General features: G+C 69.6%; 62 protein-coding genes (2 of these 62 running past the window's edge). 57 read left to right on the top strand and 5 right to left on the bottom strand.

Features of this window, described 5'->3' with window-relative positions; translation table 11 throughout:
- The 10 genes from ACIA8O_RS28365 to ACIA8O_RS28320 all read left to right on the top strand — a co-directional run.
- Window positions 1-135, top strand: the final stretch of a protein-coding gene (locus tag ACIA8O_RS28365) for a hypothetical protein (protein WP_396296804.1). The gene continues 843 nt to the left of window position 1, outside the view; 135 of the gene's 978 nt are visible here — the last part of the coding sequence; its start codon lies beyond the left edge, outside the window; its stop codon occupies window positions 133-135.
- Between the two features lie 54 nt (window positions 136-189).
- Window positions 190-1,008: a hypothetical protein gene (locus ACIA8O_RS28360; RefSeq protein WP_396296803.1), complete on the top strand. Its 819-nt coding sequence runs from the start codon at window positions 190-192 to the stop codon at window positions 1,006-1,008.
- A gap of 288 nt (window positions 1,009-1,296) precedes the next feature.
- On the top strand, window positions 1,297-1,860 hold the full coding sequence (gene rplJ / locus ACIA8O_RS28355; RefSeq protein ID WP_396296802.1) for a 50S ribosomal protein L10: 564 nt from the start codon (window positions 1,297-1,299) through the stop codon (window positions 1,858-1,860).
- Window positions 1,861-1,950: 90 nt separating this feature from the next.
- Window positions 1,951-2,334 carry a 50S ribosomal protein L7/L12 gene (gene rplL, locus ACIA8O_RS28350; RefSeq protein WP_396296801.1) on the top strand — a complete coding sequence of 128 codons (384 nt, stop codon included), beginning with the start codon at window positions 1,951-1,953 and terminating at the stop codon, window positions 2,332-2,334.
- A 603-nt stretch (window positions 2,335-2,937) separates the two neighbouring features.
- Window positions 2,938-6,414 carry a DNA-directed RNA polymerase subunit beta gene (gene rpoB / locus ACIA8O_RS28345; RefSeq protein WP_396296800.1) on the top strand — a complete coding sequence of 1,159 codons (3,477 nt, stop codon included), beginning with the start codon at window positions 2,938-2,940 and terminating at the stop codon, window positions 6,412-6,414.
- 101 nt (window positions 6,415-6,515) lie between these two features.
- On the top strand, window positions 6,516-10,409 hold the full coding sequence (locus tag ACIA8O_RS28340; protein WP_396296799.1) for a DNA-directed RNA polymerase subunit beta': 3,894 nt from the start codon (window positions 6,516-6,518) through the stop codon (window positions 10,407-10,409).
- 166 nt (window positions 10,410-10,575) lie between these two features.
- Window positions 10,576-11,247 (top strand): DUF4097 family beta strand repeat-containing protein, encoded by a 672-nt coding sequence (locus tag ACIA8O_RS28335; protein WP_396296798.1) that lies wholly within the window; start codon window positions 10,576-10,578, stop codon window positions 11,245-11,247.
- Between the two features lie 46 nt (window positions 11,248-11,293).
- The gene (locus ACIA8O_RS28330; protein WP_396296797.1) at window positions 11,294-12,475 is read left to right on the top strand and encodes a sensor histidine kinase; all 1,182 of its coding nucleotides are present in this window, start codon (window positions 11,294-11,296) and stop codon (window positions 12,473-12,475) included.
- Window positions 12,472-13,146 carry a response regulator gene (locus ACIA8O_RS28325; RefSeq protein WP_396296796.1) on the top strand — a complete coding sequence of 225 codons (675 nt, stop codon included), beginning with the start codon at window positions 12,472-12,474 and terminating at the stop codon, window positions 13,144-13,146. The genes ACIA8O_RS28330 and ACIA8O_RS28325 overlap by 4 nt, the downstream gene beginning before the upstream one ends.
- Window positions 13,147-13,266: 120 nt before the next feature.
- The gene (locus ACIA8O_RS28320; RefSeq protein WP_396296795.1) at window positions 13,267-13,845 is read left to right on the top strand and encodes a hypothetical protein; all 579 of its coding nucleotides are present in this window, start codon (window positions 13,267-13,269) and stop codon (window positions 13,843-13,845) included.
- Window positions 13,846-13,857: 12 nt separating this feature from the next.
- Here ACIA8O_RS28320 and ACIA8O_RS28315 read toward each other — a convergent pair whose 3' ends face one another.
- Window positions 13,858-16,332: a helicase-associated domain-containing protein gene (locus ACIA8O_RS28315; protein WP_396296794.1), complete on the bottom strand. Its 2,475-nt coding sequence runs from the start codon at window positions 16,330-16,332 to the stop codon at window positions 13,858-13,860.
- 65 nt (window positions 16,333-16,397) lie between these two features.
- Here ACIA8O_RS28315 and ACIA8O_RS28310 point away from each other — a divergent pair, with 65 nt between their 5' ends.
- The 4 genes from ACIA8O_RS28310 (at window position 16,398) to ACIA8O_RS28295 (ending at window position 20,430) form a co-directional block, all read left to right on the top strand.
- Complete coding sequence (locus ACIA8O_RS28310) at window positions 16,398-17,132, top strand: SIR2 family NAD-dependent protein deacylase (RefSeq protein ID WP_396296793.1); 735 nt, start codon at window positions 16,398-16,400, stop codon at window positions 17,130-17,132.
- Window positions 17,133-17,193: 61 nt separating this feature from the next.
- A complete protein-coding gene (locus ACIA8O_RS28305) occupies window positions 17,194-18,429 on the top strand; it encodes a cytochrome P450 (protein ID WP_396296792.1) in 1,236 nt (411 codons plus the stop codon).
- 13 nt (window positions 18,430-18,442) lie between these two features.
- Window positions 18,443-19,441 (top strand): ADP-ribosylglycohydrolase family protein, encoded by a 999-nt coding sequence (locus ACIA8O_RS28300; RefSeq protein WP_396296791.1) that lies wholly within the window; start codon window positions 18,443-18,445, stop codon window positions 19,439-19,441.
- Between the two features lie 104 nt (window positions 19,442-19,545).
- Window positions 19,546-20,430, top strand: a complete 885-nt coding sequence (locus ACIA8O_RS28295; protein WP_396296790.1) for a prohibitin family protein — start codon at window positions 19,546-19,548, stop codon at window positions 20,428-20,430.
- Window positions 20,431-20,578: 148 nt separating this feature from the next.
- Here the strand turns inward: ACIA8O_RS28295 and ACIA8O_RS28290 are convergent, their stop codons facing one another.
- The 3 genes from ACIA8O_RS28290 to ACIA8O_RS28280 all read right to left on the bottom strand — a co-directional run bounded on the left by ACIA8O_RS28290 (window position 20,579) and on the right by ACIA8O_RS28280 (window position 24,283).
- Window positions 20,579-21,841, bottom strand: a complete 1,263-nt coding sequence (locus ACIA8O_RS28290; RefSeq protein WP_396296789.1) for a DUF2786 domain-containing protein — start codon at window positions 21,839-21,841, stop codon at window positions 20,579-20,581.
- 94 nt (window positions 21,842-21,935) lie between these two features.
- The gene (locus ACIA8O_RS28285; RefSeq protein ID WP_396296788.1) at window positions 21,936-23,525 is read right to left on the bottom strand and encodes a transporter; all 1,590 of its coding nucleotides are present in this window, start codon (window positions 23,523-23,525) and stop codon (window positions 21,936-21,938) included.
- Window positions 23,522-24,283: an ABC transporter ATP-binding protein gene (locus ACIA8O_RS28280; RefSeq protein WP_396296787.1), complete on the bottom strand. Its 762-nt coding sequence runs from the start codon at window positions 24,281-24,283 to the stop codon at window positions 23,522-23,524. Before ACIA8O_RS28280 ends, ACIA8O_RS28285 begins: the two co-directional genes overlap by 4 nt.
- A 160-nt stretch (window positions 24,284-24,443) precedes the next feature.
- On the opposite strand from ACIA8O_RS28280, the gene ACIA8O_RS28275 reads away from it, so the two are divergent.
- From ACIA8O_RS28275 to glmM, 42 genes are all read left to right on the top strand, one after another.
- On the top strand, window positions 24,444-24,977 hold the full coding sequence (locus tag ACIA8O_RS28275; RefSeq protein ID WP_396296786.1) for a DUF1707 and DUF4190 domain-containing protein: 534 nt from the start codon (window positions 24,444-24,446) through the stop codon (window positions 24,975-24,977).
- A 311-nt stretch (window positions 24,978-25,288) separates the two neighbouring features.
- Window positions 25,289-25,660 carry a 30S ribosomal protein S12 gene (rpsL, locus tag ACIA8O_RS28270; protein WP_014144289.1) on the top strand — a complete coding sequence of 124 codons (372 nt, stop codon included), beginning with the start codon at window positions 25,289-25,291 and terminating at the stop codon, window positions 25,658-25,660.
- Between the two features lie 2 nt (window positions 25,661-25,662).
- Window positions 25,663-26,133 (top strand): 30S ribosomal protein S7, encoded by a 471-nt coding sequence (gene rpsG / locus ACIA8O_RS28265; protein WP_030457432.1) that lies wholly within the window; start codon window positions 25,663-25,665, stop codon window positions 26,131-26,133.
- A gap of 39 nt (window positions 26,134-26,172) precedes the next feature.
- Entirely contained in the window at window positions 26,173-28,278 is a 2,106-nt protein-coding gene (gene fusA, locus ACIA8O_RS28260) for an elongation factor G (RefSeq protein WP_396296785.1), read from the top strand.
- Window positions 28,279-28,467: 189 nt separating this feature from the next.
- Entirely contained in the window at window positions 28,468-29,661 is a 1,194-nt protein-coding gene (tuf, locus tag ACIA8O_RS28255; RefSeq protein ID WP_396296784.1) for an elongation factor Tu, read from the top strand.
- 93 nt (window positions 29,662-29,754) lie between these two features.
- Window positions 29,755-30,741: a dTDP-glucose 4,6-dehydratase gene (gene rfbB, locus ACIA8O_RS28250; RefSeq protein ID WP_396296783.1), complete on the top strand. Its 987-nt coding sequence runs from the start codon at window positions 29,755-29,757 to the stop codon at window positions 30,739-30,741.
- Between the two features lie 489 nt (window positions 30,742-31,230).
- Window positions 31,231-31,539 (top strand): 30S ribosomal protein S10, encoded by a 309-nt coding sequence (gene rpsJ, locus ACIA8O_RS28245; RefSeq protein ID WP_012785157.1) that lies wholly within the window; start codon window positions 31,231-31,233, stop codon window positions 31,537-31,539.
- Window positions 31,540-31,553: 14 nt separating this feature from the next.
- On the top strand, window positions 31,554-32,201 hold the full coding sequence (gene rplC, locus ACIA8O_RS28240) for a 50S ribosomal protein L3 (RefSeq protein WP_396296782.1): 648 nt from the start codon (window positions 31,554-31,556) through the stop codon (window positions 32,199-32,201).
- A gap of 1 nt (window position 32,202) precedes the next feature.
- Complete coding sequence (gene rplD / locus ACIA8O_RS28235; protein WP_345286240.1) at window positions 32,203-32,880, top strand: 50S ribosomal protein L4; 678 nt, start codon at window positions 32,203-32,205, stop codon at window positions 32,878-32,880.
- Window positions 32,880-33,200 (top strand): 50S ribosomal protein L23, encoded by a 321-nt coding sequence (gene rplW, locus ACIA8O_RS28230; protein ID WP_380149358.1) that lies wholly within the window; start codon window positions 32,880-32,882, stop codon window positions 33,198-33,200. The genes rplD and rplW overlap by 1 nt, the downstream gene beginning before the upstream one ends.
- Before the next feature lie 37 nt (window positions 33,201-33,237).
- A complete protein-coding gene (rplB, locus tag ACIA8O_RS28225; protein WP_345286238.1) occupies window positions 33,238-34,074 on the top strand; it encodes a 50S ribosomal protein L2 in 837 nt (278 codons plus the stop codon).
- An 11-nt stretch (window positions 34,075-34,085) separates the two neighbouring features.
- Complete coding sequence (rpsS, locus tag ACIA8O_RS28220; RefSeq protein ID WP_396296781.1) at window positions 34,086-34,367, top strand: 30S ribosomal protein S19; 282 nt, start codon at window positions 34,086-34,088, stop codon at window positions 34,365-34,367.
- Between the two features lie 61 nt (window positions 34,368-34,428).
- Window positions 34,429-34,776, top strand: a complete 348-nt coding sequence (gene rplV / locus ACIA8O_RS28215) for a 50S ribosomal protein L22 (protein WP_057231334.1) — start codon at window positions 34,429-34,431, stop codon at window positions 34,774-34,776.
- On the top strand, window positions 34,776-35,603 hold the full coding sequence (rpsC, locus tag ACIA8O_RS28210) for a 30S ribosomal protein S3 (protein ID WP_345286233.1): 828 nt from the start codon (window positions 34,776-34,778) through the stop codon (window positions 35,601-35,603). Before rplV ends, rpsC begins: the two co-directional genes overlap by 1 nt.
- A gap of 4 nt (window positions 35,604-35,607) precedes the next feature.
- A complete protein-coding gene (rplP, locus tag ACIA8O_RS28205; RefSeq protein WP_030300385.1) occupies window positions 35,608-36,027 on the top strand; it encodes a 50S ribosomal protein L16 in 420 nt (139 codons plus the stop codon).
- Entirely contained in the window at window positions 36,024-36,248 is a 225-nt protein-coding gene (gene rpmC, locus ACIA8O_RS28200) for a 50S ribosomal protein L29 (RefSeq protein ID WP_345286356.1), read from the top strand. Before rplP ends, rpmC begins: the two co-directional genes overlap by 4 nt.
- Window positions 36,248-36,520 carry a 30S ribosomal protein S17 gene (gene rpsQ, locus ACIA8O_RS28195; RefSeq protein ID WP_396296780.1) on the top strand — a complete coding sequence of 91 codons (273 nt, stop codon included), beginning with the start codon at window positions 36,248-36,250 and terminating at the stop codon, window positions 36,518-36,520. The genes rpmC and rpsQ overlap by 1 nt, the downstream gene beginning before the upstream one ends.
- Window positions 36,521-36,619: 99 nt before the next feature.
- Window positions 36,620-36,991, top strand: coding sequence for a 50S ribosomal protein L14 (rplN, locus tag ACIA8O_RS28190; protein WP_014136277.1), 372 nt, complete (start codon window positions 36,620-36,622; stop codon window positions 36,989-36,991).
- Window positions 36,992-37,006: 15 nt separating this feature from the next.
- Window positions 37,007-37,318, top strand: coding sequence for a 50S ribosomal protein L24 (rplX, locus tag ACIA8O_RS28185; protein WP_345286354.1), 312 nt, complete (start codon window positions 37,007-37,009; stop codon window positions 37,316-37,318).
- Window positions 37,318-37,887, top strand: a complete 570-nt coding sequence (gene rplE / locus ACIA8O_RS28180) for a 50S ribosomal protein L5 (protein WP_396296779.1) — start codon at window positions 37,318-37,320, stop codon at window positions 37,885-37,887. Before rplX ends, rplE begins: the two co-directional genes overlap by 1 nt.
- A gap of 4 nt (window positions 37,888-37,891) precedes the next feature.
- Window positions 37,892-38,077, top strand: a complete 186-nt coding sequence (locus tag ACIA8O_RS28175; protein ID WP_030055830.1) for a type Z 30S ribosomal protein S14 — start codon at window positions 37,892-37,894, stop codon at window positions 38,075-38,077.
- A gap of 270 nt (window positions 38,078-38,347) precedes the next feature.
- Window positions 38,348-38,755: a 30S ribosomal protein S8 gene (gene rpsH, locus ACIA8O_RS28170; RefSeq protein WP_396296778.1), complete on the top strand. Its 408-nt coding sequence runs from the start codon at window positions 38,348-38,350 to the stop codon at window positions 38,753-38,755.
- A 22-nt stretch (window positions 38,756-38,777) separates the two neighbouring features.
- On the top strand, window positions 38,778-39,317 hold the full coding sequence (gene rplF / locus ACIA8O_RS28165; RefSeq protein ID WP_396296777.1) for a 50S ribosomal protein L6: 540 nt from the start codon (window positions 38,778-38,780) through the stop codon (window positions 39,315-39,317).
- A gap of 3 nt (window positions 39,318-39,320) precedes the next feature.
- A complete protein-coding gene (gene rplR / locus ACIA8O_RS28160; protein WP_344442248.1) occupies window positions 39,321-39,704 on the top strand; it encodes a 50S ribosomal protein L18 in 384 nt (127 codons plus the stop codon).
- A 48-nt stretch (window positions 39,705-39,752) separates the two neighbouring features.
- On the top strand, window positions 39,753-40,388 hold the full coding sequence (gene rpsE / locus ACIA8O_RS28155; RefSeq protein WP_345286217.1) for a 30S ribosomal protein S5: 636 nt from the start codon (window positions 39,753-39,755) through the stop codon (window positions 40,386-40,388).
- A complete protein-coding gene (rpmD, locus tag ACIA8O_RS28150) occupies window positions 40,388-40,570 on the top strand; it encodes a 50S ribosomal protein L30 (protein ID WP_014136270.1) in 183 nt (60 codons plus the stop codon). Before rpsE ends, rpmD begins: the two co-directional genes overlap by 1 nt.
- Window position 40,571: 1 nt before the next feature.
- A complete protein-coding gene (gene rplO, locus ACIA8O_RS28145; RefSeq protein WP_345286214.1) occupies window positions 40,572-41,027 on the top strand; it encodes a 50S ribosomal protein L15 in 456 nt (151 codons plus the stop codon).
- 310 nt (window positions 41,028-41,337) lie between these two features.
- Window positions 41,338-42,648: a preprotein translocase subunit SecY gene (gene secY, locus ACIA8O_RS28140; protein ID WP_396296776.1), complete on the top strand. Its 1,311-nt coding sequence runs from the start codon at window positions 41,338-41,340 to the stop codon at window positions 42,646-42,648.
- Window positions 42,648-43,301, top strand: a complete 654-nt coding sequence (locus ACIA8O_RS28135; protein ID WP_396296775.1) for an adenylate kinase — start codon at window positions 42,648-42,650, stop codon at window positions 43,299-43,301. The genes secY and ACIA8O_RS28135 overlap by 1 nt, the downstream gene beginning before the upstream one ends.
- A 105-nt stretch (window positions 43,302-43,406) precedes the next feature.
- Window positions 43,407-44,243 carry a type I methionyl aminopeptidase gene (map, locus tag ACIA8O_RS28130; RefSeq protein WP_396296774.1) on the top strand — a complete coding sequence of 279 codons (837 nt, stop codon included), beginning with the start codon at window positions 43,407-43,409 and terminating at the stop codon, window positions 44,241-44,243.
- A 110-nt stretch (window positions 44,244-44,353) separates the two neighbouring features.
- Window positions 44,354-44,776 carry a large conductance mechanosensitive channel protein MscL gene (gene mscL, locus ACIA8O_RS28125; RefSeq protein WP_396296773.1) on the top strand — a complete coding sequence of 141 codons (423 nt, stop codon included), beginning with the start codon at window positions 44,354-44,356 and terminating at the stop codon, window positions 44,774-44,776.
- 161 nt (window positions 44,777-44,937) lie between these two features.
- On the top strand, window positions 44,938-45,159 hold the full coding sequence (gene infA, locus ACIA8O_RS28120; RefSeq protein WP_003956442.1) for a translation initiation factor IF-1: 222 nt from the start codon (window positions 44,938-44,940) through the stop codon (window positions 45,157-45,159).
- Between the two features lie 38 nt (window positions 45,160-45,197).
- Window positions 45,198-45,311, top strand: a complete 114-nt coding sequence (rpmJ, locus tag ACIA8O_RS28115; protein ID WP_003956441.1) for a 50S ribosomal protein L36 — start codon at window positions 45,198-45,200, stop codon at window positions 45,309-45,311.
- Window positions 45,312-45,496: 185 nt separating this feature from the next.
- Window positions 45,497-45,877 (top strand): 30S ribosomal protein S13, encoded by a 381-nt coding sequence (gene rpsM, locus ACIA8O_RS28110; RefSeq protein WP_345286202.1) that lies wholly within the window; start codon window positions 45,497-45,499, stop codon window positions 45,875-45,877.
- A 73-nt stretch (window positions 45,878-45,950) separates the two neighbouring features.
- The gene (gene rpsK / locus ACIA8O_RS28105) at window positions 45,951-46,358 is read left to right on the top strand and encodes a 30S ribosomal protein S11 (protein WP_396296772.1); all 408 of its coding nucleotides are present in this window, start codon (window positions 45,951-45,953) and stop codon (window positions 46,356-46,358) included.
- Between the two features lie 128 nt (window positions 46,359-46,486).
- On the top strand, window positions 46,487-47,509 hold the full coding sequence (locus ACIA8O_RS28100; RefSeq protein WP_030232516.1) for a DNA-directed RNA polymerase subunit alpha: 1,023 nt from the start codon (window positions 46,487-46,489) through the stop codon (window positions 47,507-47,509).
- A gap of 124 nt (window positions 47,510-47,633) precedes the next feature.
- Window positions 47,634-48,122, top strand: coding sequence for a 50S ribosomal protein L17 (gene rplQ / locus ACIA8O_RS28095; protein WP_396296771.1), 489 nt, complete (start codon window positions 47,634-47,636; stop codon window positions 48,120-48,122).
- A 75-nt stretch (window positions 48,123-48,197) separates the two neighbouring features.
- On the top strand, window positions 48,198-49,109 hold the full coding sequence (gene truA / locus ACIA8O_RS28090; protein ID WP_396296770.1) for a tRNA pseudouridine(38-40) synthase TruA: 912 nt from the start codon (window positions 48,198-48,200) through the stop codon (window positions 49,107-49,109).
- A 197-nt stretch (window positions 49,110-49,306) separates the two neighbouring features.
- Window positions 49,307-50,971, top strand: a complete 1,665-nt coding sequence (locus tag ACIA8O_RS28085) for an ABC-F family ATP-binding cassette domain-containing protein (RefSeq protein WP_396296769.1) — start codon at window positions 49,307-49,309, stop codon at window positions 50,969-50,971.
- A 216-nt stretch (window positions 50,972-51,187) separates the two neighbouring features.
- On the top strand, window positions 51,188-51,631 hold the full coding sequence (rplM, locus tag ACIA8O_RS28080; RefSeq protein ID WP_396296768.1) for a 50S ribosomal protein L13: 444 nt from the start codon (window positions 51,188-51,190) through the stop codon (window positions 51,629-51,631).
- Window positions 51,632-51,674: 43 nt separating this feature from the next.
- Window positions 51,675-52,181 (top strand): 30S ribosomal protein S9, encoded by a 507-nt coding sequence (gene rpsI / locus ACIA8O_RS28075; protein ID WP_345286189.1) that lies wholly within the window; start codon window positions 51,675-51,677, stop codon window positions 52,179-52,181.
- A 187-nt stretch (window positions 52,182-52,368) separates the two neighbouring features.
- On the top strand, window positions 52,369-53,736 hold the full coding sequence (glmM, locus tag ACIA8O_RS28070) for a phosphoglucosamine mutase (RefSeq protein WP_396296767.1): 1,368 nt from the start codon (window positions 52,369-52,371) through the stop codon (window positions 53,734-53,736).
- A gap of 72 nt (window positions 53,737-53,808) precedes the next feature.
- Here glmM and coaA read toward each other — a convergent pair whose 3' ends face one another.
- Window positions 53,809-54,801: a type I pantothenate kinase gene (gene coaA / locus ACIA8O_RS28065; RefSeq protein ID WP_396296766.1), complete on the bottom strand. Its 993-nt coding sequence runs from the start codon at window positions 54,799-54,801 to the stop codon at window positions 53,809-53,811.
- Between the two features lie 88 nt (window positions 54,802-54,889).
- Here coaA and glmS point away from each other — a divergent pair, with 88 nt between their 5' ends.
- Window positions 54,890-55,039: the 5' portion of a glutamine--fructose-6-phosphate transaminase (isomerizing) gene (gene glmS, locus ACIA8O_RS28060; protein ID WP_396296765.1), read on the top strand. 1,707 nt of this gene lie beyond the right edge of the window; the window shows 150 of its 1,857 coding nt (coding positions 1-150); the start codon lies at window positions 54,890-54,892; its stop codon lies beyond the right edge, outside the window.

Genomic DNA, 55,039 nt, shown 5'->3' with positions numbered 1-55,039 from the left:
GCGGACCTGACCCCGTCCCGGGCCGGTGAGATGACGGTCCGTTACGGCGAGCTGGGCCGGGCCCCGCAGGTGGCCGCACCGCCGGCCGGCGATGTGTTCGAGGTCGCAGATCTGCTGAAGGGCTTCGGCGGCTGACCACGGGCGTGAGAGGTTGGCGGGGGAGCGGCGGCACGAGGACGGGGTGACGGGATGACGAGGGCACGGCGCACGGCGGCCGCGGCACTGGCCGTCCTGCTGCTGACCGGCCTGGCCGGCTGCGGCTCCGGCGGTCCGGGCGGCGGCAAGCCCAGCCCGAGCCCCTCCGCCAGCCGCACCCCGACCGGCCTCCCCAGCCCCACCGACCGCTCCCCGCACGGGGTGCTGCTCTCCGCCCAGCTGGCGATGGACACCGCCCGCCGGGCCGGGTTCTCCGCCCGGCTCGGCGACGAGTCCTCCTCCGGGGTGCTGTTCTGGGCCCCCAAGACGGTGCTCAAGCTCAAGCGCCCCGGCACCTCCGCGCAGCTGGTGATACTCGACACCACCGCCTACCGGGGCGGCGACCAGGCCACCGCCGACCGCAACGCCGGCCGGCACTGGGAGAAGTACGCGGCCCAGGGCGGCCAGCGGGACATCCCGTACGCCGCCCTGGTGGACCGGCTCAACCCGATGGTGGCGCTCACCGCCGCCGTCGCGGCCCAGGGCCCGCAGCTGATCGGCGAGGAGACCCTCGGCGAGCTGACCGTCCAGCACTACCGGGTGGTCCTGACCGCCGAGCGGTACGCCGCCGCCCAGACCCAGCTGCCGGCCGCCCGCCAGGAGGCGCTCCGGGCCGGGCTCGGCAGCGGGGAGGTCACCCTCGACCTCTGGCTGGACGACAAGGACCAGCTGGTCCGGCTGCACCGCTCCGGCGGACAGGGCAACGACACCGTGACGTACCAGGAGTGGGGCGGGGCCCTCTCGGTGCAGGCGCCGGACGCGGCGGACACCGCCGACATGGGCACGGCCCCCCTGCCACCGCTGGCCTCCTGACCGGATTTGGTCCGAAAGCAAGGCTCGGGTACGGTAGAGCCTGCCAAAGACCGCTGGTTGTCGCCGTTTCCCTTCCGAGGGGCTCGGCACCGAAGGTCCCGCTTCGTGCGGGCGGCCCGCGCAGGTGTGTCTGGTGCCTTTGATTTCCGGTCCTTCGGGTCCGTCGAGGTCTGCGAGCCCCATGCCCCTGCGCATGGGGCTTTTTTCGTCACCCGTGGTTCGAGGCTTGGATGGTCGGCTGATCGATGGTCGGCCTGACTTCGACATCACGGAAGGAGGCGTAAGCCTATGGCCAGGCCCGACAAGGCTGCTGACGTCGCTGAGCTGACGGACAAGTTCCGTTCCTCCAGCGCCGCACTGCTGACCGAGTACCGCGGTCTCTCGGTGAAGCAGGTCAAGACCCTGCGTCGCTCGCTGGGCGAGAACGCCCAGTACGCCGTGGTGAAGAACACGCTGACCAAGATCGCGGCCAACGAGGCTGGGATCACGGAGCTCGACGACCAGTTCACTGGTCCGACGGCCGTCGCCTTCGTCACCGGTGACCCGGTGGAGTCGGCGAAGGCTCTGCGTGACTTCGCCAAGGAGAACCCCGCTCTGATCATCAAGGGCGGTGTCCTTGACGGTAAGGCGCTGTCCGCCGATGACATCAAGAAGCTCGCGGACCTCGAGTCCCGCGAGGTGCTGCTCGCCAAGTTCGCGGGTGCCCTGAAGGCCAAGCAGTCCCAGGCTGCCGCGCTCTTCCAGGCCCTGCCGTCGAAGCTCGTCCGCACCGTGGACGCTCTTCGCGACAAGGTCGAGCAGGGCGGTGCCGGCGCGCCGGCTCCCGCCGCTGAGGACGAGGCCGCCGAGTAATTCGGCAGGCTCACGCCTCGCTGCGGGCCAGTGCCCGCTTCACCCGTACATACGGCACCTACCTGCCGAACTAGTGGAAGGACGCCAATCATGGCGAAGCTGACCCAGGACGAGCTGCTCGCGCAGTTCGAGGAGCTCACCCTCATCGAGCTCGCTGCCTTCGTGAAGGCCTTCGAGGAGAAGTTCGACGTCACCGCGGCCGCCCCGGTTGCCGTTGCCGCCGTCGGTGGCACTGGCGCCCCGGTCGAGGCCGCTGAGGAGCAGGACGAGTTCGACGTCATCCTCGACGGTGCCGGCGACAAGAAGATCCAGGTCATCAAGGAGGTGCGCGCCCTGACCTCCCTCGGCCTGAAGGAGGCCAAGGACCTCGTTGACACCGCTGGTGCCAAGGTTCTCGAGAAGGTCAACAAGGAGACCGCCGAGAAGGCCAAGGCCCAGCTCGAGGGCGCGGGCGCCAAGGTCACCGTCAAGTGACTCAGTGCCCTCCCTGAGAGGGCGCGAGGCCGGGCCGATCACCCCTGTGGGTGGTCGGCCCGGCCTGTTTTTGTATGTCACAGCCCGTCTCCGGGACCTGACGTTCACCGTCCTGGCCGACTGTGGGCTCGGCCACTGTCGGCGGGGGCGGGTATGGTGATCGCTGTCGTCTCCGGCCGGCCTGTAACGCGGTGGCCTGCTCGGACGATGAACGGTGTGAGGTCCGCACTCCGGTGCGGCCCTTGACGAACCGCACCGGGCGCGCGATTCTCAAGGCGCGCCCCGCGTGGTCGGTCCAAACGGTCGGAGCGGTTCCGGATGCATATTCCGTGGCTCCGACGGGAACTGACTCATCGTGAGGTGCGGTGGCCCGGGGCGTCCGAGCCATTGGTGAGTGGTAGGAGAGGGGTCTCCGATTCGGTCTCCGAATCAGGGCTTGTCAGCAGTGTGCCTTTTGGCTACACTGTCCCTTTGCGCTGCCTGTTAGCTGCTCCGTGACTCGTCGCCCGGAGTGGCCCCTGTCCTGACCTGGGGTTTTCCGCCTCGGCAAGGCCCGGCCGGTACGCGCGTAGTGAGCTCCGAGCCCTCGGAAGGACCCCCCTCTTGGCCGCGCCGCGCAACGCCTCGAACAATTCCGCCGCATCCACCGCCCCGCTCCGCGTCTCGTTCGCGAAGATCAAGGAGCCCCTCGAGGTCCCCAACCTCCTGGCCCTGCAGACCGAGAGCTTTGACTGGCTGCTCGGCAATGCGGCCTGGAGGTCGCGGGTCGAGGAGGCGTTGGAGAACGGTCAGGACGTCCCCACCAAGTCCGGTCTGGAGGAGATCTTCGAGGAGATCTCCCCGATCGAGGACTTCAGCGGGTCGATGTCGCTGACCTTCCGCGACCACCGTTTCGAGCCGCCGAAGAACTCCATTGACGAGTGCAAGGACCGCGACTTCACCTTCGCGGCCCCGCTCTTCGTCACCGCCGAGTTCACCAACAACGAGACCGGTGAGATCAAGTCTCAGACGGTCTTCATGGGCGACTTCCCGCTCATGACCCACAAGGGCACCTTCGTGATCAACGGCACCGAGCGTGTCGTGGTCTCGCAGCTGGTGCGCTCCCCGGGCGTCTACTTCGACTCGAGCCTGGACAAGGTGTCCGACAAGGACATCTACTCCTGCAAGATCATCCCCTCCCGCGGTGCCTGGCTGGAGATGGAGATCGACAAGCGCGACATGGTCGGTGTCCGCATCGACCGCAAGCGCAAGCAGTCGGTCACCGTGCTGCTGAAGGCCCTCGGCTGGACCAACGAGATGATTCTCGAGGAGTTCGGCGAGTACGAGTCGATGCGCGCCACCCTGGAGAAGGACCACACCCAGGGCCAGGACGACGCGCTCCTCGACATCTACCGCAAGCTGCGCCCGGGCGAGCCGCCGACGCGCGAGGCCGCCCAGACGCTGCTGGAGAACCTGTACTTCAACCCGAAGCGGTACGACCTCGCGAAGGTCGGCCGGTACAAGGTGAACCGCAAGCTGGGCAACGCGGAGTCCCTGGACTCCGGCGTCCTCACCGAGCCCGACATCATCGGTGCGATCAAGTACCTGGTGAAGCTGCACGCCGGCGAGGTCGAGTGGCGTGACGACGAGGGCCGCGACATCGTGGTCGAGGTCGACGACATCGACCACTTCGGCAACCGCCGCCTGCGCAACGTCGGCGAGCTGATCCAGAACCAGGTCCGTACGGGTCTCGCCCGCATGGAGCGCGTCGTGCGCGAGCGCATGACCACCCAGGACGTCGAGGCGATCACGCCGCAGACCCTGATCAACATCCGGCCGGTCGTCGCCTCCATCAAGGAGTTCTTCGGCACCAGCCAGCTGTCGCAGTTCATGGACCAGACGAACCCGCTGTCGGGCCTGACCCACAAGCGTCGTCTGTCCGCGCTCGGCCCCGGTGGTCTGTCCCGTGAGCGGGCCGGCTTCGAGGTCCGTGACGTGCACCCCTCGCACTACGGCCGCATGTGTCCGATCGAGACCCCCGAAGGCCCGAACATCGGTCTGATCGGCTCGCTCGCGTCGTACGGCCGGGTCAACGCCTTCGGCTTCATCGAGACCCCGTACCGCAAGGTCGTCGACGGTGTCGTCACCGAGGCCGTGGACTACCTGACCGCCGACGAGGAGGACCGCTTCGTCATCGCGCAGGCCAACGCCCCGCTGACGGACGACCTGCACTTCGCCGAGCCGCGTGTCCTGGTCCGCCGCCGCGGCGGCGAGATCGACTACATCCCGGGCACCGAGATCGACTACATGGACGTCTCGCCGCGCCAGATGGTGTCGGTCGCGACCGCCATGATCCCGTTCCTCGAGCACGACGACGCCAACCGCGCGCTCATGGGCTCCAACATGATGCGCCAGGCGGTGCCGCTGCTGAAGAGCGAGGCACCCGTGGTCGGCACCGGCATGGAGTACCGCTGCGCCGTCGACGCCGCCGACGTGATCACCGCCGAGAAGGCCGGTGTCGTCCAGGAGGTCTCGGCCGACTACGTCACCGTGGCCAACGACGACGGCACGTACAACACGTACCGCGCCGCCAAGTTCACCCGCTCCAACCAGGGCACCTCCTTCAACCAGAAGGTGCTCGTGGACGAGGGCGCCCGGGTCGAGGCCGGCCAGGTGCTGGCCGACGGCCCGTGCACCGACCAGGGTGAGATGGCGCTCGGCAAGAACCTGCTCGTGGCGTTCATGTCGTGGGAGGGTCACAACTACGAGGACGCGATCATCCTGTCGCAGCGCCTCGTCCAGGACGACGTCCTCTCCTCGATCCACATCGAGGAGCACGAGGTCGACGCCCGTGACACCAAGCTCGGCCCCGAGGAGATCACCCGGGACATCCCGAACGTCTCCGAGGAGGTCCTCGCCGACCTCGACGAGCGCGGCATCATCCGGATCGGCGCCGACGTCGTCACCGGCGACATCCTGGTCGGCAAGGTCACCCCGAAGGGTGAGACCGAGCTGACCCCGGAGGAGCGCCTGCTCCGCGCGATCTTCGGTGAGAAGGCCCGTGAGGTCCGCGACACCTCGCTGAAGGTGCCGCACGGTGAGTCCGGCAAGGTCATCGGCGTCCGCGTCTTCGACCGCGAGGAGGGGGACGAGCTTCCCCCGGGCGTGAACCAGCTGGTCCGCGTCTACGTCGCCCAGAAGCGCAAGATCACCCACGGTGACAAGCTCGCCGGCCGTCACGGCAACAAGGGTGTCATCTCGAAGATCCTGCCGGTCGAGGACATGCCGTTCCTGGAGGACGGCACCCCGGTCGACATCATCCTCAACCCGCTGGGTGTCCCGTCCCGAATGAACCCGGGACAGGTCCTGGAGATCCACCTCGGCTGGCTCGCCAAGCAGGGCTGGGACGTCTCCGGCCTCGCCGACGAGTGGGCCCAGCGCCTCCAGGCGATCGGCGCCGACACGGTCCAGGGCGGCACCAACCTCGCCACCCCGGTCTTCGACGGCGCCCGCGAGGACGAGATCACCGGCCTGCTGGACCACACCACCCTCACCCGTGACGGTGAGCGCCTGGTGAACTCCACCGGTAAGGCCCGGCTGTTCGACGGCCGCTCCGGCGAGCCGTTCCCGATGCCGGTCTCGGTCGGCTACATGTACATCCTCAAGCTGCACCACCTGGTCGACGACAAGCTGCACGCCCGTTCGACCGGTCCGTACTCGATGATCACCCAGCAGCCGCTCGGTGGTAAGGCGCAGTTCGGTGGTCAGCGCTTCGGTGAGATGGAGGTGTGGGCCCTCGAGGCGTACGGCGCGGCCTACGCGCTGCAGGAGCTGCTCACCATCAAGTCCGACGACGTCCTGGGCCGCGTGAAGGTCTACGAGGCGATCGTCAAGGGCGAGAACATCCCCGAGCCCGGCATTCCCGAGTCCTTCAAGGTCCTCATCAAGGAAATGCAGTCGCTCTGCCTCAACGTGGAGGTGCTGTCCTCGGACGGCCAGTCCATCGAGATGCGTGACTCCGACGAGGACGTGTTCCGCGCCGCCGAGGAGCTCGGCATTGACCTGTCCCGGCGCGAGCCGAGCAGCGTCGAAGAGGTCTGATTGAGGCCGGGCCGGCTGATGCTGCATCAGCCGGCCCGCCCCCAGGCCCCCCTCAGACCAACAGACAGAACCTCGATTCACGAAAGAGGGCTTGACGACCAGTGCTTGACGTCAACTTCTTCGACGAGCTCCGCATCGGCCTGGCCACCGCCGACGACATCCGCCAGTGGTCCCACGGCGAGGTCAAGAAGCCGGAGACCATCAACTACCGCACCCTGAAGCCGGAAAAGGACGGGCTCTTCTGCGAGAAGATCTTCGGCCCCACCCGGGACTGGGAGTGCTACTGCGGCAAGTACAAGCGTGTCCGCTTCAAGGGCATCATCTGTGAGCGCTGCGGCGTCGAGGTGACCCGCGCCAAGGTGCGCCGCGAGCGGATGGGCCACATCGAGCTGGCCGCCCCGGTCACCCACATCTGGTACTTCAAGGGTGTCCCGTCCCGCCTGGGCTACCTGCTGGACCTGGCGCCGAAGGACCTCGAGAAGGTCATCTACTTCGCCGCCTACATGATCACCTGGGTCGACGACGAGCGCCGTCAGCGCGACCTGCCGTCGCTGGAGGCGCACGTCTCCGTCGAGCGCCAGCAGATCGAGAACCGTCGCGACTCCGACCTCGAGAACCGCGCGAAGAAGGCCGAGACCGACCTCGCCGAGCTCGAGGCCGAGGGTGCCAAGGCCGACGTGCGCCGCAAGGTGCGCGAGGGTGCCGAGCGTGAGATGAAGCAACTGCGCGACCGCGCGCAGCGCGAGATCGACCGCCTCGACGAGGTCTGGGCCCGCTTCAAGAACCTCAAGGTCCAGGACCTCGAGGGCGACGAGCTGCTCTACCGCGAGCTGCGCGACCGCTTCGGCACCTACTTCTCCGGCTCGATGGGCGCGGCGGCCCTCAAGGACCGCCTCGAGACCTTCGACCTGGCCGAGGAGTCCGAGCGCCTGCGCGAGATCATCCGGACCGGCAAGGGCCAGAAGAAGACCCGTGCGCTCAAGCGCCTCAAGGTCGTCTCCGCCTTCCTGCAGACCACCAACAAGCCCAACGGCATGGTGCTGGACTGCGTCCCGGTCATCCCGCCGGACCTGCGTCCGATGGTCCAGCTCGACGGTGGCCGCTTCGCCACCTCCGACCTGAACGACCTGTACCGCCGCGTGATCAACCGCAACAACCGCCTGAAGCGGCTTCTCGACCTCGGCGCGCCCGAGATCATCGTGAACAACGAGAAGCGCATGCTCCAGGAGGCCGTCGACGCGCTCTTCGACAACGGCCGTCGTGGTCGCCCGGTCACGGGCCCCGGCAACCGTCCGCTGAAGTCGCTGTCCGACATGCTCAAGGGCAAGCAGGGTCGTTTCCGTCAGAACCTGCTCGGCAAGCGCGTCGACTACTCGGCCCGTTCGGTCATCGTCGTCGGCCCGCAGCTCAAGCTGCACCAGTGCGGTCTGCCCAAGGCCATGGCGCTGGAGCTCTTCAAGCCGTTCGTGATGAAGCGCCTGGTGGACCTGAACCACGCGCAGAACATCAAGTCGGCCAAGCGCATGGTCGAGCGCGCCCGTCCGGTCGTGTGGGACGTCCTCGAAGAGGTCATCGCCGAGCACCCGGTCCTGCTGAACCGTGCGCCCACCCTGCACCGCCTCGGCATCCAGGCCTTCGAGCCGCAGCTGGTCGAGGGCAAGGCCATCCAGATCCACCCGCTCGTCTGCACCGCGTTCAACGCGGACTTCGACGGTGACCAGATGGCCGTCCACCTGCCGCTCTCCGCGGAGGCGCAGGCCGAGGCCCGCATCCTGATGCTGTCCTCGAACAACATCCTGAAGCCGGCCGACGGTCGCCCCGTCACCATGCCGACCCAGGACATGGTGCTCGGTCTGTTCTTCCTCACCTCGGACCGCGAGGAGGTGAAGGGCGGTGGCCGTTCCTTCTCCTCCACCGCCGAGGCGATCATGGCCTTCGACGCCCGCGAGCTGGACGTCCAGGCCCCGATCGACCTGCGCCTGCCGGTCGGCACCGTGCCGCCGCGCGGCTGGACCCCGCCGGTGGACGAGGAGGGTCAGACCTCCTGGTTCGAGGGCGAGTCCTTCCGCCTGAACACCACCCTGGGCCGCGCGCTCTTCAACGAGCTGCTGCCCGAGGACTACCCGTTCGTCGACTACGAGGTGGGCAAGAAGCAGCTCTCCGCGATCGTCAACGACCTGGCGGAGCGCTACCCCAAGGTCGTCGTCGCGGCGACCCTGGACAACCTCAAGTCGGCCGGCTTCCACTGGTCGACCCGGTCCGGCGTCACCGTCTCGATCTCGGACGTCGTCGTCCCGCCGACCAAGCCCCAGATCCTCGAGGGCTACGAGGCGCAGGCGGAGAAGGTCCAGAAGCAGTACGAGCGCGGTCTGATCACCAACGACGAGCGCAAGAGCGAGCTCGTCGGCATCTGGACCCGGGCGACCAACGAGGTCGCCGAGGCGATGAACGCGAACTTCCCGAAGACCAACCCCATCTTCATGATGGTGGACTCGGGTGCTCGTGGAAACATGATGCAGATGCGTCAGATCGCCGGTATGCGTGGTCTGGTGTCGAACGCGAAGAACGAGACCATCCCGCGTCCCATCAAGGCCTCGTTCCGTGAGGGCCTGTCCGTGCTGGAGTACTTCATCTCCACCCACGGTGCCCGTAAGGGTCTGGCCGACACCGCGCTGCGTACCGCCGACTCGGGTTACCTGACCCGTCGTCTGGTGGACGTCTCGCAGGACGTCATCATCCGCGAGGAGGACTGCGGCACCGAGCGCGGCCTCAAGCTGGCGATCGGCGTCCGCGGCGAGGACGGCTCGCTGCGCAAGACGGACGACGTCGAGACCAGCGTCTACGCCCGCATGCTCGCCGAGGACATCACCGTCGACGGCAAGCTGCTGGCCACGGCCAACACCGACCTCGGTGACGTCCTGATCGACGAGCTGATCCGCCACGGCATCAGCGAGGTCAAGACCCGCTCGATCCTCACCTGTGAGTCGGCGGTCGGCACCTGCGCCATGTGCTACGGCCGTTCGCTGGCCACCGGCAAGCTGGTCGACATCGGTGAGGCGGTCGGCATCATCGCCGCCCAGTCCATCGGTGAGCCCGGTACCCAGCTGACGATGCGTACCTTCCACACCGGTGGTGTGGCCGGTGACGACATCACCCAGGGTCTGCCCCGTGTCGTCGAGCTCTTCGAGGCGCGCACCCCCAAGGGTGTCGCCCCGATCTCGGAGGCCCAGGGCCGGGTCCGGATCGAGGACACCGAGAAGACCCGCAAGCTGGTCGTCACCCCCGACGACGGCAGCGACGAGATCGCCTACCCGGTCTCCAAGCGCGTCAAGCTGCTGGTCTCCGAGGGCGAGGCGGTCGAGGTCGGCCAGAAGCTGACCGTCGGTGCGACCAACCCGCACGACGTCCTGCGCATCATGGGCCAGCGTGCCGTCCAGGTCCACCTGGTCGCCGAGGTCCAGAAGGTCTACAACTCGCAGGGCGTGTCGATCCACGACAAGCACATCGAGATCATCATCCGGCAGATGCTCCGCCGCGTGACGATCATCGAGTCGGGCGACGCCGAGCTGCTCCCGGGCGAGCTCGTCGAGCGCGGCCGCTTCGAGCAGGAGAACCGTCGCGTGGTCTCCGAGGGCGGTCACCCCGCCTCCGGCCGTCCGCAGCTGATGGGTATCACCAAGGCCTCGCTGGCCACCGAGTCCTGGCTGTCGGCCGCCTCCTTCCAGGAGACGACCCGGGTCCTCACCGACGCGGCGATCCACGCCAAGTCGGACCCGCTGCTGGGCCTCAAGGAGAACGTCATCCTCGGTAAGCTCATCCCGGCCGGTACGGGTCTGCCCCGCTACCGCAACATCCGGGTCGAGCCGACCGAGGAGGCCAAGGCCGCCATGTACTCGGCCGTCGGCTACGACGACTACGACCTGTCGCCCTTCGGCGCCGGCTCCGGCCAGGCCGTTCCGCTGGACGACTACGACTACGGCCCGTACACCGGCTGAGAGTCAGTCACCTGATCGCAGGGCGGTCACCCCACACGGGGTGGCCGCCCTGCGGCGTTTCCTCCCCCGGGCGGGGGAGCGGGCAGGACCGCTCGGGGGAGGGAGGTGCGGAGGCGGGCGGGGCGGGAGGCTGGGCGCAGTTGATCCGGACTGCGGAGGGGTTGTCGTGAAGCGTGTGCTGGTGGGGGCCGTGGCGGTGGCGGTCGTGCTGGGCGGGGCGGGCGGGTGCTCGGCCGTGCAGGAGGAGCGCGAGGTCGGGTACGCGGTGGACGGGCCGGTGCGGGTGCTGGTGGTGGACTCGGGGACGGGGGACGTGCGGGTCTCCGAGGAGGGGTCGACGGTGGCCGTGACGGAGCGTCAGGAGTGGCGGGGGGAAGCACCGGAGGCCCGGCACGAGCTGGTGGACGGGACGCTGACGCTGACCTACCGGTGCCCGGACGGGGACTGCGCGGTGGGGTACGTGGTGCGGGTGCCGGCCGGGACCCGGGTGCAGGTGAAGGCGGGCACCGGGAGCGTGCGGCTGGCCGGGCTGACCGGGGACGTGGTGGCGGACGCCGGGACGGGTTCGGTCACCGCGGAGCGGCTCGGGTCGCAGCGGGCGGAGCTGAGGGCCGGGACCGGTGACGTGCGGGCCGGCTTCGCGGTGGCGCCTGCGCGGGTGAGGGCCACCGCGGGCACCGGCAGCGTACGGCTGGAGCTGCCGAAGGGGCAGGAGTACGCGGTGGACGCCGAGGCGGGCACCGGCGAGGCGAAGGTGGAGGTGCCGGTGCGCACCGCGTCGGGGCACGAGGTGGTGGCCCGGGCCTCGACGGGTGACGTGACGGTCAGTGCTGGCTGAGGCGGTCGCGGTGCGGGATGATCGACTTCACGGGGGTGAGGTCGGGGTGGAGTGGTGGCAGGCGTGGGCCGAGCGGGCGGGAGCCTGGTGGCGGGCCCGTTCGGCGGGGGTGCCGGCGTACGTGCTGGACGTGGGGCTGGCGGTGGTCTCGGCGGCCGTCGCGGTCTGGACGGTGTGGCACGACGAGCCGGACTGGTCGTGGTGGGTGTACGTGCTGGCGGTCTCCACCGCGCTGCCGGTGGTGTGGCGGCGGCGGGCCCCGTTCACCGTCTTCTGCCTGAGCAGCGCGGCCTCGATCGGGGTGACGGTGCTGGCGCACTCGGCGATGCCGCAGGTGCCGCTGGCGGCGGTGGTGACGGTCTACACCGTCGCTGACCGGGGCCGGGACTGGCAGCGCTGGCTGATGCTGACCGGCCTGGTCTGGGGGAACGTGGCGGGCACCCGCTCGTTGAACGGGGCGCTGTTCAGCCTGCTGACCTCCGTCGGGGCGTTCGTCTTCGGCTCGCTGGCACGGGAGTTGCGCCGCAAGGCGGCGGCTGCCGCGGACCGGGCCGGTGAGCTGGCCCGCCGGGCCGAGGCGGACGCGGCCCGCGCGGTGGCCGAGGAGCGGGCCCGGATCGCCCGGGAGATGCACGACATCCTGGCGCACGCGGTCTCGCTGATGGTGATCCAGGCCGAGGCGGGCCCGCTGGTGGTGCGCAGCGACCCGGACCGGGCGGTCCGCACCTTCGACACCATCGCCGACTCGGGCCGTGACGCCATGGTCCAACTCCGGCGGGTGCTGGGCGTGTTGAAGGAACAGGGGGCCGGCCCGGAGCTGGCCCCGCAGCCCAGTCTGGCCGAGCTGCCGGCGGTGGTGGAGCGGGTCCGCGAGTCGGGGCTGCGGGTGGAGCTGGAGTGCACGGAGGCGGGCCCGCCGGAGGTGCAGGCGGCGGCGTACCGGATCGTGCAGGAGGCGCTCACCAACACGGTGAAGCACGCCGGGGCGACGGCCGCCGAGGTGCGGGTGGAGCGGGCCGGCCGGGAGTTGGTGGTCCGGGTGGCCGACGACGGGCAGGGGGTCGGCGTGCTGCGGGCGGGGGAGTGGTCGGGCGGCCGGGGGCTGGTCGGCATCCGGGAGCGGGCGGCCGCGGTGGGTGGTCACGCGGAGGCCGGCCCGGGGCCGGAGGGCCGTGGGTTCGTGGTCGACGCGCGTCTGCCGTTGGCGAGTCGAGAGGGAGTGGCATGACGATCCGGGTGGTGGTGGCGGACGACCAGGAGCTGGTGCGGGCCGGGTTTGGGATGATCCTGGACGCGCAGCCGGACATCGAGGTGGTGGCGGAGGCGGCCAACGGCCTCGAAGCCGTCGAGCGGGTGGCCGAACTCGCCCCGGACGTCCTGCTGCTGGACGTCCGGATGCCCGTGATGGACGGACTGGAGGCGGCCCGCCGGGTCTGCGCGGAGTACCCGGCCACCAAGGTGATCATGCTGACCACCTTCGACGTGGACGACTACGTCTACGACGCGCTGTACGCCGGGGCCAGCGGCTTCCTGCTCAAGGACGTCCGCCGGGACGACCTGGCCCACGGGGTGCGGATGGTGGCCACCGGCGAGGCGCTGCTGGCGCCCTCGGTGACCCGTCGGCTGATCGGCGAGTTCACCGCCCGCCGCGGCTCCGGCCCCGGGCCGCAGCGCCCGCCGTCCCGGCTGTTGGAGCAGCTGACGGCCCGTGAGGCGGAGACCCTGCGGCTGCTCGCCCGCGGGCTCTCCAACGCGGAGATCGCCGGGGCCCTGGTGGTGAGCGAGCACACCGTGAAGACGCACGTCTCCAACGTGCTGGCCAAGCTCCAGCTCCGGGACCGGGTGCACGCGGTGGTCTTCGCGTACGAGTCCGGCGCCGTGGTGGCGGGCGAGGACTGAACCGTCCGGCTCCCTCGTACGGGGGAGCCGGACGGTTCACCGGTGCGGGCGATCCCCGGCCGGGCCCCGGACGGCAGGCTGGTGGGCGTCGAAGAACCGTCACCACCAAGGGAGTTCGGGATGAGCTGGGAACGTCCGGCGCTGGTCGCGCCGGTGCTGTGCGGCCTCTACGGAGCGGTCCGGCTGCTGCCGGAGGCGCGGGAGCCGGGGCCGAGCTGGCTGATCGGCCACGCGCTGCTGCTGGGCAGCCTGCTGCTGTTCGTCCCGGTACTGGCCGAACTGGCCCGCCGGGCCCGGGCGCTCGGCCGGGGCATCGGCAGGCTGCTCGGGCCGGTGGCGTACGTGGGGGTGGCCGCCTCGGTCGGGCAGGTGCTGGTGGACCTCTGGGTCGGTGCCGTGGCCGAGGACAAGGCGGCGATGCGGGCGATGTTCCAGCGGGTGCAGGACGTGCCCGGCGTGCTGCCCGCGCTCTACCAGGTGGGCCCGCTGCTGTTCCACGTCGGCCTGGTGGCGCTGCTCTGCGCGGCGGTCCGCCGCTCCACCTGGTGGAGCCCGGTGGCCGGGGCCGCCGGGGTGGCGCTGGCGGCCGCCGGCCTGGACCTGCTGCCGGTGGCGGCGCTGCTCTGGGTGCTGGCGCTCAGCCCGCTGGAGCGGCGGACCGTGGCCGTCGGCGGGATGCCGGCCCACGGGCGTCCGTGACGGCTCCGGGGGTCAGCCGGTGCCGCTGGTGATCTCCAGGGCGAACTCGGCTGCTGCGGTCGGGAGTTCGGGCATCGGCTGGTCGGCACGCAGGACCGGTCCCCGCTCCACCACGGTGGCCCCCGTACCGGCCTCCAGCACGGGGGCGTAGCCCGCCGCGCGCAGCGCCGCCAGGGTGGCCTCGGGTGCGGCGGCGGCGATCAGCACCGTCGGTGCGACCCGGCGCAGGCCGAGCCCGGCCAGCGGGCGGCTGTGGGCCAGCTCCAGGACCAGCGCCTCGTCGTCGGAGCGCAGGCAGCTGCCGGCGGCGGCCACCCGGATCCGGCCGTGGGTGCGGGCGGTGTCCCGGACCAGGTACTCCAGCGGCTGCGGGAGCGGGGCCGCGGCGGTGCTGAACTCCTGGAGGCGGCCCAGCAGCTCGGCGGCGTCCTGGCCGGAGTCCAGCGCCCGGCGGACGGAGGCCGGGCCGAACCGCCAGACGGTGGCGTGGCCGTCGGACTCCCGGTCGGCGGCCCCGGCCAGGAGGTCGGCCAGCTCGGGGTCGGCCGGCCCGGTCACCACCGCGGTGAGGTCGGCCTGGAAGCGGGCGGTCCGGGCGGGCTCCGGCACCAGGGCGGCCAGGGCGGAGCGGAGGCCGGCCACGGCCTCGGCGAGGGCGGGATGCCGGTCGAGCGCGGGGCCGGCCCCGGGGACGGCGGGGAAGCACCGGCCCGCGCCGGCCCGCAGCAGGCCGAGCACGGCGTGTCCCACGGGGGTGAGCACGCCGTGCCCGACCGCTCCGAGCAGCGCGGCCTCCGCGAGCGTGGCCCGGGCGGCATCCCGGGTGGCGGCGGTGACCTCGACCTCCAACGGGGCGTACCAGGCGGCCGCCTCCACGAGATTGGAAGTGGTCACCCCAGGGGCGCGGGGAACTGCGCGCTGCGGAAGAAGCGGACCCGTCTGCCGGGTACGGGGGCTCACTTGCAACTGGGTGTCCGTCCCCGGCACACGGGTCCCGTCCTCCCGCGGCGCGCAGTTCCCCGCGCCCCCGGCATCACCACTTTCCCCGGTGCGGTCACCGGCGAGGGCGGAGAGCAGCGCCTGACGGAGCGGCACCGCCGTACGGTCCTGAGGGGTCGTCAGGGCGACCTCCGGCCCGCCGTGCTCACGGCTGAAGACCTCCGGCGTCACCGCCCAGGCGGCGACCAGCGGCAGCAGCCGGTCGGCGGGGGAGGAGGCGAGCCAGGCGTCGTAGCGCGCGGTCGGCAGCAGCTGCGCCGCCGGGGCGGGTACGGGCCGGCGGCCCCGGGCGGGCGCGGGCGACGGCTCGCGGTGCGGGGCGAGCAGGCCGGCGTTGGCCGCCAGGTCCAACCACAGGCGGGTCTGCGCCTCCTCGGCCCCGGTCTCCTTGGCCAGCCGGACGGTGTCCCGGACGGCGATGCCGCCCGCCTTGCGGAGCGTCAGCGGCCGGGCGGCGACCGCCCGCAGCAGTACCTCCACCCGGGAGGCCGCGGCCGTCGCGGCGGCCTGGGCCTCCGCCCGTGCCCGTGCCCCGTCCACGTCCGACCCGACGAGGACCACCGGTGGCTCGGGTTCGAAGGGCAGCGGCCGCGACGGATCGCGCAGCGCCACCCCGACCTCGTACGGCAGTTCCACGACACCCGGCCCCGCCGGCGCCAACAGCCCCCGCACCGCCGCCCAGGCCACCGCCGGGTCGCCCGAACCGCCCGGCGGGAAGCGGTACTTGGCGAACGGCCCCGGATCCTCCGCGCGGAAGTACCCGCTGCTCAGCCTCGGCGAGCCGTGCGCCAGCGAGTCGAGCAGCCGTACCGTCTCCGCCGGCGCCCCCGCCACCAGCTCCCGTACGGCGGCCGGGTCCCGCAGCAGCGCGACGACACCCCGCTGCGCCTCCTCGCGGCTGCGCGCCGGCCCGAGGCCCAACGCGTCCTCCACCACCCGGACCTCCGCCGCCAGGTAGACATCGGAGTACAGCACCTCGGCCGGCCGCCCGTACCCGAGCAGGCCGCCGGACGGCCGGTGCAGCACGGCCGGGACGACCAGCAGTCCGCCGTGCGGCGGCAGCAGCAGCGCCCGCTCGGCCAGGTCGTCGAGCAGCGGCAGGGCCCGGGCACCGAGCGCGGCCGCCAGTGCGGCGCGCTCCACGGCCCGGTCGGCCGGTTCCAGGTCCTCCGCACCGGCCCACCCGCCCGGGCGGCGCCCCGCGAAGCCGCTCAGCGCGGGCCCGGCGGCGTCGGCGACCGGCCCGTACCGGCGCTCGGCGAGGACGGCCACGGCGGAGAGCACCTGGAGCCGTGCCCGGTCCAGGCCGGTCAGGGCGAGCCGCACCGAGGGAGCGGTGAGCAACGCCCCGGCCACCTGCAGCGGACCGGCCGGGCCGGAGCGCCCGTGCGGCAGGCCGCGCTGCTCCAGCAGGGTCGTCAACTGCCCGGCGGAGCGCCGGGTCAACCACTTCGCCAAGGCCGCCGTGCTGTTCGCCGCGCTGTTCACCGCACCACCGTAGTCCGTGGAAACCCGCTCGCGGCCGGGGGCTGACGGGCCGTAACGTCCGGGGCATGACCACCAAGCGTCCGCTCACCGCCGTCCTCACCGGAGCAGGGATCTCCACCGACTCCGGCATCCCCGACTACCGGGGCCCCCAGGGCCTCTGGCAGCGCGACCCGAGCGCCCAGCAACTGGTCACCATCGGCCCCTACCTGGCGGACACCGAGATCCGCCGCCAGGCCTGGCTGATGCGCCGCGACGCCGGGGCCCTGAACGCCGAGCCGAACGCGGGCCACCGCGCCCTGGTCGAGCTGGAACGCGCCGGGGTGCCGATGCGGGTGCTCACCCAGAACGTCGACGGCCTGCACCAGGCCGCCGGGCAGACCCCGCGCAAGGTGCTCGAACTGCACGGCACCGCCCGGGACGTGCGCTGCGCCTCCTGCGGGGACCGGGGGCCGATGACCGGGGCGCTGGCCCGGGTCGAGGCCGGCGAGCCGGACCCGGCCTGCCTGGTCTGCGGCGGGATCCTGCGGCCGTGCACCGTGATGTTCGGCGAGAGCCTGGACCTCAAGGTGCTGGACCAGGCCGAGGCCGTCTCGATCGCCTGCGAGGTGTTCGTCGCGGTCGGCACCAGCCTCCAGGTCCACCCGGCCGCCGGCCTGGCCGAGGTGGCGGTGATGAACGGCGCCCGGCTGATCGTGGTGAACGGCGAGCCCACCCCGTACGACGGGATGGCCCACGAGGTGATCCGCGAGCCGATCTCCACCGCCCTGCCCGCCCTGGTCGAACGCCTGCTGGCCGCCTGACGCCCCGTCCGGCGGTCTGCGTACGATGGGCCCTCCCCGCACAGTCTGGGAGGGCACCAGCATGGCCGAGCAGGACACCAGCGCCGACGTCACGGCCGCGTACGACCCGTGGTCGCCGGAGTTCGTCGCGCACCCCTACGAGGCGTACGCGCGGCTGCGCACCGAGGCGCCGGTGGTCTTCCACGAGCCCAGCGGGCAGTGGCTGGTCTCCCGGTACGCCGACGTCAACGCGCTGCTGCGGGACCGCCGGCTGGGCCGCACCTACACCCACCGGTTCACCCACGCCGAGTTCGGCCGGCCGGAGCCGGACCCGGCGCACGAGGCCTTCCACACCCTCAACGAGCACGGCCTGCTCGACCTGGAGGGCGCCGACCACGCCCGGATCCGGCGGCTGGTCTCCAAGGCCTTCACCCCGCGGATGGTGGCCGGACTGCGGCCCACCGTGGAGAAGCTGGCCGGCGAACTGGTCGACGGGCTGCTCCGGGACGGCGGCGGCGACCTGATCGCCACGGTCGCCGAGCCGCTGCCGGTCGCCGTGATCGCCGAGATGCTCGGCTTCCCGGCCGAGGACCGGCACCTGCTGCGCCCCTGGTCGGCCGACATCACCGCGATGTTCGAGCTCAACCCCTCCGACGAGACCGCCCGCCGGGCCGTCACCGCCTCCACCGAGTTCTCCGAGTACCTGCGCGGCCTGATCCGGGCCCGCCGCGCCGAGCCCGGCGAGGACCTGATCAGCGCCCTGGTCGCGGCCGCCGACGACGGTGACGCGCTGACCGAGCAGGAGATGGTCTCCACCTGCGTCCTGCTGCTCAACGCCGGCCACGAGGCCACCGTCAACACCACCGGCAACGGCTGGTGGGCGCTGTTCCGCAACGAGGCCGAACTCGCCCGCCTGCGCGCCGAACCCGAGGCCCTGCTCCCCAGTGCCGTCGAGGAGTTGATGCGCTGGGACACCCCGCTCCAGATGTTCGAGCGCTGGGTCCTGGACGAGATCGAGCTCGGCGGCGTCACGATCCCGAGCGGCGCCGAGATCGCCCTGCTCTTCGGCTCCGCCAACCGCGACCCCGAGCGCTTCCCCGACCCCGACCGGCTCGACCTCGGCCGCACGGACAACGCGCACATCACCTTCGGCGCCGGAATTCACTTCTGTCTCGGTGCCCCGCTCGCCAGACTGGAGCTGACCGAGTCGTACGGGGCCCTGCTGCGGCGGGCGCCCGGGCTGCGGCTGGTCAGCGAGCCGCACTGGCGGCCGGGGTACGTGATCCGGGGGCTCGAAGAGCTGCTGGTGGAGATCTAGAGGGGGCGGGGGCATGCGACGGGCGAGCGGCACCATGGTGGGCCTGGCGATCGGCGACGCGATCGGCAAGGACACCGAGTTCGAGGAGTACGAGGACCTGCTGCGCGGCGTGCCCTGGCGTGAACTCCCGCTGCCCAAGCGGGCGTTGGTGACGGACGACACCCAGATGACGCTCGCCCTGGCCGCCGGCCTGCGGGCCGCGCTGGAGCGCGGCCCGCTCGCCCCGCTGCGCCTGGCCAACCGGGTCCGCGAGGAGTTCGTGCACTGGTACCACGACCCGAACAACAACCGCGCACCCGGCCGGACCTGCCTGCAGTCCTGCAACCGCCTGCAGAAGCCCGACACCACCTGGCAGCAGGCCAGCGACGTCGGCTCCAAGGGCTGCGGCGCCAACATGCGGGTCGCCCCGGTCGGCCTGGTCCCCGGCCTGACGGACCGCCAGCGCTCCGGCGCCGCCCAGCTCCAGTCCGGCCTCACCCACGGCCACCCCACCGCGCTGGCCGCCAGCGACCTCACCGCGCACACCGTCCACCTGCTGGTGAACGGTGCCGCCCCGGCCGAACTCCCCGGCCTGCTGCGGGAGTACGCGCTCGCCGCCCGCGAGCGCGGCTACGACGCGCTCTGGCTCGGCGACCTGGCCGAACGAGCCCAGGATCCCTCGCCGGAGCACTTCGCCCGGCGCGGCTGGGACGAGTGCCTGCACCAGCTCGACCGGCTGGACGCGGCCCTCGCCCGCCCCGAGCCGGAGGGCGACCCGTGCGCCGTCACCGGTGAGGGCTGGATCGCCGAGGAGGCCTTCGGCACCGGCCTGCTCTGCTTCCTGCTGTTCCCCGACGACCCGGTCGCGGCGGTCCGGCGCGGCGCCGTCTCCGGCGGCGACTCCGACTCGATCGCCTGCCTGGCCGGCGCCTTCGCCGGCGCCCACCACGGCCTGGACGCCTGGCCGGCCGACTGGGTCCAACGGATCGAGTACCGCGAGGAGTTGCTGGCCTTCGGCGCCCTCTGGGACTGAACGGGACCGCGCGGGAGCGGGCGGGGCTGAACGGGCCACCACGTTTCAGCGAACACTGGGTGACGCCCTGTCAGGAAGATCCGCACGCCCCTAGGCTGCGGCCCATGCTGCTGATATCCGTCATCCTGCTGGTCGTCGGCGTGGTCCTGCTCGTACTCCGCTGGCGCGAGGTGTTCGACGGCCGGGCCGCGGTCTTCGGCGGCCTGGCCTCGCTGCTGCTCGGCCTCGGCCTCGGCCTGACCACTTTCGCCCACGTGGTCCAGCCGACCGAGGTCGGCGTCCCCACCACCCTCGGCAAGGTCGGCTCCGCCTGGCAGCCCGGCCTCCACCTCAAGTCCCCGCTCACCGACGTCACCACCTTCTCCACCCGCCCGGTCGACCTCAACCTCACCGGCGACACCACCGTCGAGGTCCGCTCCTCCGAGGGCGGCGTCCTCTACGCCGACGTCACGCTGAAGTGGTCCATCGACCCCAAGCACGCCGTCGACCTCTACAAGCTGGCCGGCAGCGAGGGCGCGGTGCAGCAACGGCTGGTCTACTCCGACACCCGCGAGATCATCCGCAACGTCTTCGCCCGCTACACCAACGTCGAGGGCTACAGCTCCAAGCGCGAGGCCATCAGCTCCGAGATCGACAAGCTGGTCGTCGAGCGGCTCACCCCGCGCGGCATCGTCGTCAACGGCGTCAACCTGCGCAACGTCAAGCCCAGCGACTCCCTGCAGAAGGCCATCGAGGCCAAGATCCAGCAGGACCAGGCCACCGCCCAGGCCCAGGCCTCCGTCGCCACCGCCAAGGCAGAGGCCGAGAAGAAGAAGATCGAGGCCGAGGCCCAGGCCAACGCCAACCAGCTGATCGCCAACTCGCTCACCGACAAGATCCTGCTCAGCCAGTGCATCGAGGCATTCAAGGCCGCGGCCGAGAAGAACCCCGTCTACGCCAGCCCCTGCGGCGGCACCGGCACCCCGGTCATCGTCGACTCGAAGCGCTGACGAAAGTGGCCATGCCTTCGGGGGCGCGGGGAACTGCGCGCAGGGGTACGGCAGCACGTGCAACTGGCTGACGGTGGTTCAGTTGCCGGTGGGCCGCCTCCCGATTCGCGCAGTTCCTCGCGCCCCTGAGGTCGCTGCCCGGCGGGCGTCAGCGTTCGATGGAGCCCGAGCGCCCGTTCAGCGCCGCGCGGTCCGCGGCGGCGCGCCCCTCGTACCAGCCGTCCGCGTTGGAGACCCGGACCCGCTGGGAGGTGAGGCGGGGGAACATCCGGTCGACGGTGTGGTCCACCGCCTCCTCGCGGGCGGCCAGCGCGGGCAGCAGCCGCTCGTCCGGCGCCCGCCGCTCCGAGGTCCCGTCCTCGCCGACCCGGTGGCCGGCCACGGCGTCCGCCGTGGCGGTGGTGAGCCGTTCGCGGATGCGGGCGGCGTAGGCGATCAGGAAGGACTGCCGGAAGGACTTGGTGCGGGAGGCGCCCTCCTTGTGGTGCCGGCTGCCGGCCCGCTGCATGGCGGCGGTGGCCTGCACCAGCAGCGAGGTGTAGAGCAGCTCCACCGCGTCCAGGTCGGAGTCGAAGCCGATCACCGTGCAGAAGCCGTACTCCTTGGCCCACACCGTCCGGCACCGGTTGGCCGTCGCCACCGCGTCGAGCAGCATCGCCTTCGGGCTCTCGTACGGGTTGTCCACCCCGATCCGGACCGCCCCCGGCCCGTTCGGCGAGGCGCCCTGACCGGCCGTCAGCAGCGCCTCGTCGATGCTGTGCTGGGCGATCAGCTGCTGCGCCTTCGCGGTGAGCGCCTCCGCCTCCTCCGGGTACTCGGTGGACTCGGCCTTGGCCAGCAACGCCCGGATCCGGGAGAGCATCCGGGGCTCGCCGGGCACCGGGCCGACCGCCCGGTGCTCCACCGGGCCGCCGGCCCCCGGCGCGGGCCCGACCGGTGTCACGGGGGGAAGCAGCGACCAGAGCCGGAGCAGTTCGAGCGCGGCGGTGGCCAGCGCGAAGCGGTCCAGCCGGTGCCGGGCGGCGTACTCGGCGAGGTAGGCGCCGTCGCCGTCCCACCAGACCTCGGTGGCCAGTTCGCGCAGCTGCTCGTGCCAGCGCCGGTCCAGCGCGGCGGCCGGGTGGCGCCGCTGTTCGGCGGCGATCAGGTCGACGCCCAGCTGCTGGTGGACGGGGCCGAGTTCGCGGCGGACCATCCGGGCCAGGTCGGCGGGGCGCCAGCCGACCGTCCAGGCGCGGCTGACGGTCCGTTCGGCCTGGGCCACCAGGGCCCGGCTGACCTCGGACCAGTCGGCGGCGGCGAGCAGCGAGGCTCCGGTGTCGAGCGCGAGGTCGAGCCGCTCCGGCTCGGCGCCCGTCACCTGGGCGACGGCCTGCGCGACCAGGGCTTCGGCGGTGGACTGCTGGCGCACGGTGAGCTGCCTCGCACGGGAGAGGGAAGAGGGGGACCACAGCAATGATGCCGGAGCGGCCGCGCCGCCCCGGCATCGTCGTGGTCGGCGCGGGTCAGCGCTCGATCGCCTTGGCCAGGATCTCGGGCACCCGCTCCAGCAGCCGGTCGGCGGCCAGCCGGGTGCCGAGCAGCGCGAAGACCGCGCCGTACACCAGCCCGCCGGGCAGCACCGTCCACGCGGGCAGCACCAGCATCAGCGCGGCGACCGGCGAGGCGATCAGGGCCACCCCGAACATCGAGCCGAAGGTGTTCAGCGCCACCAGACCGCCCTGGCCGGGCGCGGCGTTGCGCATCGGGTTGGAGTCGGCCGGCATCGCGTACGGGGCCAGCACGCTGAGCAGCGCCCCGGCACCCACCCCGACCCCGAGCCCGGCGAAGGCCAGGCCGAGCGCCGGCAGCCACTCGGACCACTTCCCGGTGGCCACCGCCAGCACCAGCGACAGCACCAGGGTCACCGGCAGCGCGTAGGAGAGCACCGCGTAGGCGCGGCCGCGCAGCTCGTCCCGGGCGTCGGCCGGGGTGGCCAGGGTGGCCGAGACCATCCAGAACGCCGAGCCGTCCATGCCGAACAGGTTGACCATCTGCAGCCCGAGCATCAGCCCGGTGAAGGAGACCAGGTAGACCGTGGCCCAGCCCTGCACCAGCGAGAGCACGCACATCACCAGCGTCATGCCGATGCTGGTGAAGACGGCCGCCTTGGCCCGCGGCTCGCGCCAGGCGTACCGCAGGTGGCGCTGCATCACCGCGCCGAGCCGGCCAGCCGGGAAGAGGTCCCGGGTGGAGCGGCCGACCTGACGGGTGGTGATCAGGGTGGAGGAGTCCGCGGTGACCATCAGGTCCTGCAGGCTCCGCCGCCACCAGCGCAGCAGCACCACCAGCAGCGCGGCGGTGGACGCCAGCTGGAGCAGCGCCAGCGGCACCGACTCGCCGGCCGTGCGGCCCGCGTCCAGCGCGCCGACCGGCGGGATCCAGCGCAGCACGGCGGCGAACGGCTCCAGCGGGGAGAGGTCCAGCCCCTTCTCGCCGGACTTGCCGAGGATCGACTGCGAGACCAGGTTGCCGACCTGGATCAGCAGCGCGAAGAGCAGACCGCCGAAGATGGCGAAGTCCTTGCCCCGGCGGCTGGAGAGCAGCTTGGCGTTGCCCGCGGCGACCGCCCGGGAGAGCGTCACCAGGGTGACCACCGCCAGCGGCACCCCGAGCACCGCGAACGGCACCGAGACGCCGCCCGCCGCGCCGGCCACCGCGGCGCCGCTCAGCATCACCAGCGCGATCACCGGGCCGGGCCCGATCAGCGCGCCGAGCAGGGTCCCGCGCAGCATCGCGGACGGCCGCAGCGGCAGCATGGTCAGCCGGGTCGGGTCGGCCGCCTCGTCGCTGCTGAACAGGAAGAGGGGGAGCGCGCCCCAGCCGATCACCATCGAGGTGGTCAGCATCACGGCGGCGTCGCCCGCGCCGGCGTGGCCGTGCAGGAAGGAGAAGGCGGTGGCGACCAGCGCGGTGACGGCCAGGCCGAGCAGCGAGCCGATGACGTACAGCGCCCGGCGGCCCGGGCTGCGCCTGAGCCCGTTGGCGAGCAGCCGGAGCTTGAGCCGGACCAGGGTGCGGACGACCACCGCGTCCGGGGTGACGGTGGCGCTCACTTCGCCTCGCCCAGCCACTCCAGGCCCTGGCCCTCGTCCTCGCGGACGCCGATCAGTTCCAGGAAGGCGGTGTGCAGCGAGCGCTCGCCGCGCACGTCGTCCAGCGGGCCCTGGGCGATGACCTGACCCGCGTTCACCACCGCGACCCAGTCGCAGAGTTGCTCCACCAGCTCCATCACGTGGCTGGAGAAGACCACGGTGGAGCCGCTGGCGGCGTACCGCTTGAGCACCCCGCGGATGGTCTGCGCGGAGACCGGGTCGACGCCCTCGAAGGGCTCGTCCAGGAAGAGCACGTCCGGGTTGTGCAGCAGCGCGGCGGCCAGCCCGATCTTCTTGCGCATGCCGGTGGAGTAGTCGGCCACCAGCTTGTCGGCGGCCGGGAGCAGGTCCAGCACGGAGAGCAGTTCCTCGGCGCGGCGGTCCACCTCGGCACCGGGCAGCCCCCGCAGCCGCCCGTTGTACTGGAGGAGCTCGCGGCCGCTGAGCCGCTCGAACATCCGCAGGCCCTCGGGCAGGATGCCGATCCGGGCCTTCACGCTCACCGGATCGGCCCAGACGTCGGCGCCGTGCACCAGGACGGTGCCGCGGTCGGGGCGGAGCAGGCCGGTGGCCATGGAGAGGGTGGTGGTCTTGCCGGCCCCGTTGGGTCCGACCAGGCCGATGAAGGAACCGGCGGGCAGGTCCAGGGTGAGGCCGGCCACGGCGGTGTGGTCGCCGAAGCGCTTCCACAGGTCGTGGATGCTGACGGCAGGTGTCATGTGCGCACTCCTAGGTACGGGTCTGCGGTCAGCTTTTCAGAGGAGTACCGTCCGGCGGCACCCTTCGAACGGCGGGATGTGATCATGGTCCGTCCGGGTGAAGTTGCAACTGCCGGACGGTGTCGTTCGTCATGCTGACTGGGGGACAGGAGGAGGACAGATGAACGTCCAGCCGTGGGGTCCGCAGTACCCGCAGCAGCAGGGCCAGCAGGACGCCCAGCTGGGGATGCGGGCCGGTCACACCGACCGCGAGCGCGCGGTCGACGTGCTCAAGGCCGCGTACGCGGAGGGCAGGCTGTCCGCCGACGAGTACGGCCAGCGCTTCGAGGCGGTGCAGCGGGCCAAGACCTACGGGCAGCTCGCCTACCTGGTCTCGGACCTGCCGGTCGGCCCGGCGCCGACCCCGATGCTGGTGCCGATGGCCGCCGTCGCCCCCGTGCCGCCGCCGTACTTCCCGCCGGCCCGGCCCCGGACCAACCCGCTGGCCGTGACCTCGCTGGTGCTCGGGCTGTTGTGCCTGCCGAGCTTCGGCATGACGGCCGTGCCCGCCGTCGTCACCGGGCATCTGGCGAAGGGTCAGCTCCGGCAGAGCCGCGAGGAGGGCGACGGGATGGCCACCGCGGGCCTGGTGTTCGGCTGGCTGTCGGTGGCGTTCTGGCTGCTGATGCTGATCGGCATGGCGGGCTCGGGCTGAGCCGCGCCGCCCCGGCCACCGCCCGCGACCGGCCCGGTCGCGGGCGGAGCTGCGGCGTTGCATTTGTTTTGACCGGCGCGGATGCGCTAGGTACGCTCTGACCTTGTGCCTGGGGTGTCCCCGGGTCCTTGTGCGTGCCAGCAGACCGGCCGCAGTCCGGAGTGGTCCACCGCTCCGTGAGCGCCGTCACTGCACATCCATGGATTCCGTTCCTCGAACGAGGCTCAACACACCCGACCGCGTGGGTCGGAGAGTTGAGGACATCGCAGGTTAGTTTTACGCAGCCTTGGCACACAGAAAACGGAGAAACGGTGCCTACGATCCAGCAGCTGGTCCGAAAGGGCCGGCAGGACAAGGTCGAGAAGAACAAGACGCCCGCGCTGAAGGGTTCCCCCCAGCGCCGTGGCGTCTGCACGCGTGTGTACACCACCACCCCGAAGAAGCCGAACTCCGCGCTTCGTAAGGTGGCCCGTGTGCGCCTCACCAGCGGGATCGAGGTCACCGCCTACATTCCGGGCGAGGGCCACAACCTGCAGGAGCACTCCATCGTGCTGGTTCGCGGTGGCCGTGTGAAGGACCTTCCTGGTGTCCGCTACAAGATCATCCGCGGTTCGCTTGACACCCAGGGTGTCAAGAACCGCAAGCAGGCTCGCAGCCGCTACGGCGCCAAGAAGGAGAAGTAAGAATGCCTCGTAAGGGCCCCGCCCCGAAGCGCCCGGTCATCATTGACCCGGTCTACGGCTCCCCGCTGGTGACCTCGCTGGTCAACAAGATCCTGCTGCACGGCAAGCGCTCCACCGCCGAGCGGATCGTCTACGGCGCCCTCGAGGGCGTCCGTGAGAAGACCGGTGCCGACCCCGTGGTCGCCCTCAAGCGCGCGCTTGAGAACGTCAAGCCCACCCTTGAGGTGAAGTCCCGCCGCGTCGGTGGCGCCACCTACCAGGTGCCGGTCGAGGTCCGCCCGGGCCGCGCCAACACCCTGGCCCTTCGCTGGCTGGTCGGGTACTCCCGCGCCCGTCGTGAGAAGACCATGACCGAGCGTCTGCTCAACGAGATCCTCGACGCCTCCAACGGCCTCGGTGCTTCCGTGAAGCGTCGCGAGGACACCCACAAGATGGCCGAGTCCAACAAGGCCTTCGCGCACTACCGCTGGTAGTCCGAACCCCGTCACTAGACAGAGAGAGAACGAGCCACCATGGCTGCAACCTCCCTTGACCTGGCCAAGACCCGGAACATCGGGATCATGGCCCACATCGACGCGGGCAAGACCACCACCACCGAGCGGATCCTGTTCTACACCGGTGTCTCGTACAAGATCGGTGAGGTCCACGATGGCGCTGCCACCATGGACTGGATGGAGCAGGAGCAGGAGCGCGGCATCACGATCACGTCGGCCGCGACGACCTGTCACTGGACCCTCGACGGTGTCGACAACACCATCAACATCATCGACACCCCGGGTCACGTCGACTTCACCGTCGAGGTGGAGCGTTCGCTCCGCGTCCTCGACGGTGGCGTGACGGTGTTCGACGGCGTTGCCGGCGTTGAGCCCCAGTCCGAGACGGTGTGGCGTCAGGCCGACCGCTACGGCGTCCCGCGCATCTGCTTCATCAACAAGCTGGACCGCACGGGCGCGGACTTCTACTTCTGCGTCAAGACCATCGTGGACCGCCTCGGCGCGACCCCGCTGGTCATGCAGCTCCCGATCGGCGCCGAGGGTGACTTCACCGGTGTCGTCGACCTGGTGAAGATGAAGGCCCTGGTCTGGTCCGCGGACGCCCCCAAGGGCGAGATGTACGACACCGTCGACATCCCGGCCGACCTGGCGGACAAGGCTGCCGAGTACCGCGAGCAGCTGATCGACACCGTCTCGAACGTCTCCGACGAGGTCATGGAGCTCGCCCTCGAGGGCGAGGACATCCCCGAGGAGATCCTGGTCGCGGCGATCCGCAAGGGCACGCTGAACTCGGACTTCACCCCGATCTTCTGCGGCTCGGCGTTCAAGAACAAGGGCGTCCAGCCCCTGCTCGACGCGGTTGTGAAGTACCTGCCGTCGCCCCTCGACATCGAGGGCATCGAGGGCACCAAGCCGAACAACCCCGACGAGAAGATCGTCCGTCAGGCCTCGGACGACGAGCCGCTCGCCGCGCTCGCGTTCAAGATCATGTCTGACCCGCACCTGGGCAAGCTCACCTTCGTCCGCGTGTACTCCGGCCGCCTGGAGTCCGGCACCTCGGTGCTGAACTCCGTCAAGGGCAAGAAGGAGCGCATCGGCAAGATCTACCGCATGCACGCGAACAAGCGTGAGGAGATCGACTCGGTGGGCGCCGGCGACATCATCGCCGTCATGGGCCTCAAGCAGACCACCACCGGTGAGACGCTGTCCGACGAGAAGAACCCGGTCATCCTGGAGTCCATGGACTTCCCGGCCCCGGTCATCCGCGTCGCGATCGAGCCCAAGTCCAAGGGTGACCAGGAGAAGCTGGGTGTCGCCATCCAGCGTCTCGCCGAGGAGGATCCGTCCTTCCAGGTCAACACGGACGAGGAGACCGGCCAGACCATCATCGCGGGTATGGGCGAGCTGCACCTCGAGGTGCTCGTCGACCGTATGCGCCGTGAGTTCAAGGTCGAGGCCAACGTCGGCAAGCCGCAGGTCGCGTACCGCGAGACGATCCGCAAGGCCGTCGAGCGCATCGACTACACGCACAAGAAGCAGACCGGTGGTTCGGGTCAGTTCGCGAAGATCCAGATCGCGATCGAGCCGATCGAGTCCGGCGAGGGCTACGAGTTCGTGAACAAGGTCACCGGTGGCCGCGTTCCGAAGGAGTACATCCCCTCGGTCGACGCCGGTTGCCAGGAGGCCATGGAGTTCGGTGTCCTCGCCGGCTACCCGCTCCAGGGCGTTCGCGTCACCCTGCTCGACGGTGCCTCGCACGACGTCGACTCCTCCGAGCTCGCCTTCAAGATCGCCGGTTCCATGGCGTTCAAGGAGGGTGCGAAGAAGGCCGGCCCGGCTCTGCTGGAGCCGATGATGGCTGTCGAGGTCACCACGCCCGAGGACTACATGGGCGACGTGATCGGCGACATCAACTCTCGTCGTGGCCAGATCCGGTCCATGGACGAGCGTCACGGTGCCCGCGTCGTCTCGGCGCTGGTGCCTCTCTCCGAGATGTTCGGCTACGTCGGTGACCTGCGCAGCAAGACCTCTGGTCGCGCGAGCTACTCGATGCAGTTCGACTCGTACGCCGAGGTTCCGCGGAACGTGGCGGACGACATCATCGCCAAGGCCAAGGGTGAGTGACGTCCCGACATTCGGGATGTTCGTAACCCCTTAGGCTATTAGGAGGCGAACCTGGGGAATCCACCCGGATTCCCCAGGTTCCCTCCGGCCCCCACCCGCGGGACGGCACGGGCTCCGGCCCGGACCCAACCCGATCAAAGACCAACTGACGTCAGCACGGCGTACAGAACTGTCCTCAGGAGGACTGCAGTGGCGAAGGCGAAGTTCGAGCGGACGAAGCCCCACGTCAACATCGGCACCATCGGTCACATCGACCACGGTAAGACCACTCTTACCGCGGCGATCACCAAGGTGCTGCACGACGCGTACCCGGACATCAACCCCTTCACGCCGTTCGACCAGATCGACAAGGCGCCGGAGGAGCGGCAGCGCGGTATCACCATCTCGATCGCGCACGTCGAGTACCAGACCGAGGCGCGTCACTACGCCCACGTCGACTGCCCGGGTCACGCGGACTACATCAAGAACATGATCACCGGTGCGGCCCAGATGGACGGTGCGATCCTCGTCGTCGCCGCCACCGACGGCCCGATGCCGCAGACCAAGGAGCACGTCCTCCTGGCCCGCCAGGTCGGCGTCCCCTACATCGTCGTCGCGCTGAACAAGTCCGACATGGTGGACGACGAGGAGATCCTGGAGCTCGTCGAGCTCGAGGTCCGTGAGCTGCTCTCCGAGTACGACTTCCCGGGCGACGACCTGCCGGTCGTCCGCGTCTCCGCGCTGAAGGCCCTCGAGGGCGACGCCGAGTGGGGCGAGAAGCTCCTCGGCCTGATGCACGCCGTTGACGAGGCCATCCCGACCCCGGCCCGCGCCGTGGACCAGCCGTTCCTGATGCCGATCGAGGACGTCTTCACGATCACCGGTCGTGGCACCGTCGTCACCGGCCGCATCGAGCGCGGTGTCCTCAAGGTCAACGAGACTGTCGACATCATCGGCATCAAGGAGACCAAGACCACCACCACGGTCACCGGCATCGAGATGTTCCGCAAGCTGCTCGACGAGGGCCAGGCCGGTGAGAACGTCGGTCTGCTCCTCCGTGGCATCAAGCGCGAGGACGTCGAGCGCGGCCAGGTCATCATCAAGCCGGGCTCGGTCACCCCGCACACCGAGTTCAAGGCCCAGGCCTACATCCTGTCGAAGGACGAGGGTGGCCGTCACACCCCGTTCTTCAACAACTACCGCCCGCAGTTCTACTTCCGTACCACGGACGTGACCGGCGTCGTGACCCTCCCCGAGGGCACCGAGATGGTCATGCCGGGCGACAACACCGCCATGGACGTCGTGCTGATCCAGCCGATCGCCATGGAGGAGGGCCTCAAGTTCGCCATCCGTGAGGGTGGCCGTACCGTCGGCGCCGGCCAGGTCACCCAGATCATCAAGTAATTGCCGATCTGACCACTGGTCATTGCGAGGGCCCGCCCCCCGTCCGCGAGGACGGAGGGCGGGCCCTCCGCCGTTCCACAGCAAGGCACCACCATGCGCATCCTCGTCACCGGCGGGGCCGGCTTCATCGGCTCCGCCTACGTCCGGGCCCGGCTGGCGGCCGACCCCGCGGCCCGGGTCACCGTGCTCGACGCGCTCACCTACGCCGGCGTCGAGGCCAACCTCGCCCCGGTGGCCGGCCACCCCGGCTACTCCTTCGTCCGCGGCGACGTCTGCGACCGCGAGCTGGTCCGCCGGCTGCTGCCCGGCCACGACGCCGTGGTGCACTTCGCCGCCGAGACCCACGTCGACCGCTCGATAGCCGGCGCCGCCCCCTTCGTGCGCACCAACGTGCTCGGCACCCAGGTGCTGCTGGACGCGGCGCTGGAGCACGGCACCGGCCGCTTCCTGCTGGTCTCCACCGACGAGGTCTACGGCTCGATCGCCGAGGGCTCCTGGACCGAGGACCAGCCGCTCGCGCCGAACTCCCCGTACGCCGCCTCCAAGGCCTCCGCCGACCTGCTGGCCCTCTCGTACCACCGCACCCACGGCCTGGACGTGGTGGTCACCCGCTGCTCCAACAACTACGGGCCGTACCAGTTCCCGGAGAAGGTGATCCCGCTCTTCACCACCGAGCTGCTGGACGGCCGGACCGTCCCGCTCTACGGCGACGGCGGCCACGTCCGGGACTGGCTGCACGTGGACGACCACTGCCGGGGCATCGAGCTGGCCCTGGCCCGCGGCCGGGCCGGGCGGGTCTACCACCTGGGCGGGGGAACCGAGTTGACCAACCGTGAGCTCACCGGCCGGCTGCTGGCCGCCACCGGCCGTGGCTGGGAGGCGGTCCGCACGGTCCCCGACCGCCAGGGCCACGACCGGCGGTACTCGCTGGACGGCGGCCGGGCCCGGGCCGAGCTCGGGTACGAGCCGCTGATCGGCTTCGAGGCCGGCCTGGCCGACACCGTCCGCTGGTACCGGGAGCACCGCGACTGGTGGCAGCCGTTGCGGGCCGGAGGGCGAACTTCCCTCCGCAGCGCCTGAGTTGGGGCTCGCGGGGGCGCGTGGCGCGGATCACGCGCTGCTCCGATTGGCATCCGACCTGCCGAATGTGGCAGGATGTCCTAGTTGCTCGGTTGAGTTGCCGATGCTGCGCGCCTCCCGCCGGGAGGACTGGAAGCGAGTCCCAGGTACTCGTCGTTCCCGTGATGGCCGTTCATATTCCCACGTGCTGTATGTGGGCGTAGTGGTGTGTAGTCGACACCGCGGCAGCTGCGGGGCGGACGTACGGGAATCTTCCGGGAAGCGTAGGCAGGGCCTCGACCCGGCGCCTGGCGGGTGCAAGACCTCGCCGAACCCCGATGTACCGAGACCGAGAAGGCGTGACCTTCCCGGTTTCTTGCAAGCGAAAGGGCGACACGCCCGAGCGCGGGGGTCGGAGAGGGTAACCACCCGGGGGCGCCACCGGACCAAGCCACCCGGCCGAATCCGGCTGCAGAAGCAACAGACGACACAAAGGACTACTGAGTAGCCATGGCGGGACAGAAGATCCGCATCCGGCTCAAGGCCTACGACCACGAGGTGATTGACTCCTCGGCGAAGAAGATCGTCGAGACCGTCATTCGCACTGGTGCGCAGGTCGCGGGCCCGGTGCCGCTGCCCACTGAGAAGAACGTTTACTGCGTCATCCGCTCGCCGCACAAGTACAAGGACTCGCGCGAGCACTTCGAGATGCGCACTCACAAGCGTCTGATCGACATCCTCGACCCGACCCCGAAGACCGTTGACTCGCTGATGCGCCTCGACCTTCCGGCCGGCGTCGACATCGAGATCAAGCTCTGAGAGGCGCGACGAAGATGGCAAAGCAGATTAAGGGCATCCTGGGCGAGAAGCTCGGCATGACCCAGGTCTGGGACGAGAACAACCGGATCGTTCCGGTGACCGTCGTCAAGGCCGGGCCGAATGTCGTGACCCAGGTCCACACCGCTGACAGCGCTGCCGGCTACGACGCCGTGCAGATCGGCTTCGGCGAGATCGACCCCCGCAAGGTGAACAAGCCCCTCGCGGGCCACTTCGCCAAGGCCGGTGTCACCCCGCGCCGCTTCCTGGTCGAGCTCCGCACCGCGGATGCTTCCGAGTACACCCTCGGCCAGGAGATCACCGCTGAGCTGTTCGAGGCGGGTGTCAAGGTCGACGTGACCGGCACCTCCAAGGGCAAGGGCTTCGCCGGTGTCATGAAGCGTCACAACTTCAAGGGCCTCGGCGCCGGTCACGGCACCCAGCGCAAGCACCGTTCGCCCGGCTCCATCGGTGGCTGCGCCACCCCGGGTCGTGTGTTCAAGGGCATGCGCATGGCGGGTCGGATGGGCCACGAGCGTGTGACCACCCAGAACCTGACCGTGCACGCGGTCGACGCGGAGAAGGGCCTGCTCCTCATCAAGGGTGCGGTCCCGGGCCCGAACGGCGGCCTCGTCCTCGTCCGCACCGCGGCGAAGGGGCTGTGAAATGAGCACCATTGACATCCTGTCGCCGGCTGGCGACAAGGCCGGCAGCCTCGAGCTGCCCGCCGAGATCTTCGACGCCAAGGTCAGCATCCCGCTGATGCACCAGGTCGTCGTGGCGCAGCTCGCTGCGGCCCGTCAGGGCACTCACAAGACCAAGACCCGCGGCGAGGTCCGTGGCGGCGGCAAGAAGCCGTACCGCCAGAAGGGCACCGGTCGCGCCCGTCAGGGCTCGACCCGCGCGCCGCAGTTCGCCGGCGGTGGCGTCGTGCACGGTCCCGTGCCGCGCGACTACTCGCAGCGGACCCCGAAGAAGATGATCGCGGCCGCTCTGCGTGGCGCGCTCACCGACCGGGCCCGCCACAACCGCATCCACGTCGTCACCGGCGTCGTTGCGGCCGAGGCGCCGTCGACCAAGGCCGCCAAGGGCCTGTTCGGCAAGATCTCCGAGCGCAAGAACGTCCTCCTGGTCGTCGAGCGCGAGGACGAGCTGGGCATCAAGTCCGCTCGCAACCTGCCGAACGTGCACATCCTGGACGCGGGTCAGCTGAACACCTACGACGTGCTCGTCTCCGACGACGTGGTCTTCACCCAGGCCGCCTTCGAGCGTTTCGTGGCCGGTCCGGCCGCGTCCGCCAAGGCCGTGGCTGCTGAGGGCGAGCTCGAAGGGAGCGCCGCCTGATGGCTGCAGAGATCACGAGCAAGACGTTCACGGACCCCCGTGACGTCCTGGTGAAGCCGGTCATCTCCGAGAAGAGCTACTCGCTCCTCGACGAGAACAAGTACACGTTCATCGTGTCGCCGGGGTCCAACAAGACCCAGATCAAGCAGGCCGTCGAGGCGGTCTTCTCGGTCAAGGTCGAGGCTGTCAACACGATCAACCGTCAGGGCAAGCGCAAGCGCTCCAAGACCGGTTTCGGCAAGCGCAAGGACACCAAGCGCGCCATCGTGACGCTGGCCGAGGGCAACCGCATCGACATCTTCGGTGGTCCGACCTCCTGACGGAGGACTCGGATCGTCGTTAAGGACGAGGACGAAAATGGGTATCCGCAAGTACAAGCCGACTACGCCGGGCCGTCGTGGCTCCAGCGTGGCCGACTTCGTCGAGATCACGCGGTCCACGCCGGAGAAGTCGCTGGTTCGCCCGCTGCACAGCAAGGGCGGCCGTAACAACGCCGGTCGTGTCACCGCTCGCCACCAGGGTGGCGGCCACAAGCGCGCCTACCGCGTGATCGACTTCCGTCGTCACGACAAGGACGGCGTGCCGGCCAAGGTCGCTCACATCGAGTACGACCCCAACCGCACCGCGCGCATCGCGCTCCTGCACTACGCGGACGGCGAGAAGCGCTACATCATCGCCCCGCGTGGCATCGCCCAGGGTGACCGGATCGAGAACGGCCCCGCGGCCGACATCAAGCCGGGCAACAACCTGCCGCTGCGCAACATCCCGGTCGGTACCACCATCCACGCGGTGGAGCTGCGTCCCGGTGGCGGTGCCAAGATGGCCCGCTCCGCCGGTTCCGGCATCCAGCTGCTGGCGCGTGAGGGCAAGATGGCGCACCTGCGCATGCCCTCCGGTGAGATCCGCCTGGTCGACGCCCGCTGCCGCGCCACTGTCGGCGAGGTCGGCAACGCCGAGCAGTCGAACATCAACTGGGGCAAGGCCGGCCGTATGCGCTGGAAGGGCGTCCGCCCGACCGTGCGTGGTGTGGCCATGAACCCGATCGACCACCCGCACGGTGGTGGTGAGGGTAAGACCTCCGGTGGTCGCCACCCGGTCTCGCCGTGGGGCAAGCCCGAGGGCCGCACCCGTCGCCCGAACAAGGCGTCGGACAAGCTCATCGTGCGCCGCCGCAAGACCAACAAGAAGCGCTAGGAGCAGGTCAGATGCCGCGCAGTCTCAAGAAGGGCCCCTTCATCGACGGCCACCTTCTCAAGAAGGTGGACGCGCAGAACGAGGCGGGCACTCAGAACGTCATCAAGACCTGGTCCCGTCGTTCCGTGATCTCCCCGAGCATGCTCGGTCACACGATCGCGGTTCACGATGGCCGCAAGCACGTCCCGGTGTTCGTCACCGAGTCGATGGTCGGCCACAAGCTCGGCGAGTTCGCCCCCACGCGCACCTTCAAGGGGCACGTGAAGGACGACCGCAAGTCGAAGCGCCGCTAGTCGCTCCGCGAGCTTCAGCGCCAGCACGACTCAAGTGACTTACTCCATTAAGGGGACAACCATGGAAGCCAGGGCCCAGGCGCGGTACATCCGCGTCACGCCCATGAAGGCCCGCCGCGTGGTGGACCTCATCCGTGGCATGAGTGCCACGGAGGCCCAGGCCGTCCTGCGTTTCGCTCCGCAGGCAGCCACCGTGCCGGTCGGCAAGGTGCTCAACAGCGCCATCGCCAACGCCGCGCACAACTACAACCACTCCAACGTGGACGACCTCGTCATCAGCGAGGCGTACGTTGACGAGGGCCCGACCCTGAAGCGGTTCCGTCCGCGCGCCCAGGGCCGTGCCTACCGGATCCGCAAGCGGACCAGCCACATCACCGTGGTCGTCAGCAGCAAGGAAGGGACCCGGTAATGGGCCAGAAGGTTAACCCGCACGGGTTCCGCCTCGGCATCAGCACGGACTTCAAGTCCCGCTGGTACGCCGACAAGCTGTACAAGGACTACGTCAAGGAAGACGTCGCCATTCGTCGCATGATGACGAAGGGCATGGAGCGCGCCGGCATCTCCAAGGTCGAGATCGAGCGCACCCGCGACCGCGTCCGCGTCGACATCCACACCGCTCGCCCCGGCATCGTCATCGGCCGCCGTGGCACCGAGGCCGACCGCATCCGCGGCGACCTCGAGAAGCTGACCGGCAAGCAGGTCCAGCTGAACATCCTCGAGGTCAAGAACCCCGAGCTGGACGCCCAGCTCGTGGCTCAGGGCGTCGCGGAGCAGCTGTCCTCCCGCGTGTCGTTCCGCCGTGCCATGCGCAAGTCGATGCAGGGCACCATGAAGTCCGGCGCCAAGGGCATCAAGGTCCAGTGCTCCGGTCGTCTCGGCGGCGCCGAGATGAGCCGTTCGGAGTTCTACCGCGAGGGTCGCGTGCCGCTGCACACCCTCCGTGCGAACGTCGACTACGGCTTCTTCGAGGCCAAGACCACCTTCGGCCGCATCGGCGTGAAGGTCTGGATCTACAAGGGCGACGTCAAGAACATCGCCGAGGTCCGCGCTGAGAACGCCGCTGCCCGCTCGGGCAACCGTCCGGCCCGCAACGACGCCCGCCCCGCGCGTGGCGGCGAGCGCGGTGGCCGTGGCGGCGAGCGTGGCGCCCGTGGCGGTCGTCGTCCCGCGAACACCGAGGCCCCGGCCGCGGTGACCGAGGCGCCGGCTGCCGAGAGCACCGGAACGGAGGCCTGACCTCATGCTGATCCCCCGTCGGGTCAAGCACCGCAAGCAGCACCACCCGAAGCGCCGTGGCGCCTCCAAGGGTGGCACCGAGCTGGCGTTCGGCCAGTTCGGCATCCAGGCCGTCACCCCGGCCTACGTGACGAACCGTCAGATCGAGTCCGCTCGTATCGCGATCACCCGTCACATCCGCCGTGGCGGCAAGGTCTGGATCAACATTTACCCGGACCGTCCGCTGACCAAGAAGCCGGCCGAGACCCGCATGGGTTCCGGTAAGGGTTCGCCGGAGTGGTGGATCGCGAACGTGCACCCGGGTCGGGTCATGTTCGAGCTGTCGTACCCGAACGAGAAGGTGGCTCGCGAGGCGCTCACCCGCGCCGCGCACAAGCTGCCGATGAAGTGCCGGATCGTCCGGCGCGAGGACGGTGAGAGCTGATGTCGGCCACGAAGGCTGCAGAGCTTCGCGAGCTGGACAACGAGGCTCTCGTCGCCAAGCTCCGTGAGGCGAAGGAGGAGCTGTTCAACCTCCGCTTCCAGGCGGCGACCGGGCAGCTCGACAACCACGGACGGCTCAAGCTCGTCCGCAAGGACATCGCGCGGATCTACACCCTGATGCGCGAGCGCGAGCTGGGCATCGAGACGGTGGAGAACGCCTGATGACTGAGAACACCAACGAGACGCGCAGCTTCCGCAAGACCCGTGAGGGTCTCGTCGTCAGCGACAAGATGGACAAGACCGTCGTCGTCGCCGTCGAGGACCGCGTCAAGCACGCGCTGTACGGCAAGGTCATCCGCCGTACGAACAAGCTGAAGGCGCACGACGAGGCCAACGCCTGCGGCGTCGGCGACCGGGTCCTCCTCATGGAGACCCGTCCGCTGTCCGCGACGAAGCGCTGGCGCGTCGTCGAGATCCTCGAGAAGGCCAAGTAACGGAGCCGATGTGGTACGGCCGTATGTGCCCGGTGTCGCAAGACGATCGGGTGAGCAGCGGCCGGCCCGTCGACCTTCGTTGACGATCAGGAGAAAGCTGTGATCCAGCAGGAGTCGCGACTGCGCGTCGCCGACAACACCGGTGCCAAGGAGATCCTTTGCATCCGTGTTCTCGGTGGCTCCGGTCGCCGCTACGCCGGTATCGGGGACGTCATCGTCGCCACCGTCAAGGACGCGATCCCCGGCGGTTCGGTGAAGAAGGGTGACGTCGTCAAGTGCGTCGTCGTCCGCACCGTCAAGGAGCGTCGTCGTCCGGATGGCTCGTACATCCGCTTCGACGAGAACGCCGCCGTCGTTCTGAAGAACGCCGATGGTGACCCCCGCGGCACCCGCATCTTCGGCCCGGTGGGCCGCGAGCTGCGCGACAAGAAGTTCATGAAGATCATCTCGCTGGCGCCGGAGGTGCTCTAACCCATGGCGAACAGCATGAAGATCAAGAAGGGTGACCTGGTTCAGGTCATCACCGGCAAGGACAAGGGCAAGCAGGGCAAGGTCATCCAGGCCATCCCCGCTGAGAACAAGGTCCTGGTCGAGGGTGTGAACCGGGTCAAGAAGCACACCAAGCCGGGTCCGGGCACCCAGGGTGGCATTGTCACCGTCGAGGCTCCCGTTCACGTCTCCAACGTCCAGCTGGTCGTGGAGAAGGACGGCAAGAAGGTCGTCACCCGCGTTGGTTACCGCTTCGACGACGAGGGCAACAAGATCCGCGTTGCCAAGCGAACCGGTGAGGACATCTGATGTCTGAGACGACTGTTGAGAAGGTGGCCCCCCGCCTCAAGGAGCGTTACAACTCCGAGATCAAGGGCCAGCTGCAGGAGCAGTTCAAGTACGAGAACGTCATGCTGATCCCCGGCCTGGTCAAGGTCGTGGTCAACATGGGTGTCGGCGAGGCTGCCCGTGACAGCAAGCTGATCGAGGGCGCGATCCGCGACCTCACCGCCATCACCGGCCAGAAGCCGGCGGTGACGAAGGCTCGTAAGTCCATCGCGCAGTTCAAGCTGCGCGAGGGCCAGCCGATCGGCACCCACGTCACCCTCCGTGGTGACCGCATGTGGGAGTTCGTGGACCGTCTGGTGTCGCTGGCGCTGCCGCGTATCCGTGACTTCCGCGGCCTCTCGCCGAAGCAGTTCGACGGCCGTGGCAACTACACGTTCGGTCTGACCGAGCAGGTCATGTTCCACGAGATCGACCAGGACAAGGTCGACCGTCAGCGCGGTATGGACATCACCGTCGTGACCACCGCTCAGAACGACGACGAGGGCCGGGCGCTCCTGCGCGCTCTGGGCTTCCCGTTCAAGGAGGCGTGAGCCAATGGCGAAGAAGTCCCTCATCGCGAAGTCCGAGCGCAAGCCGAAGTTCGGCGTGCGTGCGTACACCCGCTGCCAGCGCTGCGGCCGTCCGCACTCGGTGTACCGCAAGTTCGGCCTGTGCCGTGTGTGCCTCCGTGAGATGGCGCACCGCGGCGAGCTGCCGGGCGTGACCAAGAGCTCCTGGTAATCCAGAGCCCTTAGTCGCAACAGCGAATCAGCAGGCGTGCCCGACCCCACACGCCCCCGTTTTGGGGGAGCCGTACGGGATCCCGTAAGGTAGTGGGGTCGGGCCCCCTGTCGCGGACGGTTATGTGCTGTCCGCGACCCTCTGTGAGAGGGCTCGCACCCAGTCTTACTACGTCGCAGGTCCCCTGCGTCTGTGCCCTTGCCGCACTCCACGAGTGCGGCGGGGGGACCTGGCGCGGAGAAACCACGGCGAGAGAGGCCTGAGGCCATCATGACCATGACCGACCCCATCGCAGACATGCTCACGCGTCTGCGTAACGCGAACTCGGCGTACCACGACACCGTGGCGATGCCGGCCAGCAAGCTCAAGGCGCACGTCGCCGAGATCCTGCAGCAGGAGGGGTACATCTCCTCCTACAAGGTTGAGGAGCCCGCTGAGGGCGAGGTCAGCAAGAAGCTGACCATCGAGCTCAAGTTCGGCCCCAACCGTGAGCGCTCCATCGCCGGCATCAAGCGCATCAGCAAGCCGGGTCTGCGCGTTTACGCAAAGTCCACCAACCTGCCGAAGGTCCTCGGCGGCCTGGGCGTGGCGATCATCTCCACGTCCTCGGGTCTCCTCACGGACAAGCAGGCTGCCAAGAAGGGCGTAGGCGGAGAAGTTCTCGCCTACGTCTGGTAATTCGGGAAACGGAGGTACAGCAATGTCTCGCATTGGACGGCTGCCCATCCCGGTTCCCGCCGGCGTGGACGTCACCATCGATGGCCAGGCGGTCTCGGTGAAGGGCCCGAAGGGCTCCCTCACCCACGTCGTCGCCGCGCCGATCGAGATCGGCAAGGGCGAGGACGGCACGCTGCTCGTCACCCGCCCGAACGACGAGCGTCAGTCGAAGGCCCTCCACGGCCTTTCCCGCACGCTGGTGGCGAACATGATCACCGGCGTGACCGCGGGCTACCGCAAGTCGCTCGAGATCAGCGGTGTTGGTTACCGTGTCGCCGCGAAGGGCTCCGCCATGGAGTTCCAGCTCGGCTACAGCCACCCGATCCTGGTCGAGGCGCCGGAGGGCATCTCCTTCGTCGTCGAGTCGCCCACCAAGTTCCACGTGGACGGCACCGACAAGCAGAAGGTCGGCGAGGTCGCCGCGAAGATCCGCAAGCTGCGGAAGCCCGACCCGTACAAGGCCAAGGGTGTCAAGTACGCGGGCGAGGTCATCCGCCGCAAGGTCGGAAAGAGTGGTAAGTAAGCCATGACTGTCTCTGTCAAGATCGGCAAGGGCAACGGCTACAAGAACGCCGCCCGCAAGCGCCGCGCGATCCGCGTTCGCAAGCGCGTCGTCGGCACCGAGGTGCGTCCGCGCCTCGTTGTGACGCGCTCGAACCGTCACATGGTCGCCCAGGTCATCGACGACGCCAAGGGTCACACCCTGGCGTCGGCGTCCACCCTCGACGTGTCCATCAAGGGCGCCGAGGGCGACAAGACCGAGCTGGCCAAGAAGGTCGGGAGCCTGGTCGCCGAGCGCGCCAAGGCCGCCGGCATCGAGTCGGTCGTCTTCGACCGCGCGGGCAACCGGTACGCCGGCCGCATCGCCGCCCTGGCGGACGCGGCCCGTGAGGCCGGGCTCGACTTCTAAGCCGCTCGTCGACCCAGTCGACGGACGTAAACGAGAGAGGTAATACCAATGGCTGGACCCCAGCGCCGCGGCAGCGGCGCCGGCGGCGGCACCGGCGGTGGCGAGCGGCGTGACCGTAAGCGCGACGACCGGGGCAACGCCCCCGCCGTCGAGAAGACTGCTTACGTCGAGCGCGTCGTCGCGATCAACCGTGTCGCCAAGGTTGTCAAGGGTGGTCGTCGTTTCAGCTTCACCGCGCTGGTCGTGGTGGGCGACGGTGACGGCACCGTGGGTGTCGGTTACGGGAAGGCGAAGGAGGTTCCGGCCGCCATCGCCAAGGGTGTTGAGGAGGCCAAGAAGAACTTCTTCAAGGTCCCCCGTATCCAGGGCACCATCCCGCACCCGATCCAGGGCGAGAAGGCCGCCGGCGTCGTGCTGCTGAAGCCGGCGTCCCCCGGTACCGGTGTTATCGCCGGTGGCCCGGTGCGTGCCGTCCTGGAGTGCGCCGGCGTTCACGACATCCTGTCGAAGTCGCTCGGCTCGGACAACGCCATCAACATCGTGCACGCCACGGTCGCCGCTCTGAAGGGCCTCGTGCGCCCCGAGGAGATCGCGGCCCGTCGTGGCCTGCCGCTCGAGGACGTCGCCCCGGCCGCGCTGCTGCGCGCCCGTGCGGCTGGTACCGCTGCGGCGGTGAGCGCCTGATGGCTCGCCTGAAGGTCACTCAGACCAAGTCGTACATCGGCAGCAAGCAGAACCACCGTGACACCCTGCGTTCGCTCGGCCTCAAGCGGCTGAACGACACCGTGGTGAAGGAGGACCGCCCGGAGATCCGCGGCATGGTCCACACCGTTCGTCACCTCGTCACGGTCGAGGAGGTGGACTGAAATGGCAGACAACTCGCCGATCAAGATCCACAACCTGCGCCCGGCCCCCGGTGCCAAGACCGACAAGATCCGCGTCGGTCGTGGTGAGGGTTCCAAGGGTAAGACCGCAGGTCGTGGTACCAAGGGCACCAAGGCCCGCTACCAGGTTCCGCAGCGCTTCGAGGGTGGCCAGATGCCCCTCCACATGCGCCTGCCGAAGCTGAAGGGCTTCAAGAACCCGGCCCACAAGCAGTTCCAGGTCGTGAACCTGGACAAGCTGGCCGAGCTCTACCCGAACGGTGGCGAGGTCACCGTGGCCGACCTGATCGCGAAGGGCGCCGTTCGCAAGAACGAGCTCGTCAAGGTCCTCGGCCAGGGCGACATCGCGGTCGCGCTGCAGGTGACGGTCGACGCCGTCTCCGGCTCCGCCGCCGAGAAGATCACCGCCGCCGGCGGTTCGGTCACCGAGCTCATCTGAGCCCGCTGACGTTCCTCGGAACCCCGTTCCTCCTTCGGGAGGGACGGGGTTCCGTGCTTTCCGGACCGATTTTCCGCTGACTTTTGTGTGTCAAAACGGGCATCCCGTCCCCCGTGCGTGGGGGAGGGGTGGTACGCGCTTCTTTCGGGTGGCCGAGCACTGTTAGAGTCCGTGGAGTTCCCTTGTAGGCTGCGCCCAGGCTTGCCTGTGCCGTCCGGAGAAACCCGGGGCCCACGGGGGCTGCAATCCCCACACACCCATTCAGGACCGACCCTTCCGCCGACGACGTGCGGGAGGCGCAGGAGGCACCGTGCTCAGTGCGTTCGCGCGGGCGTTCCAGACGCCCGACCTGCGCAAGAAGCTGCTGTTCACGCTGGGCATCATGGTGCTGTTCCGGCTGGGCGCCCACGTTCCCGTACCGGGCGTCGACTTCGTCGCGGTCAACCAGTGTCTGAAGGACCAGTCGCAGAGCGGTCTGTTCGGCCTGGTGAACCTCTTCAGCGGTGGCGCACTGCTCCAGCTGACGATCTTCGCGCTCGGCATCATGCCGTACATCACGGCCAGCATCATCCTCCAGCTCCTCACCGTGGTGATCCCGCGGCTCGAGGCGCTGAAGAAGGAGGGCCAGGCCGGCACCGCGAAGATCACCCAGTACACCCGCTACCTGACCATCGCGCTCGCCGTGCTCCAGGGCACTGGCATCGTCGCGACGGCCTCCAGCGGCGCCCTGTTCTCGGGCTGCTCGCTCGCCACCCAGGTGGTGCCGGACCAGTCGATCTTCCGCATCGCCAGCATGGTGATCACCATGACCGCGGGCACCACCGTGGTCATGTGGCTCGGTGAGCTGATCACTGACCGCGGCATCGGCAACGGCATGTCGATCCTGATCTTCACCTCCATCGCCTCCGGCTTCCCGGGCTCGATGTGGGCGATCAAGCTCTCCGGCAAGATCGGTGACGGCTGGGTCGAGTTCTTCAGCGTGATCGCAATCGGCGTCGTCGTCGTGATCCTCGTCATCTTCGTCGAGCAGGCGCAGCGCCGGATCCCGGTCCAGTACGCCAAGCGCATGATCGGCCGCCGCGCGTTCGGCGGCACCTCGACCTACATCCCGCTGAAGGTCAACCAGGCCGGTGTCATCCCGGTCATCTTCGCTTCGTCGCTGCTGTACATCCCTGCGCTGGTGGCGCAGTTGACGAACAGCCAGGCCGGCTGGGCCCAGTGGATCAACACCAACTTCGTCCGCGGTGACCACCCGGTCTACATGGCCACCTACTTCGTGCTGATCGTGTTCTTCGCCTTCTTCTACGTCGCCATCTCCTTCAACCCCGAAGAAGTTGCCGACAACATGAAGAAGTATGGTGGGTTCATCCCGGGCATCCGGGCCGGCCGACCGACGGCCGAGTACCTTAACTACGTGCTGACCCGTATCACGTGGCCGGGGTCGCTCTACCTGGGCCTGATCGCGTTGATCCCGATGATCGCCCTGGTCGCCTTCAACGCGAACCAAAACTTCCCGTTCGGTGGCACCAGTGTGCTCATCGTCGTCGGTGTCGGACTCGAAACTGTGAAGCAGATCGAGAGCCAGCTCCAGCAGCGTAATTACGAAGGGTTCCTCCGCTGATGCGTATCGTCCTCGTCGGACCTCCCGGGGCCGGGAAGGGTACTCAGGCGCACGTCCTGGCCAAGACCCTGTCCATTCCCCACATCTCCACCGGAGACCTGTTCCGCGCCAACATCAGCCAGGGCACCCCGCTGGGGCTCGAGGCCAAGGCGTACATGGACGCGGGTCGCCTGGTGCCGGATGAGGTCACCATCGGGATGGCCAAGGACCGCATGTCGCAGCCGGACGCCGCCAACGGCTTCCTGCTGGACGGCTTCCCCCGGAACCTCGGCCAGGCCAAGGCCCTGGACGAGATCCTGGTCGAGTTCGGCATCGCCCTCGACGGCGTGCTGGACCTGGAGGTCCCCGAGGACGAGGTCGTCAAGCGGATCGCCGGTCGCCGGCTCTGCCGCAACGACGGCGGCCACGTCTACCACGTGGTCTACAACCCGCCGAAGACCGAGGGCGTCTGCGACGAGTGCGGCGGCGAGCTGTACCAGCGCTCGGACGACACCGAGGAGAAGGTGCGGACCCGGCTGGAGGTCTACCACACGGAGACCGAGCCGATCATCGCCTACTACGAGCAGCAGGGTCTGCTGGTCACCATCTCGGCGCTGGGCAAGGTCGACGAGGTCACCGAGCGCGCGGTCGGCGCGCTGAAGAAGAACGCCTGACGGTTCGCAACGGACGGCCGGGAAGCCCCTCGTGGACTTCCCGGCCGTCCGTGCGTCGTACCGTAGGTGGGTAGCAGCAGTACGGACGGAAGGTGTGGAACCCAGATGGTGGAGATCAAGACCCCCGAGCAGATCGCCAAGATGCGGGCGGCCGGGCTGGTCGTGGCCGAGGCGCTGAAGGCCTGCCGGGAGGCGGTGGCCCCGGGGATCACCACCCAGGAGCTGAACGACATCGCGGACAAGGTGATCACCGGTCACGGTGCGACCTCCAACTTCCGCGCGCACCACGGCGGCCTGTGGTTCCCGGGCGTGATCTGCGCCTCCGTCAACGAGGAGGTCGTGCACGGCATCCCCGGTGAGCGGGTCCTCCAGGAGGGCGACATCATCTCGATCGACTGCGGCGCGATCGTGGACGGCTGGCACGGCGACGCGGCGATCACCGTCGCGGTGGGGCAGACCGCCCCGCAGAACGAGCTGCTCTCCCGGGTGACCGAGGGCTCGATGTGGGCCGGCATCGCCCAGATGAAGAAGGGCAACCGCCTGGTCGACGTCTCCCGGGCGATCGAGGGCTTCATCCGCCGCCAGCCGCTGCCCCCCAAGGGCAAGTGGGGCATCACCGAGGGCTACGGCGGCCACGGCATCGGCACCGCGATGCACATGGAGCCGCACGTGCTGAACTACGTGGCCGGCCGGGGCAAGGGCCCCAAGCTGATCCCGGGCACCGTGCTGGCGATCGAGCCGATGGTCTCGCTCGGCACCCCGCACACCGAGATCCTCGAGGACGACTGGACCGTCGTCACCACCGACGGCACCTGGGCCTCGCACTGGGAGCACTCGGTGGCCGTCACCGAGCAGGGCCCGCTGGTGCTCACCGCCTTCGACGGCGGCAAGGCCGAGCTGGCGAAGCTCGGTGTGGTGGCCGCCCCGGATCCCCTGGGCTAGGACGGCCGCTCGTCTGAGCCCTTCGCCACACGCACGGCCTGCAGGTTTCGTCCTGCAGGCCGTTTGTCCTATTTTTAGCAGCTGACAACCGCTGAGAAGGGGACGAGCAAGTGCTCAAGGGATTCCGCGACTTCATGATGCGCGGCAACGTGATCGACATGGCCGTCGGTGTGGTCATCGGCTCCGCCTTCACCGCGGTGGTGACCGGCTTCGTGGCCGCCTTCCTCACCCCGCTGGTCGGCGTGGTGGTCGGCGCCGCCGGCGACTTCCGCGCGTACAGCTTCACCGTGGCGGGCGTCACCTTCCCGTACGGCCAGTTCCTGAACGTGCTGATCGCGTTCCTGCTGACCGCCGCGGTCCTGTACTTCTGCGTGGTGCTGCCGGTCACCAAGGCGACCGCCCGCTACCTGCCGAAGAAGCCGAAGGCCGCCAAGCGTCCGTGCCCGGAGTGCCTGAGCGACATCCCCGAGGCCGCCCGCCGCTGCGCCCACTGCACCGCGCACGTGGAGCCGCTGGTGGTCACCAGCCTCTGAGCCGGTTTGGTGTGGCTGGGGCGGTGGCGTACGATGGACCGTCGGCTCACTCGTAGCGTGCTTCTGCACGCCCTCTGCCCGATCCGGGCGGGGGTGAACCCAGGTTCGCACGAGCGTGCCGCATACGGTAGCCGTTCCCCGGAAGGTGGATCTCGTAGTTCATGGCAAAGAAGCAAGGCGCCATTGAGATCGAGGGCACCGTGATCGAGTCCCTGCCGAACGCCATGTTCAAGGTGGAGCTGCAGAACGGTCACAAGGTCCTCGCGCACATCAGCGGCAAGATGCGGATGCACTACATCCGTATCCTCCCGGACGACCGGGTTGTCGTGGAGCTCAGCCCTTATGACCTGACTCGAGGCCGGATCGTCTACCGGTACAAGTAACAAGCATCTGTCAGATCTAGACCCGGAGAACCTGAACCATGAAGGTCAAGCCGAGCGTCAAGAAGATCTGCGACAAGTGCAAGGTGATCCGCCGTCACGGCCGGGTCATGGTGATCTGCGACAACCTGCGCCACAAGCAGCGCCAGGGCTGATCAGCCTCACCCCGCATTTCTCGTAGTACTTCGCGCGACGCGAAAAACGTCATAAGCGGGCTACCCGATCCGTCCTCCTCATGAGGGCGGACTGCCACCCCCGGCGCAGAGGCCGGGGCTCCCACACCGAGAGGTGTCGGAGTAGGTAGCGCGTCAGACCTCTGAAAGAACCACAGGAGCCTTGAATGGCACGCCTCGCAGGCGTTGATCTCCCGCGTGAGAAGCGGATCGAGATCGCTCTGACCTACGTCTACGGCATCGGCCGCACCCGCGCGCAGCTCGCGCTCGCCGAGACCGGCGTCAACCCGGATGTCCGCGTTCGCGACATCACCGAGGACGACCTGGTCAAGCTGAGCCAGTACATCGACGCGAACTTCGAGGTCGAGGGTGACCTCCGCCGCGCCGTTGCCGCCGACATCCGCCGCAAGGTCGAGATCGGCTGCTACGAGGGTCTGCGTCACCGCCGTGGCCTCCCGGTCCGCGGTCAGCGCACCCACACCAACGCGCGTACCCGCAAGGGCCCGCGTCGCGCGATTGCCGGCAAGAAGAAGCCGGGCAAGAAGTAGTCCGCCCGTTAACCGGACTTCCCTCCGGCCCGCGGGTTCAGCGGACCGACCACCTCAGTAGGAGAACAGACTTATGCCCCCCAAGGGTCGTCAGGCTGCCGGCGCGAAGAAGCTGCGCCGCAAGGAAAAGAAGAACGTCGCTCACGGCCACGCGCACATCAAGAGCACGTTCAACAACACCATCGTTTCGATCACCGACCCGCAGGGCAACGTGATCTCCTGGGCCTCCGCCGGCCACGTCGGCTTCAAGGGCTCGCGCAAGTCCACCCCGTTCGCCGCGCAGATGGCCGCCGAGGCCGCTGCCCGTCGCGCGATGGAGCACGGCATGCGCAAGGTCGACGTCTTCGTCAAGGGCCCGGGCTCCGGCCGCGAGACCGCGATCCGTTCGCTGTCCGCCGCCGGCATCGAGGTCGGCTCGATCCAGGACGTCACCCCCACCCCGCACAACGGCTGCCGTCCGCCGAAGCGCCGCCGCGTCTGACGCAGCGCCTTCGGGCAGTCTGGGTGTTTTAAACCTCGTACGGGGTCCGGTCTCAGGCCGGACCCCGTACGCTGGTTCTGTTCGGCATCAAATAGTGGGTGCCGAGTCCAACTGGAGGATCTGAAAACATGCTGATCGCTCAGCGTCCCTCGCTGACCGAAGAGGTCGTCGACGAGTTCCGCTCGCGGTTCGTGATCGAGCCGCTCGAGCCGGGCTTCGGCTACACCCTCGGCAACTCGCTCCGCCGCACGCTCCTCTCCTCGATCCCCGGTGCCGCCGTCACCAGCATCCGGGTCGACGGTGTCCTGCACGAGTTCACCACCGTGCCGGGCGTCAAGGAGGACGTCACCGACCTCATCCTGAACATCAAGCAGCTGGTCGTCTCCTCGGAGCACGACGAGCCGGTCGTGATGTACCTGCGCAAGCAGGGTCCGGGTGTGGTCACCGCCGCCGACATCGCGCCCCCGGCCGGTGTCGAGGTGCACAACCCCGAGCTGGTCCTCGCCACGCTGAACGGCAAGGGCAAGCTGGAGATGGAGCTGACCGTCGAGCGCGGTCGCGGCTACGTCTCCGCCGTGCAGAACAAGGCCTCCGGCCAGGAGATCGGCCGCATCCCGGTCGACTCGATCTACAGCCCCGTGCTGAAGGTCACCTACAAGGTCGAGGCCACCCGTGTCGAGCAGCGGACCGACTTCGACAAGCTCATCGTCGACGTCGAGACCAAGCCCGCCATGCGCCCCCGTGACGCCATGGCCTCGGCCGGCAAGACCCTGGTGGAGCTGTTCGGTCTCGCCCGCGAGCTGAACATCGACGCCGAGGGCATCGACATGGGCCCGTCCCCGACGGACGCCGCCCTGGCCGCCGACCTGGCGCTGCCGATCGAGGAGCTCGAGCTCACCGTTCGGTCGTACAACTGCCTCAAGCGCGAGGGCATCCACACCGTGGGTGAGCTCGTCGCCCGTTCCGAGGCCGACCTGCTCGACATCCGCAACTTCGGTGCGAAGTCGATCGACGAGGTCAAGGCGAAGCTGGCCGGCATGGGCCTGGCGCTCAAGGACAGCCCGCCCGGGTTCGACCCGACCGCCGCCGCCGACGCCTTCGGCGCCGACGACCTGGACGACGCGGGTTACGCGGAGACCGAGCAGTACTAAGAGATTTGTGGCGGGGCGGCCCCCAACCGGGCCGCTCCGCTTCATGAAAGCCGTGCGGGCACAGTGCCCGTACGCCCGTTCCGGTACCTGATACGGCCGGTGACGGTGATTCAAGGAGTTACGCATGCCGCGTCCCACGAAGGGTGCCCGCCTCGGCGGCGGCCCGCACCACGAGCCGCTGCTGCTCGCCGGTCTGTGCCGGGAGCTGTTCCAGTACGGCCGCATCACCACGACCGAGGCCAAGGCCCGTCGGATGCGCCCGCTGGCCGAGAAGCTGATCACCAAGGCGAAGAAGGGCGACATCCACAACCGTCGCATCGTCCGCAAGACGATCACCGACGTGTCGGTGCTGCACACCCTCTTCACCGAGATCGCCCCCCGCTACGAGAACCGCCCCGGTGGCTACACCCGCATCACCAAGATCGGTGGTCGTCGTGGTGACAACGCCCCGATGGCCGTGATCGAGCTGGTCGAGGCCCTCACCGTCGCGCAGACCGCCGTCGGCGAGGCCGAGGCGGCCACCAAGCGTGCCGTCAAGGAGGCCGACGCCAAGGCCGAGGAGACCACGGTCGAGGAGACCGAGGCCACCGAGGTCGAGGCCGACAAGGCCTGACACCTTCTCAGGTGACGTCCGGGCCCGCTCCCTTCACCGGGGGGCGGGCCCGTTCCCTTTTCTAGGAGTACTTACGTGGTGAACGACTGCGCCGAGCAGCCCCCGGTCAAGGACGGTCCGGCGGACGGGTACGTGCGGATCCGGCTCGACCTGGCGTACCAGGGCGCCGAGTTCTCGGGGTGGGCGCGGCAGCGGGGCCGGCGCACCGTGCAGGAGGAGATCGAGAGCGCGCTGCAGATCGTGACGCGCAGTCAGGAGCTCTTCCCGCTCACGGTCGCGGGCCGGACCGACGCCGGGGTGCACGCGCGGGGCCAGGTCGCGCACGTGGACCTGCCGGCCGAGCTGTGGGCCGAGCACGGCGACAAGCTGCTGCGGCGGCTCGCCGGGCGGCTGCCGGGCGACGTGCGGATCTACCGGGTGTCGGAGGCGCCGTCGGGCTTCGACGCGCGGTTCGCGGCGGTCTGGCGGCGGTACGCGTACCGGGTCGCCGACCACCCGGGAGGGGTGGACCCGCTGCTGCGGGGGCACGTGCTCTGGCACGACCGGCCGCTGGACGTCGAGAAGATGAACGAGGCGGCGCGGCTGCTGCTGGGGGAGCACGACTTCGCGGCCTACTGCAAGAAGCGGGAGGGCGCGACGACCATCCGGACGCTGCTGGAACTGCGGTGGGACCGGGTGCCGGTGGACTCCTACGCCTCGCAGGAGGGGTCGCTGGCGGTCGCGACGGTGCGGGCGGACGCGTTCTGCCACAACATGGTGCGGTCGTTGGTCGGGGCGATGCTGCTCGTCGGCGACGGGCACCGGCCGGTGGACTTCCCGGGGCAGGTGCTGGCCGGCCGGGTCCGGAACTCGGCCGTGAACGTGGTCCGGCCGTACGGGCTGACGCTGGAGGAGGTCGGCTACCCGGCCGACGACCAGCTCGCGGAGCGGAACCGGCTCGCGCGGCGGATGCGGACGCTCCCTGGCGTCGAGGCCCCCGTGGCGTAGGTGGTTGCGCCCCGCAGGGGCGCGGGGAACTGCGCGCGGGGGAACGGCAGCACCTGCAACCGGCTCGCCTGCCCCGACCTCACGCTGGTCCGCCTGCCGGACTCGCGCAGTTCCTCGCGCCCCTGGGCCGCTGCCCTGCCGGGCGGAGTGCCTAATCCGTTTGGGTGTGTAGGTCCCGGCTTGGCACAATCCTCGGCATGGGACACGTCGAGATTTCGCACCTGGAGTACTACCTGCCGGACGGGCGGGTGCTGTTCGACGACGCGTCCTTCCGGGTCGGCGAGGGCTCCGCGGTGGCGCTGGTGGGCGCGAACGGGGCCGGTAAGACCACGCTGCTGCGCATGATCGCGGGGGACACCCAGCCGCACGGCGGCTCGGTGACGGTGAGCGGCGGGCTGGGCGTGATGCGTCAGTTCGTCGGGACCACCGGGCGGGAGGACCAGCGGGAGACCCCGGGGGCGCTGCCGGCCGACGCCTCGGTGCGGGACCTGCTGGTGTCGGTGGCGCCGCCGCGGATCGCCGTCGCGGCCAAGGCGGTGGACGCCGCCGAGCTGGCGATGATGGCGCAGGACGACGAGAAGTCGCAGATGGCGTACGCGCAGGCGCTCTCGGACTGGGCGGACGCCGACGGGTACGAGTACGAGACCGTCTGGGACGTCTGTACCACCGCCGCGTTGGGCATGCCGTTCGACCGGGCGCAGTTCCGCGGGCTGAACACCCTCTCCGGCGGTGAGCAGAAGCGGCTGGTCCTGGAGGCGCTGCTGCGCGGCCCCGAGGAGGTGCTGCTCCTCGACGAGCCGGACAACTACCTGGACGTGCCGGGCAAGCGCTGGCTGGAGGAGGCCATCAAGGCCACCCCGAAGACCGTGCTGTTCATCTCGCACGACCGCGAGCTGCTCTCCCGCTCCGCCGACAAGATCATCAGTGTCGAGACCGGCTTCGGCGGGGGCGGCAGCTCGGTCTGGGTGCACGGCGGGGGCTTCGACTCCTTCCACGAGGCCCGCAAGGAGCGCTTCGAGCGCTTCGAGGAGCTGGGCCGCCGCTGGGACGAGGAGCACGCCAAGCTGAAGAAGCTGGTGGTGAACCTCCGTCAGGCCGCCTCCGTCAGCCACGCGCTGGCCACCCGGTACGCGGCCGCGCAGACCCGGCTGAAGAAGTTCGAGGAGGCGGGTCGGCCGGAGGAGCCGCCGCGCGAGCAGAACATCACCATGCGGCTCAAGGGCGGCCGCACCGGTGTGCGTTCGCTCACCATCGAGCAGTTGGAGCTCACCGGCCTGATGAAGCCCTTCGACCTGGAGGTCTTCTACGGCGAGCGGGTCGGCGTGCTGGGCTCCAACGGCTCGGGCAAGTCACACTTCCTGCGGCTGCTGGCCGGCGACGAGACGGTGAAGCACTCCGGCTCGTTCAAGCTCGGCGCCCGCGTGGTGCCCGGCCACTTCCGGCAGACCCACGCGCACCCGGAGCTGTTCGGACGGACCGTCAGGTCGATCATCGAGGAGGAGCACGCGCTCAGCCGCGGCGCCGCGATGGGGGCGCTGCGCCGGTACGAGCTGGACCGGCAGGAGGAGCAGAAGTTCGAGTCGCTCTCCGGCGGCCAGCAGGCCCGGTTGATGATCCTCAAGCTGGAGCTGGACGGCGTCACCGCGCTGCTGCTGGACGAGCCGACGGACAACCTGGACCTGGAGAGCGCCGAGGCGCTCCAGCAGGGCCTGGAGGCCTTCGAGGGCACCGTGCTCTGCGTGACCCACGACCGCTGGTTCGCCAAGACCTTCGACCGCTTCCTGGTCTTCGGCTCCGACGGCCGGGTCTACGAGTCCAAGGAGCCGGTCTGGGACGAGACCCGGGTGCAGCGCGACCGCTAGGCCGAGCGTTTTTGACCCGTACGGACCCTGCCGGTAGGCTGGGCCCTTGTTGTGCGTATTGGCTCGCTCCATCTCACGTGAGAGGTCGGTACGCCGGAGACACCAAGGCCGATGACCAGCGGCTTCCCCTTGAATTGCGTCCAAGTGGAACCAGGCTGATCCCCCGCCCAGGTGCTCCTGTCAGGACTCACTCACTGAAAAGCGAAGGCTACGACCGTGCGTACGTACAGCCCCAAGCCCGGCGACGTCCAGCGTCAGTGGCACGTCATCGACGCGCAAGACGTTGTGCTCGGCCGCCTGGCCTCCCAGGCCGCCAACCTCCTCCGGGGCAAGCACAAGGCGATCTACGCGCCGCACGTTGACACCGGTGACTTCGTCATCATCATCAACGCGGACAAGGTGCACCTGTCGGGTAACAAGAAGACCCAGAAGATGGCGTACCGCCACAGCGGCTTCCCGGGCGGTCTCCGCTCGGTCCGCTACGACGACCTCCTGGCGAACAACCCGGAGAAGGCCGTCGAGAAGGCCATCAAGGGCATGATCCCCAAGAACAGCCTGGGCCGTCAGATGCTCTCCAAGCTGAAGGTCTACTCGGGCGACCAGCACCCGCACGCTGCGCAGCAGCCGGTGCCGTTCGAGATCACCCAGGTCGCGCAGTAATTCCGGCCACCAAGCCCCCATCACTGAAAAGCTGAGGAACATCGTGGCCGAGACTGCCATCGAGAGCACCCTTGAGGTCGACTTCGACGAGAACGTCGAGGGCGACTACACCTCGGAGGAGACCTACACCTCCGAGTCCCTGGCCGGCCGCTTCGGCGAGGCCATCCCCGGCGCTGGCCTCGGCCGTCGCAAGGAGGCCATTGCCCGCGTCCGGATCGTTCCGGGCACCGGCAAGTGGAAGATCAACGGTCGCACCCTGGAGAACTACTTCCCCAACAAGGTGCACCAGCAGACCGTGAACGAGCCCTTCAAGCTCCTCGAGCTGGACGGCCGTTACGACGTCGTCGCCCGCATCGCGGGTGGCGGTGTCTCGGGTCAGGCCTACGCGCTGCGCCTCGGCGTCGCCCGTGCCCTGAACGAGGCCGACGTGGACAACAACCGCGGCGCCCTCAAGAAGGCCGGCTTCCTGACCCGTGACGCCCGCGCCGTCGAGCGCAAGAAGGCCGGTCTCAAGAAGGCCCGCAAGGCGCCGCAGTACAGCAAGCGCTAAGCATCCCCGCCGGGGGGCGTACCGTTTCGATGGTCCGCACCCCTGGGGTGTGCCTGTACGCCCCGGAGCACTCCATGTGCTCCGGGGCGTCGTGCTTTCCGCGTTCGAGTGCCTGTGCGGAGGCGGGTGAACGCGAGAGATTCTGCCTGTCAGAATTCCGGTGCAACGGTGACGGAGGACGGAAAACGTGGGACGACTCTTCGGTACGGACGGTGTGCGCGGTGTGGCCAACGAGGGCCTGACCGCCGAACTGGCGCTCGGCCTCTCGGTGGCGGCGGCGCACGTGCTCGGCGATGCGGGGGCCTTCGACGGCCACCGCCCGGTGGCCGTGGTGGGCCGCGACCCGAGGGCGTCCGGGGAGTTCCTGGAGGCGGCGGTGATCGCCGGGCTGGCCAGTGCGGGCGTGGACGTGCTGCGGGTCGGCGTGCTGCCGACCCCCGCCGTGGCGTACCTCACCGGTGTGCTCGGGGCCGACTTCGGCGTGATGCTGTCGGCCAGCCACAACGCGATGCCCGACAACGGCATCAAGTTCCTCGCCCGCGGCGGCCACAAGCTGGACGACGCCATCGAGGACGCCATCGAGGCGCACTACCGCCGCTACGGCGTCGGCACGGACGAGAACTGGCAGCGCCCGACCGGCGCGGCCGTCGGCCGGGTCCGCCAGTACACCGAGGGCTTCGACCGCTACGTGGCCCACCTGGTCGCCGTGCTGCCCAACCGCCTGGACGGCGTGAAGGTGGTCATCGACGGCGCCCACGGCGCGGCCGCCCGGGTCGCCCCCGAGGCCTTCGCCCGGGCCGGCGCCGAGGTGGTCTACACGCTGGGCGCCGAGCCCGACGGGCTCAACATCAACGACGGCGTCGGCTCCACCCACCTGGACAAGCTGCGCGCCGCGATGAAGGAGCACCGGGCCGACCTGGGCATCGCCCTGGACGGCGACGCCGACCGCTGCCTGGCCGCCGACGCGGACGGCAACGAGGTGGACGGCGACCAGATCATCGCGATCCTGGCCGTGGCCATGAAGGAGGCCGGCACCCTGCGCCGGAACACCGCGGTGGCCACCGTGATGTCCAACCTGGGCTTCAAGCTGGCGATGGAGCGCGAGGGCGTCGAGCTGGTGCAGACCGCCGTCGGCGACCGCTACGTGCTGGAGGAGATGAAGCAGCACGGCTTCGCGCTGGGCGGCGAGCAGTCCGGCCACGTGATCCTGCTGGACCACGCCACCACCGGCGACGGCACCCTCACCGGCCTGATGCTCGGCGCCCGGCTGGCCGCCACCAAGCAGCCGCTGGCCGACCTGGCCGCTGTGATGACCCGGCTGCCGCAGGTGCTGATCAACGTCAAGGGCGTGGACAAGAGCCGGGTGTCGACCAGCGCCGAGCTGACCGCCGCCGTCGAGGCCGCGGAGGCCGAACTGGGCGCCACCGGGCGGGTGCTGCTGCGCTCCTCGGGCACCGAGCCGCTGGTGCGGGTGATGGTGGAGGCGGCCGACGAGGTGCAGGCCAAGGCGGTCGCGGAGCGGCTGGCGGAGGCCGTGCGGACGTATCTGGGCTGATGTCCGACTGAGCAACACTCAGGCCCCCACCGTCGGTGGGGGCCTGAGTGCGTTTCAGGGGCGGAGTGCGTTTCAGAGCTTGCGGAGCAGGGCGCGGCGGACCTTGTGGTCGGCGCCCTTCTGGAGGACCAGGGTGGCCCGGCCGCGGGTGGGGAGGACGTTCTCCAGCAGGTTGGGCTTGTTGATGGTGCGCCAGACCTGGCGGCCGTACTCCATCGCCTCCTCCTCCGGCACCTCGGTGAAGCGGCGGAAGTAGGAGTTCGGGTCCTGGAAGGCGGTGTCCCGGAGCTTCTTGAAGCGGGACAGGTACCAGCGCTCGATGTCGTCGGTGCGGGCGTCCACGTAGATGGAGAAGTCGAAGTAGTCGGCCACCGCGAGGCGGGTGCGGCCGTCGGTGCCGGGCAGGGCCGGCTGGAGCACGTTCAGGCCCTCGACGATCAGGATGTCGGGGCGCTCCACGGTGAGGCGCTCGTCCGGCACGATGTCGTAGACCAGGTGCGAGTAGACCGGGGCGGTGACCCGGTCCTTGCCGGCCTTCACGTCCGCCACGAAGCGCATCAGTGCGCGGCGGTCGTACGACTCGGGGAAGCCCTTGCGGGCCATCAGGCCGCGGCGGCGGAGCTCCTCGTTGGGGAGCAGGAAGCCGTCCGTGGTGACCAGCTCGACCCGGGGGTGTTCGGGCCAGCGGGCCAGCAGGGCCTGGAGGAGGCGGGCGGTGGTGGACTTCCCGACCGCGACCGAGCCGGCCACGCCGATCACGAACGGGGTGCGGGTGCGCTCGGTGTCCGGGGTGTCCAGGAAGGTCCCGACGGCGCCGCGCAGTTCGTGGGTGGCGTGGATGTAGAGGTTCAGCAGCCGGGACAGCGGGAGGTAGACGTCCCGGACCTCGTCCAGATCGAGTGCGGTGCCCAGGCCTCGGAGCTGCTCGACCTCTTCGGCGGTCAGCGGCAGTGGGGTGCGCTCGCGCAGGGCGCTCCACTCGGCCCGGTCCAGATCCACGTACGGGGAGGGGGTGGGCGTCGCGGGAGCGCCCCTCGTACAGAGTTCGGTCAGCACGTGCTCCATTGTGGGCCGTTCCGGGGTGGGCGGGTGCTGTGGTGTCGGTCACGAGCGGCGGAGGGCCGGTCACGGGGGGCACGCATATGCTGACCTTATGTGCGGAATTGTGGCTTATGTGGGCTCTCAGGGAGCCATGGACGTGGTCGTCGAGGGGCTACGGCGACTGGAGTACCGCGGTTACGACTCGGCCGGTGTGGCGCTTCAGACACCGCAACCTGACGGACGGTGGGCCCTCGCCACCGAG

Source organism: Kitasatospora sp. NPDC051853 (assembly GCF_044452665.1).
Taxonomy (GTDB): Bacteria; Actinomycetota; Actinomycetes; order Streptomycetales; family Streptomycetaceae; genus Kitasatospora.
Note: the sequence above shows the minus strand (reverse complement) of the source record. Positions and strands in the feature narration are given on the sequence as shown.

Excerpts from the sequence above, each read along its gene's own strand:
- map (WP_396296774.1), top strand. The coding sequence starts at position 43,407 with ATGGTGGAGATCAAGACCCCCGAGCAGATCGCCAAGATGCGGGCGGCC.
- rplE (WP_396296779.1), top strand. The coding sequence starts at position 37,318 with ATGTCTGAGACGACTGTTGAGAAGGTGGCCCCCCGCCTCAAGGAGCGT.
- ACIA8O_RS28295 (WP_396296790.1), top strand. The coding sequence starts at position 19,546 with ATGCTGCTGATATCCGTCATCCTGCTGGTCGTCGGCGTGGTCCTGCTC.
- rplP (WP_030300385.1), top strand. The coding sequence starts at position 35,608 with ATGCTGATCCCCCGTCGGGTCAAGCACCGCAAGCAGCACCACCCGAAG.
- rplR (WP_344442248.1), top strand. The coding sequence starts at position 39,321 with ATGACTGTCTCTGTCAAGATCGGCAAGGGCAACGGCTACAAGAACGCC.
- rpsE (WP_345286217.1), top strand. The coding sequence starts at position 39,753 with ATGGCTGGACCCCAGCGCCGCGGCAGCGGCGCCGGCGGCGGCACCGGC.
- ACIA8O_RS28305 (WP_396296792.1), top strand. The coding sequence starts at position 17,194 with ATGGCCGAGCAGGACACCAGCGCCGACGTCACGGCCGCGTACGACCCG.
- ACIA8O_RS28085 (WP_396296769.1), top strand. The coding sequence starts at position 49,307 with ATGGGACACGTCGAGATTTCGCACCTGGAGTACTACCTGCCGGACGGG.
- infA (WP_003956442.1), top strand. The coding sequence starts at position 44,938 with ATGGCAAAGAAGCAAGGCGCCATTGAGATCGAGGGCACCGTGATCGAG.
- coaA (WP_396296766.1), bottom strand. The coding sequence starts at position 54,801 with ATGGAGCACGTGCTGACCGAACTCTGTACGAGGGGCGCTCCCGCGACG.
- rpsC (WP_345286233.1), top strand. The coding sequence starts at position 34,776 with ATGGGCCAGAAGGTTAACCCGCACGGGTTCCGCCTCGGCATCAGCACG.
- rplQ (WP_396296771.1), top strand. The coding sequence starts at position 47,634 with ATGCCGCGTCCCACGAAGGGTGCCCGCCTCGGCGGCGGCCCGCACCAC.
- rplB (WP_345286238.1), top strand. The coding sequence starts at position 33,238 with ATGGGTATCCGCAAGTACAAGCCGACTACGCCGGGCCGTCGTGGCTCC.
- ACIA8O_RS28135 (WP_396296775.1), top strand. The coding sequence starts at position 42,648 with ATGCGTATCGTCCTCGTCGGACCTCCCGGGGCCGGGAAGGGTACTCAG.
- rplO (WP_345286214.1), top strand. The coding sequence starts at position 40,572 with ATGGCAGACAACTCGCCGATCAAGATCCACAACCTGCGCCCGGCCCCC.
- ACIA8O_RS28325 (WP_396296796.1), top strand. The coding sequence starts at position 12,472 with ATGACGATCCGGGTGGTGGTGGCGGACGACCAGGAGCTGGTGCGGGCC.
- ACIA8O_RS28320 (WP_396296795.1), top strand. The coding sequence starts at position 13,267 with ATGAGCTGGGAACGTCCGGCGCTGGTCGCGCCGGTGCTGTGCGGCCTC.
- fusA (WP_396296785.1), top strand. The coding sequence starts at position 26,173 with ATGGCTGCAACCTCCCTTGACCTGGCCAAGACCCGGAACATCGGGATC.
- rpsJ (WP_012785157.1), top strand. The coding sequence starts at position 31,231 with ATGGCGGGACAGAAGATCCGCATCCGGCTCAAGGCCTACGACCACGAG.
- ACIA8O_RS28100 (WP_030232516.1), top strand. The coding sequence starts at position 46,487 with ATGCTGATCGCTCAGCGTCCCTCGCTGACCGAAGAGGTCGTCGACGAG.
- rpsG (WP_030457432.1), top strand. The coding sequence starts at position 25,663 with ATGCCTCGTAAGGGCCCCGCCCCGAAGCGCCCGGTCATCATTGACCCG.
- rplL (WP_396296801.1), top strand. The coding sequence starts at position 1,951 with ATGGCGAAGCTGACCCAGGACGAGCTGCTCGCGCAGTTCGAGGAGCTC.
- ACIA8O_RS28360 (WP_396296803.1), top strand. The coding sequence starts at position 190 with ATGACGAGGGCACGGCGCACGGCGGCCGCGGCACTGGCCGTCCTGCTG.
- ACIA8O_RS28175 (WP_030055830.1), top strand. The coding sequence starts at position 37,892 with ATGGCGAAGAAGTCCCTCATCGCGAAGTCCGAGCGCAAGCCGAAGTTC.
- rplJ (WP_396296802.1), top strand. The coding sequence starts at position 1,297 with ATGGCCAGGCCCGACAAGGCTGCTGACGTCGCTGAGCTGACGGACAAG.
- rplC (WP_396296782.1), top strand. The coding sequence starts at position 31,554 with ATGGCAAAGCAGATTAAGGGCATCCTGGGCGAGAAGCTCGGCATGACC.
- rfbB (WP_396296783.1), top strand. The coding sequence starts at position 29,755 with ATGCGCATCCTCGTCACCGGCGGGGCCGGCTTCATCGGCTCCGCCTAC.
- rpsK (WP_396296772.1), top strand. The coding sequence starts at position 45,951 with ATGCCCCCCAAGGGTCGTCAGGCTGCCGGCGCGAAGAAGCTGCGCCGC.
- rpsH (WP_396296778.1), top strand. The coding sequence starts at position 38,348 with ATGACCATGACCGACCCCATCGCAGACATGCTCACGCGTCTGCGTAAC.
- rplF (WP_396296777.1), top strand. The coding sequence starts at position 38,778 with ATGTCTCGCATTGGACGGCTGCCCATCCCGGTTCCCGCCGGCGTGGAC.
- rplD (WP_345286240.1), top strand. The coding sequence starts at position 32,203 with ATGAGCACCATTGACATCCTGTCGCCGGCTGGCGACAAGGCCGGCAGC.
- ACIA8O_RS28275 (WP_396296786.1), top strand. The coding sequence starts at position 24,444 with ATGAACGTCCAGCCGTGGGGTCCGCAGTACCCGCAGCAGCAGGGCCAG.
- rpmD (WP_014136270.1), top strand. The coding sequence starts at position 40,388 with ATGGCTCGCCTGAAGGTCACTCAGACCAAGTCGTACATCGGCAGCAAG.
- rplX (WP_345286354.1), top strand. The coding sequence starts at position 37,007 with ATGAAGATCAAGAAGGGTGACCTGGTTCAGGTCATCACCGGCAAGGAC.
- ACIA8O_RS28280 (WP_396296787.1), bottom strand. The coding sequence starts at position 24,283 with ATGACACCTGCCGTCAGCATCCACGACCTGTGGAAGCGCTTCGGCGAC.
- rplV (WP_057231334.1), top strand. The coding sequence starts at position 34,429 with ATGGAAGCCAGGGCCCAGGCGCGGTACATCCGCGTCACGCCCATGAAG.
- rpsQ (WP_396296780.1), top strand. The coding sequence starts at position 36,248 with ATGACTGAGAACACCAACGAGACGCGCAGCTTCCGCAAGACCCGTGAG.
- ACIA8O_RS28310 (WP_396296793.1), top strand. The coding sequence starts at position 16,398 with ATGACCACCAAGCGTCCGCTCACCGCCGTCCTCACCGGAGCAGGGATC.
- rpsS (WP_396296781.1), top strand. The coding sequence starts at position 34,086 with ATGCCGCGCAGTCTCAAGAAGGGCCCCTTCATCGACGGCCACCTTCTC.
- ACIA8O_RS28300 (WP_396296791.1), top strand. The coding sequence starts at position 18,443 with ATGCGACGGGCGAGCGGCACCATGGTGGGCCTGGCGATCGGCGACGCG.
- rpmJ (WP_003956441.1), top strand. The coding sequence starts at position 45,198 with ATGAAGGTCAAGCCGAGCGTCAAGAAGATCTGCGACAAGTGCAAGGTG.
- rplW (WP_380149358.1), top strand. The coding sequence starts at position 32,880 with ATGGCTGCAGAGATCACGAGCAAGACGTTCACGGACCCCCGTGACGTC.
- rpsM (WP_345286202.1), top strand. The coding sequence starts at position 45,497 with ATGGCACGCCTCGCAGGCGTTGATCTCCCGCGTGAGAAGCGGATCGAG.